We start from the raw sequence: 55266 nt of genomic DNA on the forward strand, positions 1-55266 counted from the left end.
AGGCCGCGCGACCTCACAGAAACCTCCAGATTCACGGCAGCGTAGAAAACTGGCTCAACACTGGTTTTTGGAGGCTGGTGTGGAAGGCGAGGTTCTACGGGACGATCAGTGGGAGCGGCTGCGCGAGTTCGTTCCGGGAGGGCGCAAGGGCAAGCGCGGTCCTCGCAGTGACGGGCGGGTGTTTCTTGACGCCTTACTATGGCTGGCGCGATCGGGCAGGCGCTGGCAACGCAGCACGCTCTAAAGCATCGAGCCGGAGCCGGAGGTCCCGACGCAGTTATCAGATCGTGCGGCAAAAGCCAGCCTTCCAAAAGAAAAAGACCGGCTGCCGCCCAGGCATCCGGTCCTTCTCTTTCTGACGATCGGTAAAGCGGGTCAGGCGACCTTGGTCGCCAACTCCTCCACCTCATCCGGGTCGCGCAGCACATAGCCGCGGCCCCACACCGTCTCGATATAATTCTCGCCATTGCAGGCCAGCGCCAGTTTCTTGCGCAGCTTGCAGATGAAGACGTCGATGATCTTGAGCTCCGGCTCGTCCATCCCGCCATAAAGATGGTTCAGGAACATTTCCTTGGTCAGCGTCGTGCCCTTGCGGAGCGAAAGCAGCTCCAGCATCGCATATTCCTTGCCGGTCAGGTGGACGCGGTTGCCGTCGACTTCGACGGTCTTGGCGTCAAGGTTGACCGACAGCTTGCCGGTACGGATAACCGACTGCGAATGGCCCTTCGACCGGCGCACCACGGCGTGGATGCGGGCGATCAATTCTTCCCGATGGAACGGCTTGGTCACATAATCGTCAGCGCCGAAGCCGAAGGAGCGGACCTTGCTGTCCATCTCCGCAATGCCGGACAAGATCAGCACCGGCGTTTGCACCTTCGCCGCGCGGAGCTTCTTGAGCACGTCATAGCCGTGCATGTCCGGCAGGTTCAGGTCCAGACAGATGATATCATAGTCATAGAGCTTGCCGAGATCGAGGCCTTCTTCGCCAAGGTCGGTCGTGTAGACGTTGAACCCCTCGGTCGTGAGCATCAGCTCGATCGCCTTCGCGGTCGTCGGTTCGTCTTCGATTAGCAGCACGCGCATGTGTGAGCCCCTTTGCGTAGCAGGTCCGTTCACCCCCACAGAACGGCTTCCGCTCCAATTCATTAACCAAAAAACTTCTGAAGGACAAAGGTTAATTTTTCGCTAACCGGCAGAAATCCACGAGTCGCGCGATTTTGAATCAGTTTGGGATATTTTGAAGCCGAAATGATTCAGATAGAGTCAATATAGATTCGTCTTCGAAACGAGCCTGTCAGCAGCCATGATGACGGGTCAGGAAATCAAGCACCGCATCGACGCGGGCAGGCCGCAGACGAGATGGTGGCGTCACCAGATGAATGCCGAAAGGCGGGGGGCGCCAGTCGACGAGAATCTCCTCCAGTTCCCCTGACGCCAGCGCTTCGCCGACGATGAAATCAGGCAGGCGGGCAATACCCACGCCTGCGCGCAAGGCAGGCAACATCGCCTCCCCGCTGTTAACCGTTATGCGGGCGCGGACCTGCACCACGACATTCTGCTGGCCGGGGCCGGAAAAGCGCCAGACATCGGGCGTGGTCACATTGGAATAGCACAGGCAGTCATGCGCGCCGAGGTCGGAGGGATGCATCGGACGCCCACGCTCCGCCAGATAGGCCGGTGAGGCGACGGCATGCATGTTGACATCGGCGAGCCGGCGGGCCCGCAAGGAACTGTCGGGCATGTCGGCGATGCGAATGGTCGCGTCCAAGCCCAGCTCGACAAGGTCGATGCGGGCATCCGACAAATGCAGGTCGATATCCACCTGCGGATTTTCCTTGGTGAACTGCGCGATCAGCGGCGCGATGCGGAGCAGGCCGAAGGTCATCGGCGCACCCAGCCGTACCGTTCCGGAAAGTTCCTTCGTTTCATCCCGCGCCGCCTCCTCGGCGGCCTGCCCTTCGGACAGGATGCGGGCGGCATGATCGGCCAGCCGCTTGCCGCTTTCGGTCAACGCCAGGCGGCGGCTGGTGCGGCTGAACAAGCTGGTATCGAGATGCTGCTCCAACCGGGTCACCGCCTTGGACACGGTAGCCTTGGAGACGCTCAGCGCCTTGGCGGCGTCAGTGAAGCTGCGATGCTCTACCACCGCGGCGAACATGGCCCAGGCCTCGAAATCGGGGAGACGCATAAGGAAACAATCCGTTTCAATGCTGCTTATTCAAGAAACAATCCTGATCGCTAGATTGTCGGAAAGCAAGCCGGAAGCGCAATTTGGACGTTGGCCGGCATCCTATTCGAAAGGCTTGAGTTATGAGCACGACAGTCGGAAGCCGCATCGAACGCCGCCCCTTCGCCTCGCTCGGCCATGCCGACCATGGCTGGCTGAATGCGCGGCATCATTTTTCCTTCGCGGACTATCACGATCCCGCCCGCATGCACTGGGGCGCGATCCGGGTGTGGAACGACGATGAAATCGGCCCGCGCACCGGCTTTCCGCCGCATCCCCATGCGGACATGGAAATCATCACCTATGTCCGCAAGGGCGCGATCACCCATCAGGACAGCCTGGGGAACAAGGGCCGCACCGAAGCGGGCGACGTTCAGGTGATGAGCGCCGGCACCGGCATCCGCCACGCCGAATATAATCTGGAGGACGAGACGACGACGCTCTTCCAAATCTGGGTCATCCCGCGCAGCCGGGGCGGTCAGCCCAGCTGGGGTGCGAAGCCTTTTCCCAGGGGCGACCGCTCCGGCAAGCTGGTGGTGCTGGCCAGCGGTTATGACGATGACAAGGAAGCGCTGCGCATCCGCGCCGACGCCCGCCTGCTGGGCGGCACCGTCAAGGCGGGCGAGAGCGTGACCTATGACGGCGGGGAAGGGCGTCACATCTATCTGGTCCCGGCGACCGGACGGATCGAGATTGACGGCCAGATCTTCGAGGCGCGGGACGGCGCGGCGATCATCGGCGGCTCGCCCATCACCATCAAGGCCATCGAGGACACCGAAATCGTCCTGGTGGACAGCGAATAAGGCCCCATCCCCTCCGAGCCTTATGGCCGCCCGCCCATCCCCCCCCGGGCGGGCGGCCGAATTTGGAAACCTTTTACCGATCAACGCATTAACAAGATTGGAGACAGTTATGGCCAAGGTTCTGGTTCTCTATTATTCCTCTTACGGCCACATCGAAACGATGGCGAAGGCCGTGGCGGAAGGCGCCGCCGCTGCCGGCGCCCAGGTCGACATCAAGCGAGTGCCCGAAACGGCGCCGCTGGAGGTCGCACAGGCCGCGCATTTCAAACTGGATCAGGAAGCGCCGATCGCGACCGTCGCGGATTTGGCCGGCTATGACGCGATCATTGTCGGCACCGGCACGCGCTTTGGGCGGATGTCCAGCCAGATGGCGGCTTTCCTCGACCAGGCTGGTGGTCTGTGGGCTCGCGGCGCGCTCAATGGCAAGGTGGGTGGTGCCTTCACCTCGACCGCCAGCCAGCATGGCGGGCAGGAAACCACGCTTTTTTCCATCATCACCAACCTGCTGCATTTCGGCATGATGATCGTGGGCCTCGACTATGGCTTCACCGCGCAGATGGGCGTCGACAAGGTACGCGGCGGCGCGCCCTATGGCGCAACAACCATCGCGGATGGCGACGGCAGCCGTCAGCCGGGCGAGGAAGAATTGGAAGGCGCGCGCTATCAGGGTCGCCGGATCGCGGAAACGGCACTGAAGCTGCACGGATAACGGATTGCTGCGCCGTCTGATTTTTGCCTGAAGCGATTGCAGGCAAATCGCTTCGGACGGTGCAGTTGTTGAGAGCCTTGGGTCGCAGGGCATCAACACGACCGGGGAGCCGGCGCATGGGACTGCGCGCCGGCTCCCTTTCCGTCTGGTCAGAATGGAATTCCCGATCCGGCGGGCTTTGGTCAGCAGAGGACGTCAACGCCATCCGTCATATCGCGAAAGCGGGGATGACGGACTGGCGGCAAGAATTGCCCTCCTCCGCTATTCGCCTCCACATTTTTTTACCATTCATGTCACAACCGCCCGTCCTGCCTCGTCATGTCAGCGCAACATGTGAGAGAAAGGTGCTGACCCATGACTGCCAAACTCGATCCCTTCGCTGCCGCTCCCCTGCTCATGAAAAGCTGGTTCGCCACCTCCAATGCCGTCAACACCAGCCTTGAACCAAGCCTTGTCGAGTTGGTGAAGATCCGCGCATCGCAGATCAACCAGTGCGCCAACTGCATCAACATGCATACGGCCGACGCACGCGCACAGGGTGAAACCGAACAGCGCCTTTACCTCCTGTCGGCATGGCGCGAGGCGCCCTGCTACACGTCCCGCGAGCGAGCGGCGCTGGAATGGACGGAGGCCTTGACGCGTCTCTCCGAAGGACACAGCCATGAGGCGACCTACGAAGCACTGGATGCCGAGTTCTCGCGGGAGGAGCAGGTGAAGCTGACCTTGATGATCAACGTGATCAATGGCTGGAACCGCATCGCCGTCGGCTTCGGCCTCTGGTATGAAACCCCGGCCAAGGCGGCTGCGTGATGGCGCAGGGGACGCATCGGGACGCGGTGGTGAGCTTCGCCCCGCTGCGCCCCCGCCTGATCCGCGTCGCCTATCGCATGCTAGGGTCGGTCGCCGATGCCGAGGATGTGGTGCAGGAGGCGTTCATCCGCTGGATGGACGTCGACCGGGAGGCCGTTCGGGAACCGGAGGCCTATTTGCGGCGGACGGTGACACGGCTGTGCCTCGACCAGCTCAAATCTGCCCGTCACAGCCGCGAAACCTATGTCGGGCCGTGGCTGCCGGATCCGGTGGTCGAGGATGCCGAGGATGAAGAGGATGTGACGCTGCCGCTGATGCTGGCATTGGAGCGCCTCTCCCCTTTGGAGCGCGCAGCCTTTCTGCTGCATGACGTGTTCGGCGTGGGCTTTGAGGAGATTGCAGGGACGATCGATCGCGATCCGGCCGCCTGCCGGCAATTGGCCGCACGGGCGAGGATGCATGTGCGCGAAGCCCGGCCTCGCTACAGGCTTGGGAAGCAGCGGGGGCTGGAGATAGCCAGTGCCTTTTTCGCGGCTTCACGCAGCGGCGACATGACGGCATTGGGCGCAATGCTGGCACAGGATGTCAGCATGCACAGCGATGGCGGGGGTAAGCGACCTGCCGCGGTCGTTCCGGTGCTGGGCCTGCGGCAGGTGATGCAGGTGCACAAGGCGCTGGCGGTGCTGTTCGGCAAATATGGATCGACGCTGGTGCGCGTGGGACTGATCAACGGCCTGCCCGGCTTCGTCACCCGCGAGGCGGATGGGGAGTTCCAGACGACGGCCCTCGATATAGAGGATGGGCGCATCACCGGCATCTATGTGATGCGCAATCCTGACAAGCTGCGGCATCTCCATTGAGGTCAAAGGAAAATACGGCGCGCTCCAGGCGCGGATCGGATCAGATAATAAGCGGCGAGCGGCAGGATCAGTGCCTGCATCAGCAGCCAGGGCTTGCCGAGATAAGGGGAAAGATAGTGGATGACCGCGACATGCAGATACATGATGACCAATGACGCACGGCCGACCGCGGCGATCCAGCCGCCAAAGGGCGCGATCCGCACCGAGAAGCGGAACAGCAGAAAACTGGTGGCGATCGCCGATCCCATGGAGAGCAGCGGCCAGCCATAATCCGCCGCCTTCATGTTGAGCGTCGGCACCAGTGCCATTAGCCCCGCCAGCGACAGCAAGGCGAGCGGCACGAACATCCAGCCTCGCCAGGACAGGCACTGCCACGCCGCTCCGATCCAGAGCAGGACCAGCGCCATGGGAACCGTCAGCACGCCAAGCGGTGACAGGGTGCCGAACTCCCCCGCTCCATAAGCGAGTAGCAGACAGGGCAGCATCGCCCACGCCCAGCGCGGGTCGAGCGGATCGGGCCATCGCGCCAGCCCCAGGTTGAACAGGATGCGCGCCATCATCAGGCAGGGCACGAACCAGAAGATGGTGAACGGCCCACGGAGCCAGGAACCGCCCAGTAGGATCGGCAGCACATCCTTCGGCCAATCATGGAAGATAGGGCGCCCGCCCTTCATCGTCTCGATGATCTGGTCCGCCACGATCAGCAGGACCAGAAAAGCCGCATAGGGCCGCATCTGCGACACCAGTTGCCGCCGGGTGAAGCGCGCCACCGGCTGCGGGCGCGACAACAGGCCCGACAGCAGGAAGAACAGCGGCATGTGGAAGCTGTACATCGCATCGCGCAGGCCGCCACGCGTCCACACATGGCCGACAGCCACGGCCATGATGCCGATGCCGCGCGCGACATCGATCCATTCCAGCCGCCCCCCGCCAGGCGGGTGCGCTCCATGCCCCCTGTTCTCCATCAACCTGACGCCCTATAGGAAGCCGCACGCGCGTCAATCGCCTCCCCCCTATTTACGGAAAACGCCCCTTGTCCCTGCTTCACGACCGAGTGTTGTTCATCGATGGCGAGGCCATCATCCTCGACAAGCCCGCCGGCCTGCCGGTCGATGCGCCTCGTGACGGATCTCTCGCGCTGGAAAACCACCTCTCCTCGCTGACTTTCGGCTTCCAGCGCTGGCCGCTGCCTGTCCACCGGCTGGACCGGGATACCAGCGGTTGCCTGCTGCTTGCGCGTAATCCCAAGGCGCACAAGCGCTTCGCCGCTGCGTTCGAGGCAGGAACCGTCGCCAAACGCTATGTCGCGGTGGTGGACGGCGTTCCGGTGGAGGACAGCGGGACCATCGACCTCGCGCTCAAGAAGATCAGCACGCAGGCGCAGGGCTGGCGGATGATCCCGGCCAAGGCAGGCAAGGCCGCGCTCACCGAATGGCGCAAGATCGCGGAGAAGGATGGCCGCGCGCTGATCGTCTTCACCCCCCGCACCGGAAGGACCCACCAGATCCGCACCCATGCGCTCCATGGCCTCGGCTTCGGCATTGCCGGCGATCCGGTCTATGGATCGGGCCAGGGACCGATGCTGCTGCACAGCCGTTTCCTCAGCGTCCCACGCGGTGAAAAGGCCCGGGCGGAGGCCACCGCGCCCATGCCGGAAACCTTCGCGGCAGCCGGATTTGGGCCGGAACTGCTGGAGCAGGCGGGACTATAGAGTTTGCCGAGCATCCCCATCACCCGCTCGATCGCGATCGACGCCGAGGAATTATCGGAAACGTTCGTGCGCTCGACGGGCGCAGGGGGGCAGCATGTGAACACCACCGACAGCGCGGTACAACTGCGCTTCGACGTGGCTAACAGCCCTTCGCTACCCGATGCCGTGAAACGCCGGCTGGCGGTGATTGCCGGCCGACGGATGACAGCGGAAGGCGTGCTGATACTGCGTTCCGAAGGATCACGCTCGCAACTGATGAACCGACAGGAAGTGCTGGCGCGATTGGTCGACCTCATCCGCGAGGCAACGGTGGTGCCCAAGGCGCGCAAGGCGACCAAGCCTGGCAAGGCCGCGAAGGCGCGCCGCGTCGATGCCAAGAAAGCGCGCAGCACGGTGAAAGCCGGGCGCGGCAAGGTGCGCTTCGATTAGGAACATGGGGATTCAGCCGGTGGCGGTCTGAATCACCCGAGCGTTCCCGGACCAGCAACAGCAAAGACTGCCGAAGTTCAGCGCCCCTTCCAAACGCCGGGGCGCTTGTCGACAAAGGCAGTCATGCCTTCCACCTTGTCCTCGGTCGCGGTCAGGATCTGGAACAGGCGGCGTTCGGTCAATATGCCCTGGGCCAGCCCGGTTTCGAACGCCAGATTGACCATCTCCTTGTTCACCATCGCGGCCATCGGCGGCATTCCGGCGACGGTGGCGGCGGTCTTGAGCGCATCGTCCAGCAACTCGGCCACCGGAACGACCCGCGCGACCAGGCCGGCGCTTTCCGCTTCCTGCGCACCCATCATGCGGCCGGTCAGGCACATCTCCATCGCCTTCGCCTTGCCGACGGCGCGGGTCAGACGCTGCGATCCGCCCATGCCGGGCGCCACGCCCAGCTTGATTTCGGGCTGACCGAATTTCGCCGTGTCGGCGGCCAGTATGAAGTCGGCCATCATCGCCAGTTCACACCCGCCGCCCAACGCGAAGCCGGCGACCGCCGCAAGCCAGGGCTTACGGGTGGCGACAACATTGCCCTGCCAGCCGGAAAAGAAATCCTCGAGGAAGAAATCCGCCGCTTCCTTGTCCACCATTTCCTTGATGTCGGCACCCGCGGCAAAGGCCTTTTCGCTGCCGGTGAGGACAAGGCAGCGCTGTGACGGATCAGCGTCATAGGCGGCAAAGGCGGCGCTCAGATCCTTCAGCACCTGGGCATTCAGCGCATTCAGCGCCTGCGGACGGTTGAGCGTGACCAGCGTCACTGCATCGCGCTGTTCCACCAGGATCGTTTCATAAGCCATTGCCGTCTCCGTTCATTAGAGCGTTTGCGACCGCTCTATGCAGAGCAACGGTTCTTGACCAGCCCCGGCAGGCCGCATCCGCGCAGCCGCTACCGGCACAGATGCATGAAGTCCCGGTCGTAACTGCGCAGATGCGCACCGCCATCGATATAAAGAGTCTGCCCCGTGACCGCTTCAGCACCCGCCAGATACAATACCGCTTCCGCGATCTGCTCCGCCTTGGGCAGGTCCTCCAGCGGCATCATCTTGGCCAGCCGTTCCATCTGGCCGTCATCATAATCGGGGGTCGCGATGGTCAGGCCCGGCGCGACGGCATTGACCCGGATTTGCGGCGCCAGGGTTGAGGCTGACAGCCGCGTCAGGCCCGCCAGCGCCATTTTCGAAAGCGTGTAGGCCAGTTGGTCGGCATGGGGATGGTCGATGCGCTGATCGAGTATATTGACGATGCAACGGTCGCCCGTCCCCGCCGGAATGGTGGCGAACGCCTTGGTCAACAGGGCGGGGGCGGCACAATTGACTGCATAATGCCGCATCAGATCGTCGGCATTCACGCTGTCGAGCCGGTCCTGCCCGAAGATCGCCGCGCTGTTGACCAACACGTCGGGTGGGCGGCCAAAACGCTCCGCGACCAGCGCGACCAGTTCCTCCGCACCTTCCGGATCGGCGAAATCGACGGTGAACCCGTCCCACTCGGTCGCATGCTCTTCCAACGTCAGCGCCAGAGGGGAATCGAGCCGTGTGTCGTGGCTGCCATGGATCGCCAGCGAATAGCCCGCCCGCGCAAAGGCAGCCGAGATGATCCCGCCCAGGCGCCGATGCCCGCCGGTGACCAGCGCCAGACGCTTTTGCGCGAGCGGCAAAGCGCCGGTTTCGGCACGCTTCTTCGCGCCGCCCAAAGGTCGATAAGAGGGAAGTTCCTCCTCGCTCACGAGCCGATCAGCTTCAACACTTCTTCGCGGCTCTTCTCATCCTCGCGGAAGACGCCGAGCATGCGGCTCGTCTTCATGACGACATTGGGCGTGCGCACGCCGCGGCCGGTCATGCAGCCATGGGTCGCCTCGATCACGACGGCCACGCCCTGGGGCTTCAGATTCTCCCAGATGCAATTGGCGACTTCGGAGGTGAGCCGTTCCTGGACCTGCAAGCGGTGGGCAAAGGCATGGAGAACGCGCGCCAGCTTCGATATGCCCACGACATATTCGCCCGGAAGATAGGCGATATGCGCGACGCCGACGATCGGCGCCATATGATGTTCGCAATGCGACTGGAACGGAATGTCCTTCAGCAGCACGATATCGTCATAACCGCCCACCTCATGGAAGATGCGGGAAAGATGATAGGCCGGATCGTCCTCATAGCCCCGGCAATATTCCTTCCATGCCCGCGCCACGCGTTCGGGCGTCTCCAGCAGGCCTTCGCGCCCGGGCGTATCGCCCGACCAGCGGATCAACGTCCGAATCGCTTCCGAAACGTCCTGGGGAACCGGGATCTTGACCGACTCGCCTGCGGCTTCGGCATCGGGATCATATTCCATGGACGGCACCACTCCTCTGTTGCTTGGGGGGCATATGGCGGCTGATGCGCGGGAAGACCAGCCCCTTCGCCGCGCTGGACACAAGATCGCCCCGGTGGCACATGCTGATCAAGCCGGACAAACCGGGTCGCCACAGTCATAAATACGGAACCATGCGGACCGAACAGATCGCCGCCGTCCTCCTTGCAGCAGGCACATCCTCCCGTTTCGGCGAGGATGACAAGCTGATGGCCGAATGGCGGGGCAAACCCGTGGCCGTCCACGCATTGGAAACCATCGCCTCCATGATATTCGCCGAACTGGTGGCGGTGGCACGGCCCGTCGGCCAGGCGCCGTTCCTGCACCGCAGGTTGGAACGGCGCGGCTATACGATCCTGGAGAACGACCGGCCGGAAGACGGCATTTCCGGCAGTATCGTCCGGGCCGTCGAGCATGTGATGCCGCTGCGCAAATGCCGCGGCATATTGATCTGCCTGGCCGACATGCCCGATGTGCCGCAGACTCATTACAACCGCATCTGCCTGGCTGCGGAGGACGTCCGGTCGGTGGTCGCCAGCACGGACGGCTTCTCCTCCTCTCCTCCGGCCTTCATCGGGCGCAAGCATTTCCCTGAATTGCTGGCCCTGCGTGGCGACCAGGGCGCTCGCGTGTTGCTGAGCCATGGCGTGCAGATCGAGACGATGGGGGCCTGCCTGCGCGACATCGACACGCCGGAAGACCTGCTGGGACCGGCTGGCGATTAGCTGGAACGCGTGGGATCGGTCATCGGATCGCCCATCTCGCGCGGATCGGCGGAGCGGGCAAGCGGCAGGGAACCGGTCTGCCGTTCCAGCATCCGGTGGACAACCGGCGGGTTGGGACCGACATGCAGGGCGTGAATGGCTTCGGTATTTGCCATGTCCGCCACCGTCCGGCGGCTGTTATGCCGAACATAGTCGAGCCAGGTCGACACATGATAGCGTTCCACCCATAATTCCGGATCGCCCAGGTCGCGCAGGAGGGACCAGCCATGCGCACCGTCGCGGCGGCGAATGCGTCGGCGTTCACTCATCGCGACCAGGAAAGGAACAACCGATCCGGCGGAAATGCGATATTCGATGGTGACGACGACAGGGCCGCTGCGCGGTTCGATCGGAACCACCGTTTCCGGTTCCCGCCAGCGATTCTGGAGATCGAGATTCTCTTCGCCTGCCTGCGGCAGCGGTCGGGCATAGCCCATCACGGCCGAGACGAACTGGACGGCGGCGGCGGCATAAAGCGCGACGACGACACCATGATCCTCCGCCAGCATGCCGAACAGCCAGGCCCCCACGGCCATGCCGCCAAAGGCGATCATCTGGTAGAGCGCGACCGCCCGCGCCACGACCCAGCGCGGGGCGGACATCTGGACAGAGACGTTGAAGCTGGACAGGGCGATCACCCATCCCGCCCCCGCCAGCAGCAGCCCGAACAAGGCCAGGAACAGCCAGTCGCTGACCGCCATGAGGGCCGTGCCGGCGGCCAGCGCCATCGCGGCCCCCCGTACGATGGTTTCCACCGAATAGCGTTGGCGCAACCTGCCCGTCGACAGCGCGCCCAACACCGCACCGATACCGAAGGCACCACTCAGCGCACCGAAGGTTAGCGCCGCGCCGCCCAATATGTCCCGCGCGACCAGCGGCATCATCGCCGATACGGCGCTGGCCCCGATACCGAAGGCAGCGCTGCGCAGCAGGACGAGCTGGATGTTGGGCGACATCGCGACATAGCGAACCCCTGCCCGCATGGCGACGCCCATGCGTTCGCGCGGGAGGAGTTGAGGCGGGCGTTCGGGACGCCAGCGGGCCAGCACGGCGACCAGGCCGATATAGCTGACCGCGTTGATCAGGAAGGCGCTCGCCGCGCCCGCCACCGCGACGATGACGCCACCCAGCGCCGGGCCGATGCTGCGCGCCATGTTGAAGCCCATGGAATTGAGCGACACGGCATGGGGCAAGGCGGCGCGCGGCACCATGTCGCCGACCGACGCCTGCCAGGCGGGGCCGTTGATCGCGGTCGCGCAGCCGACGAGGAAGGTGAAGGCCAGCAACGCCCAGGGCGTCACCCATCCCGCCCAGGCGAACAGGGCCAGCAATGCCGAGACGATCAGCATGAAAAGCTGGCAACAGAGCATGACCAGCCGCCGGTCGCGATTGTCCGCCACCGCCCCCGCCCAGAGCGACAGCAGCATGATCGGCAGCGTCGTCGCCGCCGGGACCAGCGCGACCATCTGGGGCGATGCCGACAGCGAGGTCATCATCCACTGGGCACCGACCGACTGGATCAGCCCGCCGAAGTTCGAGGCGAGGCTGGCCCACCAGATCGCGCGGAAGATCGGGATCGAAAAAGGCGATGGAGCCTGGTGGGGTTCTGAGTCTGCCACGCAAGCCATGAAGCGGAATTGGGTCGGAGGGTCAAATCCGCGAATCGAGAAAGAAGGCAAAAGCATGAATGTCATCGTCAATTGAACGGCGGTTTTTAGATGACGTTACGGTTGGTGGGGTTTGACGATAAGACTTGCACTTTACGTAAACGTAAATACATTTGCGAACGACATCCGGCGCTCGCACGCGGCGGGCCAAAAAGGACGGGTCTCAGAGGGAAAGCCATGGAAGCCTATATTTACGACGCCGTCAGGACGCCCCGGGGCCGGGGCAAGGCCGACGGATCGCTCCACGAAATCACCCCCATCCAGCTCGCCACCCAGATGCTGGAGGCGGTGCGCGACCGGACGGAGATCGACACCGCCGATGTCGACGACGTGATCCTGGGCTGCGTCAGTCCGGTCGGCGAACAGGGCGCGGACATCGCCCGCGTCGCGGTGCTGAACGCGGATTATGCGCAGACCGTGCCGGGCGTGCAGGTCAACCGTTTCTGCGCGTCGGGGCTGGAGGCCGTGAACATGGCCGCCGCGAAGGTCTATTCGGGCGAAGCGGGCCTCGCCATCGGCGGCGGCGTCGAGTCGATGAGCCGGGTGCCCATGGCATCGGACGGCGGCGCCTGGGCGATGGACCCGGCGGTCGCCTACAAGACCTATTTCGCGCCGCAGGGTATCGGCGCCGACGTGATCGCCACCAAATTCGGGATCAGCCGCGACGATGTCGACGCCTATGCCGTCGAGAGCCAGCGCCGCGCCAAGGCGGCCTGGGACGAGAAGCGCTTCGCCCGGTCGATCGTGCCGGTGAAGGATGTGATCGGCCAGGTCGTCCTCGACCATGACGAGCATATGCGGCCCGACGCGACGATGCAGTCGCTGGCCGCGCTGAAACCCAGTTTCACGGCGCTGGGCGAGGAGATGCCGGGCTTCGATACCGTCGCCCTGCTGCGCTATCCCGAACTGGAGAAGGTCAATCACGTCCATCATGCCGGGAACAGCAGCGGCATCGTCGACGGCGCCGCCGCCGTGCTGGTCGGCAACAAGGCGATGGGCGAGAAATATGGCCTCACGCCCCGCGCCCGGATCAGGGCCATGGCCTCCATCGGGTCCGAACCGCTGATCATGCTGACCGGGCCCGAGTTCGTCGCGGGCAAGCTGCTCAACCGCGCGGGCATGAGCAAGTCCGACATCGACCTTTGGGAACTGAACGAGGCATTCGCCAGCGTCGTGCTGCGCTACATGCAGGCGATGGACCTCGACCACAGCCAGATCAACGTCAATGGCGGCGCGATCGCCATGGGCCATCCGCTGGGCGCGACCGGGGCGATGGTGCTGGGCACGGCGCTGGACGAGCTGGAACGGTCCGGCAAGGGCACCGCGCTCATCAACCTGTGCGTCGGCGCGGGCATGGGCACCGGCATCATCATCGAGCGCGTTTGAACCCTATTTCCCGTTCGCCCTGAGCCTGTCGAAGGGCCGTTCTTTCTTCAAGAGAAGTGAAGGGCTTCGACAGGCTCAGCCCGAACGGAGAGTGGAAGGCAGGATTTTATGCAGACCATCAACTTCGCCGTCGACGCCGACGGCATCGCCACCCTCACCATCGACGTGCCCGGCCAGTCGATGAACGTCATCGGTCCGGATTTCCTGGCCGATCTGGACGCCGCGATCACGCGCATTTCCTCCGAGGAGGCGATCAAGGGCGCGGTCATTGCCTCGGGCAAGGACAGCGGCTTCATGGCGGGCATGGACCTGAAATATTTCGGGTCGATGCTGGCCGCTGCTCCGGGCGAGCGCCCCTCCCCCGCCGCGATCTTCGATCAGCTTTTCGTGCTGAACCAGTTGTTCCGCAAGCTGGAAACCTGCGGCAAGCCGGTCGCCTGCGCCATCGAGGGCACCTGCGTCGGCGGCGGGTTCGAACTGGCGCTGGCCTGCCATCGCCGCTTCGTGGGCGACAGCCCCAAGACGCAGTTGGGCCTGCCGGAAATCCTGATCGGCCTGTTCCCCGGCGGCGGCGGGTCGCAGCGCCTGCCGCGCATCATGGGCGTGCAGGCGTCGCTGATGTACATGTTGCAGGGCAAGCTGTTCCGCCCGGCCGAGGCCGCGATGCTGAAGGTCGTGGACCAGGTCGTACCGCAGGGCACGGCAGTTCAGGCGGCGCGCGAGTGGGTCAAGGCCAATCCCAATGCCAATGCCCAGCCCTGGGACGTCAAGGGCTATAAGGTGCCGGGCGGCGCGGGCGGATTCAACCCCGCCTTCGTCCAGACGATGGCGGGCGCGCTGCCCATGACGCTGAAGCAGACGCAGCGGAACATGAACGCGCCGATCGCCCTGCTGTCGGCGGTCTATGAGGGCATCACCCTGCCCATGGACCGCGCCATCCGGATCGAGAGCAAATATTTCGCCAAGGTCGCCGCCGACCCGCAGGCCAGCAACATGATCCGCAGCCTGTTCGTCAACAAGCAGGCGGCCGAACGTGGCGCAAGGCGGCCCAAGGACCAGCCCAAGGCGCCGACGAGGAAGCTCGCCATGCTGGGCGCGGGCATGATGGGCGCGGGGATAGCCACCGTGGCCGCGCAGGCGGGCATGGAGGTGGTGCTGTTCGACCGCGACCAGGCCTATGCCGAAAAGGGCAAGGCGCATGTCGAGGAGGTGCTGAAGAAGCGGCTGGGCAAGGGCATGACGCCGGAGAAGATGGCGGAAACCCTCGCCCGTGTGACGCCGACCACCGACTATGCCGCGCTCGCCGGGGCGGACTTCGTGATCGAGGCGGTGTTCGAGGATGTCGCGATCAAGGCGGAAGTCACGAAGAAGGTCGAGGAAGTGCTGGGCGCGGATACGATCTTCGGTTCCAACACCTCTACCCTGCCGATCACCAGGCTGGCGAAGGCTTGGGGCAAGCCTGAGAATTTCATCGGCGTCCACTTCTTCTCGCCGGTCGAGAAGATGCCGCTGGTGGAGATCATCCTGGGCAAGGAAACCGGGCCTGCCGCCATCGCCAAGGCGCTGGATTTCGTCAGCCAGATCAAGAAGACGCCGATCGTCGTCAATGACTCGCGCGGCTTCTACACCTCGCGCTGCTTCGGCACCTATGTGCAGGAAGGCGTGGAGATGGTGGCCGAGGGGATCAACCCGGCATTGATCGAAAATGCCGGAAAGCAGCTTGGCATGCCGGTGGGGCCATTGGCCGTGGGCGACGAGGTGTCCATCGAACTGGGCCACAAGATCGTCGTTGCCGCGCAGAAGGAGCTGGGCGACGCCTATGTCGCGCAGCCGTCCGACGCAGTGATGGCGAAGATGGTCGAGCTGGGCCGTTTGGGACGGAAAAGCGCCAAGGGATGGTATGATTATCCGGAAGGGCAGAAGAAGCATCTCTGGGCCGGGCTGGAGGACATGTTCCCCCGCGCCGCCGTGCAGCCCGATGTCGATGAGGTGAAGGAGCGGCTGCTCTATCGCCAGCTCATCGAATGCGCCCGCTGTTTCGAGGAAGGCGTGCTGGAAACGCCGGAGGATGGCGATATCGGCGCGATCTTCGGCTGGGGTTTCGCGCCCTATACCGGCGGGCCGTTCAGCCATATGGACACGGCCGGCATCGGCCATGTGGTGGCGGTGCTGGAGCGGCTGGCCGAGCGGCATGGGGATCGTTTCGCCCCTACCGTCCAGTTGCAGGACATGGCGGCGAGCGGCGCGACCTTCTATCACCCCGCTTCGTCTCGCGCGGCGGCGTGATGGGGGTGTAAATCGTTGCATTAGTGGTTTAGGCCTTCCCGAACATCTCCGGGGAGGCCTTTTTTTATAAGGAGCGCCTTTCGAAAAAGGGTAACGTGCTCCTGCGAAGGCAGGAGCCCAGTTCCGGCGTATGGACTGGACTCCTGCCTTCGCAGGAGCACGTTGCGGCTAAGACAGGCAGGGCAAAATATCTATGAGCGAAAAGCCGACGGTTCTGGTGACGGGCGGGGCCGGCTATATCGGCAGCCATGCGGTGCTGGCGCTGCGCGACGCGGGCTATGGCGTCGTGGTGATCGACAATCTGGTGACCGGATTCCGCTGGGCGGTGCCGGAAGATGTGGCCTTCGTTCAAGGCGACATTTCCGACCAGCCGCTGGTGCAGCAGACCCTGCGCGATCATGGCGTGAAGGCGGTGATGCATTTCGCCGGATCGGTCGTGGTGCCGGAATCGGTCGAGAACCCGCTCAAATATTATCACAACAACAGCGCCAAGACCCGCGACCTGATCGAGAGCGTGGTGACGGTCGGCGTGCCGCATTTCATCTTCTCCTCGACGGCGGCGACCTATGGCATTCCGGAGGAAAGCCCGGTCAGGGAAACGACGCCGCAGCGGCCGATCAATCCCTACGGCATGTCGAAGCTGATGACGGAATATATGCTGCGCGATGTCAGCGCGGCGCATCCGATGAATTTCTGCGCACTGCGTTATTTCAACGTCGCCGGGGCCGATCCGGCGGGGCGGACGGGGCAATCGACGGCGGGGGCCACGCATCTGATCAAGGTGGCGGTCGAGGCGGCGCTGGGCAAGCGGAGCCATGTTTCGGTGTTCGGGACGGATTTCGACACGCCGGACGGGACCGGGGTGCGCGACTATATCCATGTCACCGACCTGGCGGCGGCGCATGTGCTGGCGCTGGAGGCGTTGATGGCCGCCCCGGAGCAGAATTATCTGCTCAACTGCGGCTATGGGCGCGGCTTTTCCGTGCTGGAGGTGCTGGATGCGGTGGACCGGGTGACGAACCTCAGGATCGACCGGCGGATGGAAGGACGGCGCGCGGGCGATCCGGATGCGCTGATTTCCGATAACCATGCGATCATGGACGCCTTTCCCTGGAAACCGCAATATGCCGATCTGGACCAGATCGTGACCCATGCCCTCGCCTGGGAGCGCAAGCTGACGGATATTCGCGGGGAATGAGCGCGGAGTCGGTCCGGGCCTTCTTCTCCACCCATGCGCCGGACGTCGCCATTATCGACCAGGGCGCAAGCACCGCCACGGTCGTTGAGGCGGCGCAGGCGCTGGGCGTGGTTCCGGCGCGCATCGCCAAGACGCTGTCGCTGCGCGTCGGGGACGAAGTGGCGCTGGTGGTCGCGCGCGGCGATGCCCGGCTGCATAATGGCAAGGCGAAGGCGGTGCTGGGCGCCAAGCCCCGGATGCTGGGGCTGGAGGAGGTCGAGGGGCTGACCGGACATCCCGTCGGCGGGGTCTGCCCCTTTGGATTATCCTCTCCCCTGCCGGTTTATTGCGATATATCCTTGCAGGCGTTCGACACCGTCTTTCCGGCCGCGGGATCGCGGACGACGTCGGTGGAACTGACGCCTGCGCGGCTGGCGGAACTGACCGAGGCGCGCTGGGTCGACATTTGCACGATCCCTGACGAGATTTTGGCCGAAGAGAATTGAGTTGCCATGCCCACTGAACATCTTTTCGTCGATGGCGCCCTGGCCGCCGCCAACATGGCGCAGCGGATTGCCGCCCTGTTGGCAGATGCCATCGCGGCGCGCGGCGTGGCGACGATCGCCTTGTCGGGCGGACGATCGCCCAAGCCGGTGCTGGAGGCGCTGTCGCAAGTCGCGCTCGATTGGGACAAGGTGATCGTCACTCTGGTCGATGAGCGCTGGGTGGCGCCCGATCATGCCGACAGCAATGAGCGGCTGATCCGCGAAAATCTGCTTCGCGGGAAGGCTGCGGCGGCGCGCTTCGTGCCGATGAAGAACGATGCGGCGGATGCCTATGCGGGGCAAGCCGAATGCGAGGCGACCTTTGCCGCCCTGCCCTGGCCGCTCGACATCATATTGCTGGGCATGGGCGAGGATGGGCATACCGCCTCGCTGTTCCCGGAGGCGGGCGAACTGGCGGAGGGACTGTCGACGCAGGCGCATGTGCTGGCGGTGACGCCGCCTGCCGCGCCGCATCAGCGCATGTCGTTGAGTGCCGCGGCGATATTGGCGAGCCGGCATATCTTCCTCCAGATCGGTGGGGCGGCGAAGAAGGCGGTCTATGACCGGGCTCTGGCTGGCGGGCCTGTGGAGGAGTTACCGATCCGGGTGGCGCTGTGCCAGCATGGGGTGTCGGTGGAGGTGTGGATCTCGCAATGAGCCGTCAGTCGCGCGGCTTGTGCTTCGAGAAGAGATAGCGCCAGACGCCGACCATGTTGATGCCGAGCAGCGCGATATTCTGGAGGCCGATGCCTTCGCTGTCCTCCGACAGGAAACCCCAGGCGATCAGCGCGACCGAGGAGGTCACGAACAATATGAAAGCCCATCCGGTGATGCGGCGACCGAGATTGAGCGATACGATAAGGGCTGCAATGGTGGCGGTGGCGGCGCCATAATATTGCAGGGCGTCGAGGACGGTTTCGTTCACGCATGTCCAACGCGGCAATTGTGACAAGGTTGCGGGGCGGGTAAGAGGCGGCGCATGGTTGCCAACATCGATCCTTTTCACGCCATCGCCATCAGCCGGGAAGCCCACAGGCTGGAGGCCGAGGGGCGATCCATCCTGCATATGGAATTCGGCCAGCCTTCGACCGGGGCGCCGTCCGCCGCGATTGCGCAGGCGCATGCGGTGCTGGACAGCGATCCCATGGGTTATTGGGAAAGCCCCGCGCTGAAGGAGCGAATCGCGCTGCATTATCGGGAGCGTTACGGCGTTACCGTCGATGCGGAGCAGATTTTGCTGACCTGCGGGGCTTCGCCGGGGCTGGTGCTGGCATTGACCAGTCTGTTCGCACCGGGGGCCAGGGTGGCGACGGCGCGGCCGGGCTATGTCGCCTATCGCAACACGTTGAAGGCGCTGTATCTGGAACCGCTGGAGGTCGATTGCGGGCCGGCGGAACGCTATCAGATCGGCGCGGCGGCGCTGGAGGCTCTGGAACCGGCGCCGGACGGGGCGATCATCGCCAGCCCGGCCAATCCGACCGGGACCATCATTCCGGCGGACGAGATGGCGCGAATCGCCGAGACCTGCCGGGCGCGCGGCATCCGGATCGTGTCGGACGAAATCTACCACGGCCTGAGTTACGGCGATCCCGCGCGGTCGATGCTGGAATTCGCGCCGGACGCGGTGATCGTGAACAGCTTTTCCAAATATTTTTCCATGGCCGGATGGCGGCTGGGCTGGGTGGTGTTTCCGCCCGACCTGATCGACACGGCGCGGGCGCGGATGGGGAATCTGTTCCTGACGCCCCCTTCCCTGGCGCAACATGCGGGACTGAAGGCGTTCGACTGCATCGATGAGCTGGAGGGGCATGTCGCGACCTATCGGCGGAACCGGGAATTGCTGCTGGCCGCGCTGCCCGCGCTGGGGTTGCGGGAGATCGCGCCGCCGGACGGGGCCTTCTACATTTATGCGGATGTGGGGCATCTGACCGACGACAGCCTGGCCTTCTGCCAGAAGCTGCTGCGCAACACGGGGGTGGCGACGGCGCCGGGGATCGATTTCGATCCGGTGGATGGGCACCGGCATATCCGCTTCAGCTTCGCCGTTTCGACCGATCGGGTGGAGGATGCCATCGCGCGGATGATTCCCTGGTTCAAGGCCCAGGCCATAGCGTCCAAGAAGGGAATCTTTTGAGGCGGCACATGAGATTTTTCTGGTATCGTAACGATTTACCATTAAGCGCGGCGACGCGACCCGAAGCTTTTACATCGTGAAAGCTTTACCTAGCCCGGCAGCTTCGGCTGTCGGGCTTTTTTTCCATCTATGAAAAACGAACCCTTTAGGGTTCGCAAGGCCGAACGGCCGCCGAGCTTATGCGAGGATAGCCAAGCCGACACGCCACCCATCGAACCTGTTCGATGGGGCCCGAGATGGCGTCGGCGCCGGCGCTTAAGACAAAATAAAAATGATGGTGCGGGCGGTCGGAATCGAACCGACACTCCTTTCGGAACCGGATTTTGAGTCCGGCGCGTCTACCAGTTTCACCACGCCCGCATGCCCATTGAACGCGTTTTCCGAGCCGGAAGATGATTCCATCTTCCTTGAAAACGCTTGGGGTCGAGCGCCAATGGCAAAATCGGCGGCCAGCGTCCAGCCAAAAATCATGTTGCGGTTGCGAGATGATATGAGCCGCTGTAGCCTGCTTGCGTAACGAGCGCCGCAGGGTATAAGGGCGGCTTCGTGCAGACATAGAAACTCCAACGGAAAAGGGGCATCCTTTGACCGAACCGTCTGCCACGTTCCTGTTGTTCGGCGCCACCGGCGATCTGGCGCACAGGATGATCTTTCCTTCGCTCTACAATCTGCTGGCCGACGGCCTGCTGCCCGATGATTTCCTGATCATCGCGTCGGGCCGATCCGAATTCACGGACGAGGCGTTCCGGGCGGATATCGACAAGGCCTTGCAGAAGTTCCTCGGCCCTGAGCGCTATGATGCGGACATGGCGGGCAGGCTGCGTGCCATGATCGTCTATCAGTCGGTCGAGGCGGGCAATGCCGGCCAGTTCAAGGCGCTGGGCGAGCGGCTGGACGGACGGCTGGACAAGGGCGTTTCGGTCTATCTTTCGACGCCCCCTTCCCTGTTCGCGCCGACCGCGCAGGGACTGGCCGAGGCGGGGCTGATCACGCCCCGGACGCGGATCGCGATGGAAAAGCCGATCGGCAAGGACCTGGCCTCTTCGAAGGAGGTCAATGACGGTATCGGCGCCCTCTTTGCCGAAGACCAGATTTTCCGCGTCGACCATTATCTGGGCAAGGAAACGGTCCAGAACCTGCTCGCCCTGCGTTTCGGCAATGTGATGTTCGAGCCGCTGTGGAACGCGACCGCCATCGACCATGTGCAGATTACCGTGGGCGAGACGGTGGGCCTTGAGGGCCGGGTTTCCTATTATGACGGGGTCGGCGCGCTGCGCGACATGGTGCAGAACCACGTTCTCCAGATCCTGTCGATCATCGCCATGGAGCCGCCCGCGCGGATGGACCCGACCGCCGTGCGCGACGAAAAGGTGAAGGCGCTGCGATCGCTGCGCCCGATGACCGCCGAAACGGTCAAGACCCATAGCGTTCGCGGGCAATATACGCCCGGTGCGGTCGGCGGGCAGATCGTCACCGGCTATGCCGACGAACTAGGCAGGCCGTCCGACACCGAAACCTTCGTGGCATTGAAGGCCCATATCGACAATTGGCGCTGGCAGGGTGTGCCCTTCTACCTGCGCACGGGCAAGCGCATGCCGACGCGCCAATCGGAAATATTGATCCAGTTCAAGCCGGTGCGCCATTCCATCTTCGGGCGCAATGGCGGGTCCGGTCTGGAGCCGAACACGCTCATCATCCGGTTGCAGCCGGAAGAATATATCCGGCTGCTGATCATGAGCAAAAGGCCGGGGCTGGAGCGCGACGTGCATCTGGAGGAGGTGACGCTGGACGTGTCGCTGACCGCCGCCTTTGCCGGGCAGCGCCGCCGCATCGCCTATGAGCGGCTGATCCTGGACCTGCTGGCCGGGGACGCCACGCTGTTCGTGCGCCGGGACGAGGTGGAGGCGCAATGGACCTGGATCGATTCGATCATCGACGGGTGGAAAGAGGCCGGCGTGAAGCCTTCGTCCTATTCTTCCGGGAACTGGGGCCCCTCCTCAGCCATTGCCCTTATCGAACGTGACGGAGCAAGCTGGAATGACTGATCTTCATCCGGTGATCGCCAAGGTCACCGAGCGTATCACGAAGCGCAGTGCCGCTTCGCGTCTCAAATATCTGAGCCTGATCGAGCGCGGACGGGATGCGGGGACAAACCGCGCCCAGCTTTCGTGCGGGAACCTGGCCCATGGCTTTGCCGCGAGCGGCGAAGACAAGGCTGTCATCCGTACCGGCGCGGCGATGAACTTCGGCATCGTCACCGCCTATAACGACATGCTTTCGGCGCATCAGCCCTATGGCCGTTACCCTGAGCAGATCAAGCTGGCGGCGCGCGAGGTCGGCTGCACCGCGCAGGTCGCGGGCGGCGTCCCCGCGATGTGCGACGGCGTGACCCAGGGACAGGCGGGCATGGACCTGTCGCTCTTTTCCCGCGACACCATCGCGCTGTCGACGGCAATCGCCCTCTCCCATGCGATGTTCGAAGGCGCGCTGATGCTGGGCATTTGCGACAAGATCGTACCCGGCCTGCTGATCGGCGCGCTGCGTTTCGGGCATCTACCGACCATCTTCGTCCCCGCCGGGCCGATGCCGTCGGGCCTTGCCAACAAGGAGAAGGTGCGCATCCGCCAGCTTTATGCCGAGGGCAAGGTGGGCCGCGAGGAGCTGCTGGAATCGGAAAGCGCCAGCTATCATGGCGCGGGCACCTGCACCTTCTATGGCACGGCCAATTCGAACCAGATGATGATGGAGATGATGGGCCTGCACATGCCCGCCGCCTCCTTCGTGCATCCGGGCACCAAATTGCGGCAGGAATTGACGCGGGCGGCGGTGCATCAATTGTCGCGGATCGGTTGGGACGGCGACGATTATCGGCCGCTGGGGCATTGCGTCGATGAAAAGGCGATCGTCAACGCCATCATCGGCCTGATGGCGACCGGCGGGTCGACCAACCATGCCATCCACCTGCCCGCCATGGCGCGGGCGGCGGGCATCATCATCGACTGGACCGATTTCGCCGAGATTTCCGATGTCGTGCCGTTGCTGGCACGGGTCTATCCCAACGGATCGGGCGATGTGAACAATTTCCACGCGGCGGGCGGGATTTCCTACGTGATCCGCGAACTGCTCGAAAATGGCCTGCTGCACGGCGATATTCCGACCGTCGCGCGCCGGGGCCTGGCCGATTATGGGCAGGAGCCGGTGCTGGAGAACGAGGCGCTGGTCTGGAAGGACGTGCCGGAATCGCGGGACACAAGCATATTGCGGCCGGTATCCGATCCCTTCAGCCCGGATGGCGGCATGAAGCTGTTGTCGGGCAATCTGGGCCGTTGCGTCATGAAGGTGAGCGCGGTCGACAAGGAGCGCTGGACCATCGAGGCGCCCGCGGCGGTCTTCCACGATCAGGACGATGTGCTGCGCGCCTTCAAGGCGGGCGAACTGGAGCGCGATGTCGTGGTCGTGGTGCGTTTCCAAGGCCCGAAGGCGAACGGGATGCCGGAATTGCACAAGCTGACCCCGGCGCTGGGCGTGTTGCAGGACCGGGGTTTCCGCGTCGCGCTGGTGACGGACGGGCGCATGTCGGGGGCTTCGGGCAAGGTGCCTGCGGCCATTCATCTTTCGCCCGAGGCTTTGGGCGGCGGTCCGATCGGCAGGCTGCGCGACGGCGATGTCGTCCGGGTCTGCGCGGAGACGGGCGAGATCACGGCGCTGGTGGATACGGCCGAGTGGAGGCACGGGACGTTCCGGCGGCGCCCCCTGCCCCCTATGATACCGGGCGCGAGCTGTTCGCGCTGTTCCGGCAGCATAGCGATCTGGCGGAGAGCGGCGCCTCGCCGATCCTCGCGGCGATGGAAACCGAAGTTTAAAGCCCACCCCCGGTCATCCCGGCGAACGCTGGGATCTCGTGAGGCGATGCCGTGCGCTCACGCGGGAGATCCCAGCGTTCGCCGGGATGACGATATAAATGGAGAGGTCTTTGTGACCGAGATTATTGCAGCCGATATTGGCGGGACCAATGCCCGCTTCGCCCGCGCCAGACTGGATGCGCGCAATGTCCCGACTTTGGGCAAGGTGCGCAAATATAAGGTCGCCGATTATCCCAGCCTTCAAGCCTGCTGGGCGGCATTCGTCGCGGATGAGGGCGGCGATCTGCCGACTTCCGCCTCCATCGCCTTTGCGACCGCGATCGGGCGCGAGGTGATCAAGCTGACCAACAGCGCCTGGGTGATCCGGCCCGATACGCTTACGCAAGAACTGGGGCTCAAACATCTGCGGCTGGTCAATGACTTCGAGGCGGTGGCCCATGCCGTCGCGCGCCTGCCGGAAGAGAATCTGCCGTTGCTGTTCGGGGAGGACAGGCCCTTTCCGCGCGACGGCGGGGTGACGATATTGGGGCCGGGCACGGGGCTGGGCGTCGCCATGATCGCCTTCGACGATGGCGAGCCGCATGTCATCGCGACCGAGGGCGGACATCTGGACTTCGCGCCGCTGGACCCGCTGGAGGAGAAGATCCTCGCCTATCTGCGGGACAAGTTCCTGCGCGTGTCGACCGAGCGGATCGTGTCGGGGCCGGGGCTCAACAATATCTACAAGGCGATGGCGACCATCGGCCATGACCGGGTCGTGCTGATGGAGGATGCCGAATTGTGGCAGGCGGCGATCGACGGCACGGACGAATTCGCGCGGGCGGCGTTCGAGCGGTTCTGCCTGTCCTACGGCTCGGTCGCGGGCGACCTGGCGCTGGCGCAGGGGCCGCATGGCGTGGTGCTGGCGGGCGGGCTGACCCAGCGGATGCGGGAGTTATTGCCGCAGAGTGGGTTCCATCAGCGCTTCACCGCCAAGGGGCGGTTCGAGAGCCTGATGAAATCCGTGCCGATCCGGCTGGCGATGCATGACGAAATCGGGCTGTACGGCGCCGCCGCAGCCTTTCGGGAGAAGAAATAATGTCCTTGAGCGTGGAACAGGTGATGGAACTGGCGCCGGTCATCCCGGTGCTGGTGGTCGATCGGGTCGAGGATGCGCTGCCGATTGCGCGGGCGCTGGTGAAGGGCGGCTGCCTGCACTGGAGGTGACGCTGCGGACGCCTGCGGCGCTGGACGTGATCCGGGAGATGGCGAAGGTCGAGGGCGCGGTGGTCGGTGCGGGCACGGTGCTCAATCCGGCGCAACTGGATGCTGCGATGGAGGCGGGTGCGCGCTTCATCGTCAGCCCTGGCTTGACCGAGCCTTTGGGGAAAGCGGCGATTGCGGCGGGGATTCCCTTCCTGCCCGGCACGGCGACGGCAGGCGATATCATGCGTGGGCTGGACATGGGGCTGTCGCATTTCAAATTCTTTCCGGCGGAGACTTCGGGTGGCTTGCCTGCCTTGAAGGCTCTGGCGGCGCCACTGCACACGGCGCGTTTCTGCCGACCGGCGGGATCACGGCGGAAAGCGCGCCCAGGTGGCTGGCGAAACCCTTCATCAAATGCGTGGGCGGGAGCTGGGTCGTGCCCAAGGGGCCAGTCGATCCTGTGAAGATCGAGGCGTTGGCACGCGAGGCGGCGTCACTGCCGCGCTGAGCTTGCGTCCGGACGGGTGCCATCCTAGATGCACATCATGATTCCGCGGCGGTTCCTTCCCTCTCTGGCCCTGTTCCTGTCCGGTTGCGCGAGCACCTTTCAGGGCTATCCCTCCCTCGCCAAGCGGGCCATCGAAGGCGCGCCGATCGCGGAGGCCGCGCCGCAGCCCTCCCGGTCGGCCGGAGCCGGAGCTGATCCAGAATGTGGACCGGCTGACCGCGCAGGCGCAGGCGGCGGGGCGGCCTTCGACAAGGCCTGGCCCGCGGCGGACAAGGCGGCGAAGGCGGCCAGCGGGTCGGCGGTGTCGAGCGAGGCCTGGGTGGCGGCGCAGACGGCGTTGAGCGCGCTGGAGTCGGCGCGCAATGACAGCGTTTCGGCTTTGGCGAGCCTGGACGTGCTCTATGTCGAACGCAGCAATGCGGTTTCGGAGGGCAAGGTCAGCGGCGGCATCGATATGATCGATGCGGCGCGGGGAACCGTACTGGCGATCGTCGATGGGCAGAATGACCGGCTGGATGTGCTCAAGGGGCGGTTGGCGCAGCCCTGACCTGAGCATTTCATGCTCCTGCGAAGGCAGGAGCATGATTCATATAATCCCCGGGCTGGTTCAGTCCGAAGCGAGCGCCGCCTTCACCGCGCCCTTATGCGCTTTCCCGTTGTGGACATAATGGTCGACGCCCTCGCGCATGTCGATCAGCGCTTCGTCCGACAGGTCGCGCATATATTTGGCGGGGCGGCCTGCCCAGAGCTGGCGGTGCAGCACGGTCTTGCCCGGCGAGAGCAGTGCGCCCGCCGCGAGCATGGCGTCGCTCTCGATCGTGCCGCCGCTCATGACGATGGCGCCCAGGCCCACGAAGGCGCGGTCCTTCAGAACGCAGCCATGGACCATCGCCATATGGCCGATGAGCACATCCTCTCCGATGATGCAGGGCCACCCTTCCTCCGGACGGCCGTCGATGCGGTCGCCGGGGCTGTCGCAATGGATGACCGTGCCGTCCTGAACATTGGTGCGCGCGCCGATATGGATGAAGTTCACGTCCGCGCGGATCACGCAATTATACCAGATGCTGACGTCGGGGCCGATCTCCACATCGCCGATGATCCGGCAGCCCGGCGCGATGAACGCGCTGGGGTGGATTTTCGGCGCCTTGCCGTTGAAGGGAATGATGGTGGTTTCCGGGTGATCGGTCATGTCAGGCTCCGAGCAGTCGCGCCGCATGGAGCGCATGATAGGTCAGGACGCCCGAGCAGCCCGCGCGCTTGAACGCCAGCAGCGTTTCCAGCACCAGCGCGTCGCGGTCCCCCGCGCCCACGGCGGCGGCGGCCTCCAGCATCGCATATTCGCCCGACACCTGATAGGCGAAGACGGGTATTTCGAACCGGTCCTTCACCCGGGCGATAATGTCGAGATAGGGCAGGCCCGGCTTCACCATCACGCTGTCGGCGCCTTCCGCGATGTCCAGGGCCACCTCGCGCAGGGCCTCCTCGCTGTTGGCGGGGTCCATCTGATAGGTTTTTCTTGTTGCCCTTCAGCAGGCCGCTCGATCCTACCGCGTCGCGGAACGGGCCGTAGAAGGCGCTCGCATATTTGGCGGAATAGGCCATGATCTGGACATTGGCATGGCCTTCCTCCTCCAGCGCCTCGCGGATGGCGCCGACGCGGCCGTCCATCATGTCGCTGGGGGCGATGATGTCCGCGCCGCCGCCGCCTGGTTGAGCGACTGGCCGATGAGGACGTCGATCGTGGCGTCGTTGACGACATAGCCCGCTTCGTCGAGCAGGCCGTCCTGGCCATGGGCGGTATAGGGTCGAGCGCCACGTCGGTCAGGATGCCGATGTCGGGCACCGCGTCCTTGATCGCGCGGATGGCGCGGCACATGAGATTGTCGGATTGAGCGCCTCTTCGCCGTCGTCGCTGCGGCGTTCGGGCTGGGTGTTGGGGAAGAGGGCGAGGCAGGGAATGCCCGCCGCCTGCGCTTCCCTTGCGCGCTCGACCATCAGGTCCACCGACCAGCGGGAGACGCCGGGAGCGACTGGATGGGTTCTTCCACCTGGCTCCCTTCGGTGACGAAAAGCGGCCAGATGAAGTCGCTGGGCGAAAGCCGGTTTTCGGCGTGCATCGCCCGGCTCCAGGCCGAGGCGCGGGTGCGGCGCAGGCGAAGCGCCGGATAGGAGGCGTGAGTCATGGCCGGGGGTGTAGGCCGCCCGGCCGGGGGGATCAAGGTTCCGGCGATGCCGCCGCTGTGATAGGGCGACCGACATGCGCGCCATCCATCATATCGCGGTCATCTGTTCCGACTATGCGCGGTCCAGGGCCTTTTATGCCGAGATACTGGGCCTTGCCGTGATCCGGGAGGTGTGGCGCGACGAGCGGCAATCGTGGAAATGCGATCTGGACGCGGGCAATGCGCAGATCGAGCTGTTTTCCTTTCCCGCCGCCGCCGCCCGTCCGACCCGGCCGGAAGCCTGCGGCCTGCGCCACCTTTCCTCACGGTCGACGATCTGGACGCGGAAGTGGCGCGGCTGGAGGCGGCTGGCGTCGCCTGCGAGGATATACGGATCGATCCCCATACGGGGCGGCGCTTCACCTTCTTCGCCGACCCGGATGGTTGCCGCTGGAACTGTACGAGGCCTGATCCCTATTTCACGAAGCGGCGGAAGAAGCTGTCCGCATTCCATTGCGGCCGGTCCGGCGCATTGGCGACGCGCAGGGTCACGGCGGCGACATAATCGTTGAGCTTCACAGATTCGGCGGGCATCACCGGCTGGTTCGCATCGTCCTTCGGCGAATGGTAGATGTTGGCACGCCAGGCCTTCTCCACCGTCGCCTCCGGCGTGTCCGCCTTGAAGCCATATTTGAAGAACAGCGCGGGGATGCCCTCCGAATGAAGCTGTACTGGTCCGAGCGGATGAAGACGTTGCGGTCTGGGAAGGGATCGGGCGTGATCGGCAGGTTCATCTGCGCGCTCACCGCCGCCGCATCCTGGCCGAGGCTGCTCTGGTCGTAGCCGATCGGCGTCACGCTGGTGAGCGGGAAGATCGGCAGTGCCATGTCGAAATTGAGGTCCGCCACCATCGCCTTGCGCGGCACGGTCGGGCGGCGGGCGAAATAGGTGGAACCCAGCAGCCCCTTTTCCTCCGCCGTGACGAAGGCGAAGAGGATCGAGCGTTTGGGCTTCACCTTGCCCTGCCGCAGGGCACGGGCGATTTCCAGCAGGCTGGCGACGCCCGAGGCATTGTCGATCGCGCCGTTGTAGATCGCGTCGCCGTCGATCGGCGTGCCGATGCCATAGCCGTCCAGATGGGCGGAGAGGACGACATAGTCCTTTTTGAGATGCCGGTCCGTGCCCGGCATGACGGCAATGATATTGGGCGAGGAAAGTTCGGCGCGCCGGGTCGCCACCCTGGCATCGAGGCGCTGGGCAAGCGCGAAGGACGGCACGGGCGCGGACTGGTCGGCGGCGGCGGCGATCTGCGCGAAATCATGGCCCGACCCGGCAAAGAGCAGCGCCGATTTCGCCGGATCGAACTGGGCGGTGAGGAAGGGCGTGGCGGCGTCGCGCAGGGCCGCGTCCTTGAAGAACAGCGCCGGTTGGCTCGATAGCGCCGTGCGGCGGCCCCACGGGATTTCCACCTGCCTGGGCGTGACGAGCTGGATCAGCCCCAGCGCGCCCCGCTTCGCCAGCCAGCCCGCCCGTTCGGAACGGGCATGGGATTTGAGCGCGCCGGAAATGGACGAAGGGCCGCCGGACAGGACCACCACGATCTTGCCCTTAAGGTCCAGTCCGGCGAAATCGTCATGGCCGGCTTCGGGCAGGTGCAGGCCATAGCCGGCAAAGACCAAGGGCGCGTCCAGCGCCTCGGGCACGGGACCACCGCTGCCGGAAAAGATGATGTCGCCGGGGACCGAAAGCGGCGTCGCGCCCTGCGGCCCGACCAGCCGGGCGCTGCTGCCGTCCGCCAATATCACCTGTTCGACGAAGGCGACCGATTGCCTGTATCCGTCGGTTCCGGCAGGCTGGAGGCCGAGCGCGCGCAATTGGCCGATCACATAGTCCGCCGCCTTGTCATAGCCCGGCTTGCCGGTGCCCCGCCCTTCATAGGCATCGCTGGCGAGGATCTGGACATGGCTCCACCACAGGGCGGCGCGATCGTCCGGAGCGGCCATGGCGGCCGCGCTGCCGACCCATGGGGACAGGAGGAGGAAAAGCCCGGAAACCAACTTGCGCATCAATCGCTTACCCCCTTTTGCCGCAGGATGTTCATCATGCCCGATCCTGTGCGACGAACAAGGGGGGTTGGAACCGCCACGCTCCTTGTGTACTATGTTAGTAATACAGTTGGGAGATAGCCATGCCCTTGCCCCGTTCGCAGATGCTGGCGGCTGCCCTCGTCCTGATGACGGGTGCCTGCGGCCGCAGTCCTGAACCGACCCCCGAACAGGCGCAGACCGCCGGCGACCGGGCGGCGTTCAGGGACTTCAACGCCGTCGAGGCGACCGGGCCGGACGATGTCGTCATCACCATCGGCAACGGCTTTTCCGTTAAGCCGAGGGCGACCCCAAGACCGTCGGCAGGCTCGACATCCGCGTCGAGGACGGGCGGCTGAAGATCGGGCGTAAATCGGGCATGTCCAGCCTGTGGGACGGCGGCAAGGGCGCGACCATCCGCGTCACCATGCCGACGGTAGAGGCGCTGGCCCTGACCGGCACGGGCGAGATGACGCTGGACCGGGCGGAGGGCAAGGCGATCGACCTGTCGCTGACCGGCACGGGTGCGTTGAGGATCGGGGCGGTGAAGCTGGACGAATTGCGGGCGGAACTGACCGGATCGGGCGATGTGGAACTGGCCGGGACGGTGGGAAGTGCGTCATTCTCCACCACCGGGGCGGGCAATGTGGAGGCCGCGGGCTGAAGGCGGGCAAGGCGGATGTCCATGTGATGGGGACCGGCGATGTCGATCTTGCCTCCGACGGGCCGGTCGCTATCAGCATCATGGGAACCGGCGACGTCAGCGTGAAAGGCAAGGCCCAGTGTACGATCAAGCGCATGGGAACGGGCGAAGCGCGTTGCGCGCCCTGATGACGGTCGTGCCCGGCATCGCGCTGGGGCTGGCCGGCCCGGCCCAGGCAGCGACGCGGGGCTTTACCGTCACCAGTTTCGACGCGATCCGGATGGATGCGCCGGTCGAGGTCGTCATCACCACCGGCACGGGCGCCTCGGCGCGGGCCGAGGGGGACCAGGCGGCACTCGACAGGCTGAAGCTGGACGTGTCCGGCCGTTTGCTGTCCGTGACCATGGCGAAGGCGCAGCCGGGCGAGAAAAGCGGCGGGCGCGCCGTGATCCGGCTGTCGACCGGCGATCTGGGGCGGATCGTGCTGACCGGCGGCGGTTCGGTATCGGTGAGCCGGATGAAGGGGCTGCGCGGCGAGATCGTGCTGGGCGGCAATGGCGACGTCCGCGTGGCGGCGGTCGACCTGGAACAGATCAACCTCAGCCTGGCCGGGGCCGGGCGCGCGACGCTGGCCGGACGGGCCGGGGTTGCCAATATTCGGGTGACGGGGCCGGGCGCGGTGGCGGCGGAAGCCCTGCGGGCGCGGCAGGCGACGGTCGTCAATGACGGACCGGGAACGGTCGCGCTGACTGCCGAAGGGGCCGCCAAGGTGACGGCATCGGGTTCCGGCGACGTGACGGTGACGGGCAAGGCGGCTTGCAGCGTCGACAATCGCGGAACGGGGCGGATCAATTGTGGCGGGGAGGCTTATTGAGCAGGGAGGCAGGCGCTGATGGGACTGGAAGCTCGCTTCGTTCGCGCCGCCCCCTGCCCCCCGCTTGCGGCGCGGAATATACTCGCTGCCACGACCAGGGTTAGGCAAGTCTTTACTCCGGATGCGTTACGGCGGGGCCGAATTCTGGATTGCCGGATTGCCTGATGCGCGCTTTGCTTGCCCTTTCCTTCCTTTCCGCGTTGCTGTCGCCGCAAGCGGCCATGGCGCAGGTTGCCGTCGCCGATAGCGGCGATACGGCGTGGATGATCCTGTGCGGCGTGCTGGTGCTGCTGGCGGCGCTGCCTGGACTGGCGCTGCGTCATGCGGGACTCGTGCATGCGCGCAGCGGCCTGTCGGTGATCGTGCAGGGGCTGGTGGTGGCGGCGGGGGTTTCGCTGCTCTGGGGATTGATCGGGTACAGCCTGGCCTATGCGCCGGGCAGCGGCTGGCTGGGCGGCGGGGCGAATATGCTGCTGGCCGATCTGGGGGCGTTGCGGGACGGATCGACCGTGCCGGAATCCGCCTTCGTCCTGTTTCAGATGGCGCTGGCGACCTTCGCCGCCTGCCTGTTGCCCGGCGCGGTGGCGGAACGGGTGCGGATGGGGTGGATGGTGGCCTTTGCGCTGCTCTGGCTGCTGCTGGTCTATGCCCCTGTCGTACATTGGGTGTGGGGCGGCGGGTGGCTGGCGCATCTGGGCGTCATGGACTTTGCAGGGGCGTTGGTCGTTCATCTGTGCGCGGGGTTTTCGGCGCTGACGCTGGTGCTGATCGTCGGCAAGCGGCAGGCCGTTCCAACGGGACATGCTCCGGTGCTGGGGCTGGCGGGCGGCGTGCTGCTCTGGATCGGCTGGGCAGGCATGGTCGGCGGCTGGGCCTTCGGCGCGAGCGACGAGGCGGCAACGGCGATCCTCAACGGCCATTTCGCCGCCTGCGCGGGGGCATTTGGCTGGATGCTGGTGGAGCGGATCGACGCCGGCCGGGTGACGGCGACAAGTCCGGTGTCGGGAGCCCTGGCCGGGCTGGTGGCGATTTCCGCTTCGGCCAGCGTGGTGGGAACGGGCGGCGCGATGGCGATCGGGCTGATCGCCGCGCTGCTCTGCCGGATCGGCAAGGGGCTGCTAGGGGCGCGGATCGACGACGCGGCGGATATTTTCCTGATCCATGGGATTGGCGGGCTGACCGGCATGCTGTTGCTGGTGCCCTTTGCATTGCCTGCACTGGGCGGGGTCGGTTTTGCGGCGGGGATCAGCCTGGGCGGCGCTCTGGTGGCGCAGATCATCGGCATTGCGGGGGTCGCGATCTGGGCCATGATCGGATCGGCGATCATCGCGCTGATCCTGTCGGTGGTAGTGCCAGCCCGGATCGGCGCGCGGGCGGAAGCCGAGGGGCTCGACCTGGCGCAGCATGGGCAGCAGGGCTGGGATTTCCGTTAAGGGCGATGGGCGTCGCTGTCGGCATCTTCGCGCATCAGGAGGAGCGGCGGATCGGGGCCTGCCTTGCCTCCCTGCCGCTCGACCGCGGGGATACGGTCTTTCATGTGCTGGTGAACGGGTCGACGGACAAGACTGCCGCGCGGGCGCGGGAGGCGGCTGGCGGACGGACGAATGTGGTGGTGCACGAGCTGGCCGAGGGGGGCAAGGCGCGGACCTGGAACCATTTCGTCCATGAGCTGCTGGACGGCGGCGAGGCTATGATCGTCTTCATGGACGGGGATGCGGAAATCGTCGCCGGGTCGATCGATGCCTTGGCGGCGGATCTTGCGGCGCGGCCGGATGCCCATGCGGCGGCGGGGATGCCGGTCAATGGGCGGTCGGTGGAGCATTATCGCCGCAGCCTGAGGGAAGAGCGCGGATTGTTCGGCGATCTCTATGCGCTGTCGGGGCGGTTCGTGGCGGCGATCAGGGCGCGCGGATTGAGGCTGCCCGAGGATCTGGTCGGGGACGACGGGCTGGTGGCGGCATGGGCGCACACCGATCTGGGGCGTGACGCGGATTGGGAGCGGGAGCGCGTGCTGGCCTGCGAGGAGGCGGGCTTTCGTTGCGAGCCGGTGAGCCTGTGGCGGCCGTCGACGCTGCGCATGCAATATCGGCGCATGACCAATTATTCGGTGCGCTTTTTCCAGAACCGGATCATTTCCGACATCATGGCCAGCGAGGGAGTGTCGGGGCTGCCGGGGCGGATGGACGCGCTTTATGGCGCATGGTTGCCGCGTTTTCGGTCGAGGCCGCTGCCCACGGGATGGTTCGACCGGAAGGCTTTGGCGAAAATGAGGGAGGCGTGGACAAGGGGGAAGCGATAGCGCCTCCCCCTCCCCCATCCTAACGGTCGCGGGCCGCCAGTTCCTTGTTGATGTAGAGCGCCACCATCGTCGCCACCGCGCCGGAGAGCAGGTAGATGCCCGAGGCGGCGAGGCCGAACTTCACCGACAGCAGCAGCGCCACCAGCGGGGCGAAGCCCGCGCCGACCAGCCATGCGAGGTCGGAGGTGAGCGCCGAGCCGGTATAGCGTGCCTCGGTCGCGAAGTTGGAGGCCACCACGCCCGAGGACTGGCCGAAGGCGAGGCCCAGCAGCATGAAGCCCAGGATCATGAAGGCGACTTCGCCGAGATCGCCGCCGTTGAGCAGCAGCGGCGCCATGACGCTGAAGATCGCGATGCCGAGCGCCGACCAGGCGAGCAGCGAGCGGCGGCCGATCTGGTCCGCGATGAAGCCCGAGACGACGATCGCCAGCAGCCCGACCGAAGCGCCGATCATCTCGATGATGAGGAAGCGTTCCAGCGGCTGATCGGTGAAGAGCGCGACCCAGCTCAGCGGGAAGACCGTCACCATGTGGAACAGCGCGAAGCTGGCCAGCGGGGCGAAGGCGCCGATGATGATGTTGCGCCCCTCCGCCTTGACGGTGGGCAGGACTTCGGAGGGCTGGAGGTCCTTCTGTTCGAACAGGCGCTCGAACTCATGCGTCACCACGATCCGCAGGCGGGCGAACAGCGCCACGACGTTGATCGCGAAGGCGACGAAGAAGGGATAGCGCCAGCCCCAGTCGAGGAAGTCCGCCTTCGTCAGCGTCATCAGGAAGAAGGCGAACAGGCCGCTCGCCACCAGCAGCGCCAGCGGCGCGCCAAGCTGCGGCACCATGGCGTACCAGCCGCGCTGGTGCTGGGGCGCGTTGAGCGACAGCAGCGAAGCGAGGCCGTCCCAGGTTCCGCCGAGCGCGATCCCCTGCGCGGCGCGCAAAATGACCAGTACGACCGCAGCATAGTGGCCAATGGTCGCATATCCAGGCATGAAGGCGATCGACGCGGTCGATCCGCCCAGCAGGAACAAGGCCGCTGTCAGCTTCGTTCCGCGCCCGAAGTGGCGGTCGATGGCCATGAAGATCAGCGAACCGATCGGCCGCGTGATGAATGCCACGGCGAAGATCGCGAAGGAATAAAGGGTTCCCGTCAGCGCATCGACATAGGGGAAGACCAGGCTCGGGAAAACGATCACCGAAGCGATGGCATAGACGAAGAAATCGAAGAATTCGGAGGTGCGACCAATGATCACACCAATGGAAATATCACCCGGCGCGATCTTGTGGTCCCGCGCATTGATCAGGCGCGCATCATCCTCCAGCGATCGGGAGGTGAAGGTCATGGCCTGTGAACTCATTGGCATCCGCTCCTTGGCTAAGCCACCGGAACGCTTTTATGTTCTGCCGATGGCCACGGAAAGGCAACATAACAGAAAACCCGCAGAGTCTAAGCAGTATCCCACAGCTCAAGCATTTTTTGCATCTGCGCACAATGGGACAAACTGTCCAATGTTCGGCTCCGGACGGAAGGCGTAGGCGCGCGATCATGTCACACCCCCTTTCCCCCAACTGGACCCGGATTCTCCGCTGGTCCGCTCCGATTCTGGCGCTGCCGCTGACGGCATGCGACTGGGTCGTGATGAACCCGTCGGGCGATATTGCGGTGCAGCAGCGCGATCTGATCCTGATCTCGACCGCGTTGATGCTCCTGATCGTCGTCCCCGTCATGGCGCTCGTCGTCTTCTTCGCCTGGCGCTATCGCTCGGCCAACAAGGCGGTGGAAAAGGATTATGATCCGGATTGGGATCACTCCACCAAGCTGGAACTGCTGATCTGGTCGGCACCGCTGCTGATCATCATCTGCCTGGGCGCGCTGACCTGGGTGAGCACGCACAAGCTCGATCCCTATCGGCCGCTGGACCGGATCGACGCGAAGACCGCGATCGACCCCAAGGTGAAGCCCCTGACGGTGGAGGTCGTGGCGCTCGACTGGAAATGGCTGTTCATCTATCCGGAGCTGGGTATCGCGACGGTCAACGAACTGGCGCTGCCGACCAATGTGCCGGTGCGTTTCGACATCACCGCCTCGACCGTCATGAACAGCTTCTACATTCCCGAACTGGCCGGGCAGATCTACGCCATGCCGGGCATGAAAACGCAGTTGCATGCGGTCGCCAACAAGCCGGTCGCCGGCGTGGGCTTCTCCGCCAACTATTCGGGCGCGGGCTTCAGCAACATGCGCTTTGGCTACAAGGCGCTGGACCCGGCCGGTTTCGACGCCTGGGTGGCGAAGGTGAAGGCGGGCGGCGCGAACCTGGACCGCAACGTCTATCTGACGCTGGCCAAGCCGAGCGAAAAGGCGCCGGTCGCTTATTATTCCGCCGTCGATCCCAAGCTGTTCGACGCGGTCGTCAACCTCTGCCCCAAGGATGGCCAGCGTTGCATGGGCGAGCTGATGCACATCAACATGATGGGCGGCGCGGGCAAGGAATCGGCACGCGAGACCAGGGGCCTGAAATACGACCTCCCCAATAGCCATGTGATCGAGCAGTCGGACGAGAATAAGGGGCAGGAAACCGCCCCCGACGCGCCGGGCGCGGCAAATGCCGTTCCGGCCGATCACTCCTCTCATAGCGGCGCTGACGCGCACGCGCAGCATCGGTAAGGCCCATGACTGGCACACTCACAACGACACAGATGATCTTCGGTCGTCTGACATGGGATGCTTTCCCATGGCATGAACCCGTGGTCGTCGCGACCTTCATCGGGGTCGTGCTGGGCAGCGCGGCGCTCGTCGCGGCGCTCACCTATTTCAAGCTCTGGGGCTATCTCTGGAAGGAATGGTTCACCAGCGTCGATCACAAGAAGATCGGCATCATGTACATGGTGCTGGGCCTCATCATGTTCCTGCGCGGCTTTGCCGACGCGATCATGATGCGCCTTCAGCAGGCCTGGGCGTTCAACGGGTCCGAAGGCTATCTGAACGCGCATCACTACGACCAGATATTCACCGCCCACGGCGTCATCATGATCTTCTTCGTGGCGATGCCGTTCATCACGGGCCTGATGAACTATATCGTCCCGCTCCAGATCGGCGCGCGCGACGTCAGCTTCCCCTTCCTGAACAATTTTTCGTTCTGGATGACGACGGGCGGCGCGATCCTGGTCATGATCTCGCTGTTCGTGGGCGAATTCGCCCAGACCGGCTGGCTCGCCTATCCGCCGCTTTCGGGGATCGCCTACAGTCCGGCCACGGGCGTCGACTATTATATCTGGGCGCTCCAGGTGGCAGGCGTCGGCACGACATTGTCGGGCATCAACCTGATCGCGACCATCGTGAAGATGCGCGCGCCGGGCATGTCCCTCATGAAGATGCCGGTGTTCACCTGGACCTCGCTCTGCGCGAACGTCCTGATCGTCGCGTCCTTCCCCATCCTGACCGCCACCCTCGTCCTGCTGTCGCTGGACCGCTATCTCGGCACCGCCTTCTTCACCAATGATTTCGGCGGCAATCCGATGATGTACGTCAACCTCATCTGGATCTGGGGCCACCCGGAGGTCTACATCCTCATCCTGCCGCTGTTCGGCGTCTTCTCCGAAGTCACCTCGACCTTCTCGGGCAAGCGCCTGTTCGGCTACACCTCGATGGTCTACGCGACCTGCACGATCATGGTCCTGTCCTACCTCGTGTGGCTGCACCACTTCTTCACCATGGGGTCGGGCGCCAGCGTCAACAGCTTCTTCGGCATCACGACGATGATCATCTCGATCCCGACGGGAGCCAAGCTCTTCAACTGGCTGTTCACCATGTATCGCGGCAAGATCCGGTTCGAGCTGCCGATGATGTGGACCGTCGCCTTCATGCTGACCTTCACGGTCGGCGGCATGACCGGCGTGCTGCTCGCCGTCCCGCCTGCGGACTTCGTGCTGCACAACTCGCTGTTCCTGATCGCGCACTTCCATAATGTGATCATCGGCGGCGTGCTGTTCGGCCTGTTCGCGGCGATCAACTACTGGTGGCCCAAGGCGTTCGGCTACAAGCTCAACCAGTTCTGGGGCAAGGTCAGCTTCTGGTGCTGGAACATCGGCTTCTGGCTGGCCTTCGGCCCGCTCTATGTCCTGGGCCTGATGGGCGTCACCCGCCGCATGCGCGTGTTCGACGATCCGTCGCTCCACATCTGGTTCATCATCGCCGGGATCGGCGCCGCCATCATCGCGGCGGGCATCGGCGCCATGCTGGTCCAGTTCGCGGTCTCCATCTGGAAGCGCGACGAGCTGAAGGTGGAGGGCGATCCATGGGACGGCCGTACCCTGGAATGGGCGACCAGTTCGCCCCCGCCGGAGTATAATTTCGCCTTCACGCCGGTCGTCTACGACACCGACACCTGGGCGGACATGAAGAAGAACGGCTACCAGCGTCCCCTCTCCGGCTATCAGGCGATCCATATGCCGAGCAGCACCGGCGCGGGCGTGATCCTCGCGGCGCTCGCCACGCTCTGCGGCTTCGCGCTGATCTGGTACATCTGGTGGCTCGCGGGCCTGAGCTTCGTCGGCCTCGTCGCCGTCGCCATCGGCCACACCTTCAACTACAAGCGCGATTTCTACATCCCCGCGGATGTCGTCACGCGCACCGAGGAAGAGCGCACGCGCACCCTCGCGGCGTTGGGAGCCTGACACGCATGAGCAGCGCAACTGCAACGATGGAACCTCGGGCCTATCATCTGCCCGAGGAACCGCACCTCCACGAAGGCCACAGCACCAATCTGGGCTTCTGGATGTACCTGATGAGCGATTGCCTCATCTTCGCCATCCTCTTCGCCACCTATGCGGTGCTGGGCGGCAGCTATGCCGGCGGGCCGGGGCCCAAGGACCTGTTCGACCTGCCGCTGATCGCGCTCAACACCGCGATGCTGCTGTTCTCCTCGATCACCTACGGCTTCGCCATGCTGGCGATGGAGAAGAACCGGGTCAGCGCCACCCAGGGCTGGCTGTTCGTCACGCTGCTGTTCGGCGGGGCGTTCCTGTTCATCGAACTCTACGAATTCTCGCACCTCATCCATGAGGGCGCGGGTCCGCAGCGTTCGGCGTTCCTGTCGTCCTTCTTCACGCTGGTCGGCACCCACGGGCTGCACGTCACCTTCGGTTCGATCTGGCTGATCACGCTGATGGTGCAGGTCGCGAAAAAGGGCCTGATCCCGGCCAACAGGCGCCGGCTGATGTGCCTGTCGATGTTCTGGCACTTCCTCGACGTCATCTGGATCGGCGTCTTCACCTTTGTCTATCTGATGGGAGTCCTGCGGTGAGCGACGCTGTCCACACTCATGGTCACGATCACACGCAAGACCATCATGACGAAGGATCGCACGGCAGCTTCGGCAGCTACATGATCGGTTTCGGCCTGTCGGTGATCCTGACGGCCATCCCCTTCTGGCTGGTGATGTCGGGCGTGCTGAACGATCCGCAACTGACCGGCGTGGTCATCATGGGCTTTGCCGCGGTGCAGGTGGTCGTCCACATGATCTACTTCCTGCACATGAACACCCGCGTCGAAGGCGGATGGTCGTTCATGGCGATGATGCTGACCATCGTCCTGGTCGTCATCGTCCTGTCGGGATCGCTGTGGGTCATGTACCACCTCAACAACAACATGATGCCGCATGCGGACATGTCCGCCATGCAGCATATGAGCGAGATGCCGTGACATCCGCAAAGCACGGGGAGCGCCGCCGGCGCTCCCCGGCGGTTACGATCGGCCTGACGCTGATCGCCCTTTTCTTTTTCGCCGGATTCTGCGCGCTCGGCGCATGGCAGGTCCAGCGCCTGGGCTGGAAGCGCGACCTGATCGCCCGCGTCGATGCGCGGATCCATGCCCTGCCCATCCCCGCCCCGCGCGCCGCCACAAGGGCCGATGAATATCGCCGGGTGCGCATTTCGGGCCATTTTCTTCACGACAAGGCTGCGCTGGTGCAGGCCGTGACCGTGCGTGGCGCCGGTTTCTGGGTGCTGACACCCCTCGCCACCGACCAGGGCTTCACCCTGATCGTCAATCGCGGTTTCGTGCCGCCCGACAGGCGCAGGGATTATGCGCGGCCGCAGGGCGAGGTGCATGTCGCCGGCCTGTTGCGGCTGAGCGAGCCGGGCGGCGGCTTCCTGCGTTCCAACGATCCGGACGGGGACCGATGGTATTCGCGCGACGTGACCGCGATCGCCGCCGCGCGCGGGATCAAGGGGCCCCTCGCCGGTTATTTCATCGATGCCGATGCCGCCTGCGGTCCCGACAGCCTGCCCGTCGGCGGGCTGACCGTCATCAAATTCCCCAACAACCATCTGCAATATGCCATCACATGGTTCGTGCTGGCGGCGATGGTCGTGGGCGCGTACATGTTCGTCATGCGCCAGGAGTGGAAAGACCGCCGGGGATGAGCGGCAATCTGTCGATCAGCACCCTCTGGCAGCCCAGCCAGTGGCCCGCCGACGCGGCCGGTCGCAAGAATCTGGCGCTGCTGGTGCAATTGCGGTGGATCGCCATCGCCGGGCAGGTGCTGACGATCCTGGCCGTGCATTACGGCATGGGCATTCATCTGCCGATCGCGCCGATGTTGCTGGTCGCGGGCATGGCGATACTGATGAACGGCCTCAGCTTCCACGCGCTGCGCAAGCGGACCGACGTGTCCCATGCGGAACTCTTCCTCTCGCTGCTGTTCGACGTGCTGCTGCTGACGGCGCAGCTCTATCTTTCCGGCGGGGCGACCAATCCCTTCATCTCGCTCTATCTGGTGCAGGTGGCGCTGGGCGCGGTGCTGCTCGATCGCTGGAGCGTCTGGGGGATCGTGTTCGTGTCGGCGCTGTGCGCGGGGCTGCTGGCGCTGCATTACCGGCCGCTGGACCTCAATGGCGCGCTGGAAGGGCATTTGTTCGACCTGCATATCGTCGGGGCGTGGATCTGCCTCACCATGATCGCGGTGCTGCTGGTGCTGTTCGTGCTGCCGGTGACGCGCAACCTCCAGGTGCGGGACGCCTATCTCGCCCGACTGCGGCAGCAGGCGGCGGAGGAGGAGCATATCGTCCGCATGGGCCTGCTCGCTTCGGGCGCGGCGCATGAACTGGGCACGCCCCTCTCCCAGCTTGCGGTGGTGCTGGGCGACTGGAAGCATATGCCGGAGATCACCGATCATCCCGCGCTGGTCGAGGAAGTGGACGAGATGCAGGCGGCGGTGCGGCGTTGCAAGGAGATCGTCACCGGTATCCTCCTGTCCTCCGGCGAGGCGCGGGGCGAGGCGCCGGAAGTGACCAATGTGCGCGATTTCATCGACGGCATCGCCATGGAATGGCGCAAGGCCAATCCCGGCATGCCGCTGCGCTGCGATTTCGGGCCGCACGACTATCCGCGCATCATCGCCGATCCGGTGATCCGGCAGGCGGTCGGCAATCTGCTGGACAATGCGCGAGAGGCGGGCGCGACCTATATCGACCTGCTGGTGGGACGCGACAGCACGTCGCTCAACATCGCTGTGCGCGACAATGGCGGCGGCTTTTCCGAGGCGATGCTAGAGGATTTCGGCAAGCCATACCGGTCGAGCAAGGGCAAGGAAGGCCATGGGCTGGGCCTGTTCCTGGTGGTCAATGTGGTGCGCAAGCTGGGCGGCAGCGTCAGCGCGAGCAACGGCGCGGACGGCGGGGCGCTAATCCTGCTGCGCCTGCCGCTGGGCACGGTGGGGCTGGAAGAGGAGATGCCCGGATGAGCGATGAACGCCTGCTGGTGCTGGTGGAGGATGACGAGGCCTTCGCCAGGACGCTGAAACGGTCGTTCGAACGGCGCGGCTATACGGTACTGACAGCGGACAATCATGCGGCGCTGGTCGCGCTGCTGGCCGGGCACAGGCCGACCCATGCGGTGGTCGACCTGAAGCTGGGCGCGGAGTCCGGGCTGGTCTGCGTCCAGACGCTGCATGCCCATGATCCGGCGATGCTGATCGTGGTGCTGACCGGCTTTGCCAGCATCGCGACGGCGGTGGAGGCGATCAAGCTGGGCGCGTCCAACTATCTCGCCAAGCCGTCCAATACCGACGATATCGAGGCGGCCTTCTCGCACGCTTCGGGCGACCCCTCCACCCCGCTGGCGCCGCGCCCGACCTCGATCAAGACGCTGGAATGGGAACATATCCATGAAGTGCTGAAGGATAGCGACTTCAATATTTCCGAAGCGGCGCGGCGGCTGGGCATGCACCGGCGGACGCTGGCGCGGAAGCTGGCCAAGCGGCAGGTGGGTTGAACCGGATTTTCAGGTAAATGGAGCGGGTGAAGGGAATCGAACCCTCGTCGTAAGCTTGGGAAGCTTCTGCTCTACCATTGAGCTACACCCGCCTGCCTGCGCGGCTTAGCCGTTGATCCCGATGGCGTCAACGACATCGCCGCCGAGAATTTCAGAGGTCGGCATAGGGCGCCTGCGCGTCGCGGGCGGGGATGGCGCCGCGGCGGCCGATATTCCAGCCGGCAAGGCGATGGCCCGAAAGAGCGGCTTCGCGAGGGGCCCGGCCAGCGAGCCGGGCGTGGAGATAGCCGCCGTTGAACGCATCGCCCGCGCCGCTGGAATCGACGACGGTGAGCCTAGCGGGCGGTGCGACGACCTCTCCATTCACCAGGCAGCCTTCGGCGCCCAGCTTCACGACGACCTCGCGCCCCTGGCCAGCGCCCCAGCGCTTCGCGGCGTCCAGGGCGTCGTCGGCTTCGCCCATCTCGACCTCATCGGCCAGGGTCGGCAGGCCCATGTCGCTGACCGCGATGGCGCGGTCGCGCCAGTGGCGGGCGGTCGCGGCGTCCGGCCAGAGGCGGGCCCGGTAATTGCCGTCGAAGGCCACCCTGCCGCCGTTCGCGCGCACGGCTTCGCACAGGGCGAGCAGCTTTTCGCGGGCCGCATCGGGTAATATGGCCAGGGTGATGAGCGAGAAATAGAGCAGTGCCGATTCCGCCGCCCGTTCCGCCATGGCGGCGCTTCCGGGCAGGTCGAACATGCGCCTGGCAGCCGCCTCCCCGCGCCAATAATGGAAACTGCGCTCGCCCTGCGCGTCGGTTTCTATAGCGTAGAGGCCGGGCAGGCAGCCCTCGGCCGCGAGCAGCAGCGAGGTGTCGATCCCCTCCCCCTCCCAGGACGCGCGCAGATCCGCACTCATGGGATCGGCGCCGATCGCGCTGGCGAAGCGCACCGGGTCGCCGGAGCGGGCGAGATGGATGGCGGTGTTGATGACGTCGCCGCCATAGCGCAGGTTCCAGCCGTCTTCCGGGCCGCTCCCGGCCGAAGCGCGGCTCAGTTCCAGCATCGCTTCGCCGATGACGGTGATCCCTGCGGCCTTGCCCATAAACGCCTTCCATCTCCCTTGCGAACCGCCTCCTTGGCGCGGAGGGCTTCGTGAAGTCAATGTCGCCATTGCCCGCAATAATCGCTTTCGCAAGCGGAACGTTCGCGGCGGCAGCGCGTTGTCGGAAGGAAACCCATAAATCCCATAAGGATCGTCCATGAGCGCGGTGGAACCGGAATGGTCTGGAAACCGCTTTGAATTGCTCGTCCAGAGCGTCACCGACTATGCCATCACCATGCTGTCGACCGAAGGTATCGTCATGAGCTGGAATGCGGGCGCGCGTCGGTTCAAAGGCTATGAGTCCGACGAAATCATCGGCCGGCATTTCTCGCTCTTCTACACACCGGAAGATCAGGCGGCGGGCATCCCCGCCCTCACGCTTGCGGCGGCCGGGCAGCAGGGCCGGGTCGAGGCCGAGGGCTGGCGCGTTCGCAAGGACGGGACCCGGTTCTGGGCGAATGTCGTCATCGATCCCATCCGGGATGCCGGCGGCACGCTGATCGGGTTCGCCAAGGTGACGCGCGACCTGACCGACCAGCTTGCCGCGCAGGAGGCGTTGCGGCGCAGCGAGGAACGTTTCCGCCTGCTGGTGCAGGGGGTGACCGACTACGCCATCTACATGCTGGACCCGGTGGGTACGATCACAAGCTGGAATCCCGGCGCCGAACGGTTCAAGGGCTATACCACCGACGAGATATTGGGGCAGAATTTCGCCCGCTTCTATTCGGAGGAGGACCGGATCGCCGGCGTCCCCACGCGCGCGCTGGAAACGGCCGCGCGGGAGGGCCGGTTCGAGGCCGAAGGATGGCGCATCCGCAAGGACGGATCGCGTTTCTGGGCGCATGTCATCATCGATGCGATTCGCGATCCCGGCGGCGAGCTGATCGGCTTTGCCAAGATCACCCGCGACCTCACCGAAAGGCGCGAGACCCAACTGGCGCTGGAGGAGGCGCGCGAAGCGTTCTTCCAGGCGCAGAAGATGGACGCGATCGGCAAGCTGACCGGCGGCGTCGCCCATGATTTCAACAATCTGCTGGCGGTGATCGTCGGCAGCCTGGATCTCGCGCGGCAGCGGCTGGCGGCGGGGGCGGACGTGTCGCGCTATATCGACAATGCCATGACCGCGGCGGAACGCGGCGCGACGCTCACCCAAAGGATGCTGGCCTTCGCACGCAAGCAGGAACTGAAGCTGCAAAGCGTCGACTGCGTGGCGCTGGTGCGGGATATGGCCGACCTGCTCAAGACCACGCTGGGCAGCGGCGTCACGATCGAAACGCGTTTTCCCCTGCTTCTTGCGCCCGCCCATGCCGATCCTGCACAATTGGAGCTGGCGCTGCTCAACCTGGCGGTGAATGCCCGCGATGCCATGCCCGAGGGCGGACGCATCATCATCGAGGGAGCCGAAATGGCTCTGCTGAAGGACCAGCGGCCGGACCTTTCCAGCGGCCGCTATGTGCGCCTGTCCGTCATAGACGAAGGCGAGGGCATGGATGCGGAGACGCTGGAGCGGGCACGCGAGCCCTTCTTCACCACCAAGGGCATCGGCAAGGGCACGGGCCTGGGGCTATCCATGGTCCATGGCTTTGCCGAACAATGCGGCGGAGCGCTGACCATCGCCAGCGAGCCCGGGCACGGGACCGCCGTGTCCCTGTTGCTGCCGGTCGCGCCGCAGGACCCGGCGGCGAAGGAGATGGCCGAACCGGGCGACGTCCTGGCACCCAGCGGTGAGCCGCTGGTCATATTGGCGGTCGACGACGATGATCTGGTGCTGACCAACACCGCCGGGATGCTGGAGGAGCTGGGGCATACCGTGTTCCAGGCGGCGTCCGGCGTGGACGCCTTGCGGATGCTGGAAGAAGGCAATGTCGACCTGGTCATCACCGATTATGCGATGCCCGGCATGACCGGCGCCCAACTGGCGGAGGCGATCGAGGAAAGATTGCCGGGCCTGCCCGTGATCATCATCACCGGTTTTGCCGAACTGCCGCCGCATATGACGGCCCGGCCGAGGCTGAACAAACCCTTCAAGCAGGCCGAACTGGCCCGGATCGTCATCAGTGCGGCGCAGGGCAGCCAGCGTATCGTGCGCCTTGCCGCCCATTCGGACGACCTCTGATCATCCGATCTTTACCGAAGTTTGAAGAAGCTGGCGTAAGACGAGGCAATTCCTGCCTATCACCTCTTGCAACCATAGGTGAGTTCGCCAAAGAGACATGAATATCGCCCGCACCATTCCTTCCTCACCACAGGACCGCATGAGTATATCAGCCGCGCCGACGTCGCATTTCTACACATCGTTGCGGATGCGCCTGCATTATCTGGACTGGGGCAACAGCACCGCGCCGACGCTGATCCTGATACATGGTGGGTTCGACCATGCGCGAAGCTGGGACTGGACGGCACGGACCCTGGCGAAGGACTATCATGTCATCGCGCCCGACCTGCGCGGCCATGGCGACAGTGCCTGGTCCGCCGAAGGGTCGTATATGACGGCCAATTATGTCTATGACCTGGCGCAACTGGTCGAGCAACTGGGGCGCGACCCGGTGATCCTGGTGGGCCATTCGCTGGGTGGATCGATCGCGCTGCGCTATGCCGGGCTGTTTCCGGAGAAGGTCGCGAAGATCGTCGCGATCGAGGGCCTCGGCCTGTCGCCCAACCGCATCGCGGAAGATGCGCAGAAACCCGCGCCCGACAAATGGCTGGACTGGATCGCGAAACGGCGGACGCTGGCCCGCCGGACCAGGCGGCATTACCCGACCATCGAGGCGGCGGTGGCCCGGATGCGCGAGCGTAACGACCATCTGTCGGTCGAGCAGGCGATGCATCTCACCATCCATGGCGTCAACCGCAACGAGGATGGCAGCTATCGCTGGAAATTCGACCCCTATCTGCATGACGCGGCGCCGCAGGTGGGGGACGATACCGAACTGCCCCAATTCTGGAGCCGGATCACTTGCCCGACGCTGTTGTGCCTGGGATTGGATAGCTGGGCGTCCAATCCGGTGAAGGACGGACGCGCCACGCATTTCAAGGACGCCCGGCTGGTCGAGTTCACGCAGGCCGGCCATTGGCTGCACCATGACCAGTTCGACCGCTTCATCGCGGAACTGCGCGCATTTCTTTGAATTGAAGCCCTATGAATTGAAGGCGGCGACGGCGGCCTGATATTCCGCCTTGAGCTGGGCGATGAAGGCGGCGGCAGGCTGGACCTTGCGAATCGCGCCGATCCCCTGCCCCGCGCCCCAGACATCGCGCCACGCCTTCTTCTCTCCCCCCGACAGATCGGCGAAATCCATGTCCGACGCCTTGGGCAGCTTGTCGGGATCGAAACCGGCGGCGGTGATGCTGGGGCGCAGATAATTGCCGAGAACCCCGGTGAAGACGTCCGAATAGACGATGTCGCCCGCGCCGCTGTCCACGATCATCCGCTTGTAGGCGGCTTCGGCATTGGCCTCCTCCGTCGCGATGAAGGAGGAACCCATATAGGCGAAGTCGGCGCCCATCATCCGCGCCGCGGCGATCGATCGGCCCGTCGCGATCGCTCCCGATAGCGCGAGTGGGCCGTCGAACCAGGCCCTGATCTCCTCCACCAGTGCGAAGGGCGACAGGGTTCCGGCATGGCCGCCCGCCCCCGCCGCCACGGCGATCAGGCCGTCGGCGCCCTTTTCGATCGCCTTGCGCGCGAAGACATTGTTGATGACGTCATGCAGGACGATGCCGCCATAGCTGTGCACCGCCCGATTCACATCCTCCCGCGCGCCGAGCGAGGTGATGACGATCGGCACCCGATATTTGACGCAGAGCGCGAGATCCTCCTCCAGCCGGTTGTTGGTCCTGTGGACGATCAGGTTGACGGCGAAGGGCGCATCCCTGTCCGTCAGCGCTTCGTTCAGATGCTGGAGCCATTGTTCGAACATGCCGGACGGGCGGGCGTTGAGCGAAGGAAAGGAACCGACGATGCCGGCGCGGCACTGCGCGATCACGAGCGCGGGCTGCGAGACGATGAACATCGGCGATCCGATCAGCGGCAGGGACAGGCGGCCTTCCAGAAATTTCGGCAAGCTCATGAACGAGCGTCTCCCTTTAGGGCATTTTCGAAGCGGAGAGCATCATCCGCTGCTTCGGGAAAATGCGGACAATCATTCGCCTATGATCTTGAGCAGCCGCCGTTCAACCGGGGCCAGCACGCCCTGAAGCTCCGCACCGCGTTTCAGCACGTTGCCGGCTTCCCCGATCAGTGCCCACATGCCTTGCCGGTGGCGTAGCGAGGGCCGCTTTTCGATGCGGAATTCGGGACGCTCCGCGGAGCGCCGGAAAGCGGAGAAGATGGCGGCTTCACGGCCGAGATCGAGCGCATAGTCGCGCCAGTGGCCGGCCGCCACCATGCGGCCGTAGAGATCCATGATCCGCTGGAGTTCGAGACGATCGAAACCGATCTGGCTGGCTGCAGCCCCCGCGCCCTGGGCTGCCGGCAACGGGAACGGCGTCACATTGCTCATCAGGCGCGGCCACGCTCCTTGAACAGCGGCCTGTCCCCATCGGGCAGGTCGTCGTCCGGCGCGCGCCCCGCTCAGCCAGCAGTTCGGCGAGACGCTTCTGCAATTGCTCGACCTCGCACTGGAGCATTTCCAGCTTCTGCTTGTCCGGGTCGAAGCAGTCCGAGCAGGGCGTGCCATAGGGCAGGAATTCGCGCCGATAGGCGGTCACGTCCACCAACATCGGCTTGGCGGGGATGCCGACCATGGTCGCGCCTTCCTTCACATCCTTGGTGACGACGGCATTGGCGCCGACGCGGGCGCGGGCACCGACGCGGACCGGCCCCAGCACCTGCGCGCCCGAACCCACGATCACGCCATTTTCCAGCGTCGGGTGGCGCTTGCCCGCGATCCCGTTGGCCGGATCCGTGCCGCCGAGCGTCACATTCTGATAGAGGGTGACGTCATCGCCGATCTCCGCCGTCTCGCCGATGACGGTGAAGCCATGGTCGATGAAGAAGCGCTTGCCGATGCGGGCGCCCGGGTGGATGTCGTTGCCGGTCAGGAATCGCGAGAAATGGTTCACGGCGCGGGCCAGGAAGAACAGCCGCGCCAGATAGAGCCGATGGGCCACGCGATGGAAGGCCAGCGACCAGACGCCGGGATAAAGCAGGATCTCCGCGCGCGAACGCGGCGCAGGGTCCCGTAATTTGACCGAGTCCAGATAAGCAATAAGATTGCGCAACATGCAGCGCCCCTTTGGAAACCGACCAATCGGTACATAAGCGCAAAAGGATGAATTTTCCAGATGGGCGGCTATTTCGGCTTCGCTCGATAAAACAGAAAGTTTCTTGGCGGGCCATGATATACCTACCAAGGCGATAGACAATCATAACAGGGACCCGTGAATGACCGACAGCTTTATCGCCAATTTCGCCGAAATACTGCCGTTCATTCTCATCGGTTTCGGAGCGCAGATGATCGACGGCGCGCTGGGCATGGCCTATGGCGTGATCTCCAGCACGTTACTGCTCGCGCTCGGCCTGCCGCCCAGCAAGGCATCGGCCAGCGTCCATGCGGCGGAAACCTTCACCACCGGCGTCTCCGCAATCAGCCATATCGCGCACCGCAATGTCGACTGGCGGCTGTTCGCGCGCCTGATCATTCCCGGCGTGATCGGGGGCGTCACGGGCGCCTATGTACTGTCCCATGTCGACGGCGCGGTCATCAAACCCTTCGTGCAAATCTATCTGACGACGATCGGCGTGTATCTGGTCTGGCGCGGTTTCCATTTTCCGCCGCAGGCGCGCGATCCCAAATGGGTCGCGCCGCTGGGCCTGTTCGGCGGCTTCATGGACGCGACCGGCGGCGGCGGCTGGGGGCCGGTGGTGACGTCGAACCTGCTGATCCAGGGGTCCAGCCCGCGCCACACCATCGGTACGGTCAACAGCGTCGAATTCATCCTGACCCTGTCGATCAGCATCACCTTCCTTCTCCATCTGGGTTGGGAGACCTTCACCACCTATACGATCGGATTGCTGATCGGCGGCGTGGTCGCCGCGCCCTTCGGCGCGATGCTGGCCCGGCATGTGGCGCCCCGGACCCTGTTCATTGCGGTGGGAACGATCCTGACGCTGACATCGCTGTTCGGCGTTGCCAAATGGCTTGGATATATCGGCTAGGTCGCTTATATTCCTTCCTCTAATCGAGGAAGCCGATCAATGTCGAGTTACATGCCAACGCTCAAGCAGCTCCAATATCTGGTGGCGCTGAAAGAGCATGGCCATTTCGGCAAGGCGGCGGACAGCTGTTTCGTCACCCAGTCGACCCTGTCGGCGGGGATTCGCGAATTGGAGTCGCTGGTCGGCATCACCCTGGTCGAACGGACGCGACGGGTGGTCCGCTTCACGGCGCTGGGCGACCGGATCGTCGAAAAGGCGCACCGGGTCTTGCGCGAGGCGGAGGAACTGGCCGCGATCGCCGAGGCTTCAGGCAAACCGCTGACCGGCGAACTGCGGATGAGCGTCATTCCGACCATCGCGCCCTTCCTGCTGCCCCATCTGCTGCCCAAATTGCGGGCCGAACGGCCGGAATTGAAGCTCTATCTGCGCGAGGAGACGACGCAGGCGGCGATCGAATCGCTGCGCCACGGCAATGTCGACTGCGTGCTGCTGGCCCTGCCCTTCCCGACCGGGGAACTGGACAGCGAATTCCTGTTCCAAGACCGGCTGTACGTCGCCTTTCCGCGCGACGATCCGCGCGATCCGCCCGAATGGATCGCGCCGGAGATGATCGACGAGACCAAGCTGCTGCTGCTGGAGGACGGTCATTGCCTGAAGGACCATGCGCTGGCGGCCTGTAACCGGCCGGAAATCCGTGCGAGCGCGATGATGATGGGCACGTCGCTCCATACGCTGGTGCAGATGGTCGACAATGGGCTGGGCATGACGATCATGCCGGAAATGGCGATTTCCGGGGGGATATTGGACCATACCCAGATCACGGCGCGGCCGTTGCGGTCCGAACGGTCGCATCGCGACATTGCGCTGGTGTGGCGCAAGAACAGCCCGCGCGAGAAGGAATTCCGGTTGCTGGCGGAACTGCTGCGCGAGGCGGCGGAACAGCCGGAGGTCAGCGCGGCGGCCTAACGCTTCCAGCTTTCAGCCTTGGCGTCGTCCTCGGCGCGGGCCTCCACCCATTGCGTCCGGTCCGCGAAATGCTCCTTCTTCCAGAAGGGCGCCTCCGATTTCAGCCAGTCGATAAGGAAGGCGCATGCCTCCAGCGCGGCCGTGCGATGGCGCGAGGCGGTGCCGACGAAGACGATCCGCTCACCCGGTTCCAACCGTCCATGACGATGGATCACCCGCACGCCGAGCAGGGGCCAGCGGTCGAGCGCTTGCCCCACGATGCGTTCGACCTGCGCGGTCGTCATCGCGGGATAATGTTCGAGTTCGAGCGCGACCAGTCCGCCCTCCCCCCGGACGATGCCTGTGAAGCTGGCGACGCCGCCGCCGCCGGACGCTTCCAGCGCCGCCAGTTCGGCCGCGGGATCGAAATCCTCCGCCTGGATGGAAACGCGGCTCATCCGCCCGCTCCTATCCGCCCGTCACCGGCGGGAAGATCGCGAGTTCCTTCGCCTCCCCGATCGCGCTGTCCAGCGGCACGAAGCGCTGGTCCAGCGCCGCGCGCAGCTTTTCCGGACGGGCGAAGGCTTCGCCATGGCCACCGCCACGAGCCGCCAGCGTGGCGATCAGTGCGCCGATCGTGACGTCGGGTGCCGGGCGCGCCACCTGCTCCTCATCCCGGCCGATGGCTTCACGGACCCAGGCGAAATAGACGAGGGTAAGATCCGCCATCGTTCAATCCATATGCTTGATGCCGACGCGCAGATAGTCCCAGCCCGTGATCAGCGTCAGGATCGCCGCCGCCCAGAGGGTGGCGATGCCCACCATCTGGACGAAGGGGAATTGCGGCACCGCGCCGGCCAGGATCAGCGCGCCGAGCGCGATGAGCTGGAAGGTCGTCTTCCATTTGGCGAGGCGCGAAACCGGCACCGACACCTGCAACCCGGCGAGAAATTCGCGAAGGCCCGATACGGCGATCTCACGCAGCAGGATAATCATCGCAGCCACGATATGTATACCCGATATGTCGCGTGTCGCGGCCAGCATCAGGATCACCGCGCCGACCATGATCTTGTCCGCGATCGGATCGAGGAAGATGCCCAGTTTCGACACCGCCCCCTGCGCGCGGGCGAGATAGCCGTCGAAATAATCCGTGATCCCCATCAGGCAATAAAGCCCGAAGGCCAGCATATAGCCGGTGGTCCAGCGTGCTCCCACCTCCGCCGGCCAAAGCAGGGCGACGAGCAGGGGGACGGTCAATATCCGCGAAAGCGTCAGCAGATTGGGCAGCGTCAGCATGGCGGCGGACTGCCACAGTCGAGGCCCGTGCACAAGCGGCAGCAAGACCGAAGGTTACAGGATTGACACATTGCAGGGTTGGACAGACCCGACATCAAAGGCTAGACCCCGGCCCGCTCATCCACAGCGAAGAAGACCCCATCGCCCATGCAAGCCTCTCTCAGGCTCCTTACCAAGCGACGTTTTCTGCCGCTTTTCATCACCCAGCTCCTGGGCGCCTTCAACGACAATCTGTTCAAGAATGCGATGGTGCTGTTCGTCGTCTATACCGTGTATAACGACGAGAAGTCCGAAACCTGGTTCAGCGCGCTGGCGACCGGCGTGTTCATCCTGCCCTTCTTCCTGCTATCCGCCCTGTCCGGGCAATTGGCGGACCAGAGGGACAAGGCGACGATCATCCGTATCGTCAAGGCCGCCGAAATCGTCATCATGGGCGTCGGCGCGGCGGGTCTCGCGCTGATCTGGAGCGGGATTGCCGTGCATGTGCTGGCCATTCCGCTGTTGCTGGTGGCGCTGTTCGCCATGGGGGTGCATTCGACCTTCTTCGGCCCGATCAAATATGCGATCCTGCCCCAGCATCTGCATGACGAGGAAGTGCTGGGCGGCACCGGGCTGGTCGAGGCCGGCACCTATATCGCGATTCTGGCGGGCACCATCCTGGCCGGGGTCATCCCGGTGCAGGTCGCCGCGGTGGGCATCGTCCTGACGGCCGTCATCGGCTGGCTGACGGGACGGCAGGTGCCCCCGGCGCCTTCCTTGCTCGAGCGGCAGCCGATCGATTTCCACATCATCCGATCCTCGATCACGCTGGTGCGCGGGACGATGCATATCAGGCGGCTATACCTCGCCATCATGGCGATCAGCTTCTTCTGGGCAGTGGGAACGGTGCTGTTCATCCAGTTCCCGCCGCTGGTCAAGAATGTGCTGAGCGCCGACAAGTCGGTCGCCAGCCTGTTCCTGGGCATTTTCTCCGTCGGCATCGCCATCGGGTCGGTCGCGATCAACCGTCTGCTGGGCGGGCATGTCTCGGCCAAATATGCTCCGGCTTCGGTGATCGGCATGGGGATCAGCATCGTCGCCTTCCATGTCGTGTGCGACCTCTGGATGGCGCAGTCGACCGGACAGATGCTGTCGCTGTCGGCTTTCCTGTCGCATCCGCTGGCGATCCCGCTGTCGGTGTGCCTGCTGCTGGTGGCGACGTTCGGCGGCATGTTCGTCGTGCCGCTCTATGCCTTCCTCACCACCACGGTCGAAAAATGCGAGGCGGCGCGGACGGTGGCGGCGAACAATATCGTCAATTCAGGCGCCATGGTGCTGGGTTCGTTGCTGACCATCAGCCTCAGCCTGGCCGGCATGTCGGTGGTCAACCAGTTGCTGCTGGTGGCAGCGCTTTGCCTGCCCTGCGCGGCCATTGCCTGGACGCTGCACAAAGCTTGCGATTGAAACAGGGCCCGTGATTGAAACAGGGCCTGTGATTGAAACAGGGCCTGCGATTGACGGGTTTCAGCCTATCGAAAGATAGACCAGTCCCTCAAAAGATAAAGCTGTAGAAGGCCGTGAAGAAGGCGCCGAAGCTCAGCAGGAACAGCTTCCAGTCATTGTCGTCGGACGCCGGCGCACGTTCGCCTGCACCGGTCGGCTCCGCAACGCACAGGACATGGCGCGGCAGCCGCTGGCGGAACGGATGTCGGGCCGACTCGCTCGCCAGGACTAGAGGTCTCGTTCTCATGACCCATAGGTTAAGAGATTCTTTACCATTTGGAACATCACGATTCATAGTTAATCCGGAGCTGTCCCGCGACGGGACATGCTTGACCGTATCAGACAAATAACACAGCATGACCGAAGCGATGAACGATCCCCTGCCGACTCCCGAGCCCGATGCCCTGTCGCCCCGTGAATTCGGCGCAGGACCACCCAGTGCGTTCGCACAGCCCGGCCCGTGGAAGCGCCGGGTGCAGATCGGCGGATGGGTGGTGGCCGCGCTGCTGGCGCTGATGATGATCATCATCGCCTGGCTGGCGGTGACGGCGCCGCTGTCCCGTTCTCTGAAGCCGATTGCCCCGCCCAGCATCAGCCTGATGTCGGCGGACGGCCACCTGATCGCGCGGCGCGGCGCGATCATCGACAAGCCCGTCACCGTCGCCGCCCTGCCCAAACATGTGCCGCAGGCCTTCATGGCGATCGAGGACCGGCGCTTCTACAGCCATTGGGGCGTCGATCCGCGCGGCATCGCCCGGGCGGCCTGGCACAATCTCTGGTCGGACGGATCGTCGCAGGGCGGCAGCACGATCACGCAGCAGCTCGCCAAGGGCGTGTTCCTGTCCGCAGACCGGACCTTCGGCCGCAAGGCGCGCGAGGCGCTGATCGCCTTCTGGCTGGAGGCGTGGCTGACCAAGGACCAGATCATGGAGAGATATCTCTCCAACGTCTATTTCGGCGACAATGTCTATGGGCTGCGGGCGGCTTCGCTGCATTATTTCAACCGCCAGCCGGAACGGCTGACCATCCCGCAGGCGGCGATGCTGGCGGGGTTGCTTAAGGCCCCTTCCCGCCTGGCGCCGACCAGCAACCTGAAGGGCGCGCAGGAACGGGCGGCGCTGGTGACGCAGGCGATGGTCGAGGCGGGTTACATCACGAAGGCGCAGCGCAATGCCCTGCCGCCCGCCCGGCTCAATGTGCAGGAGGCGCCCGATCCGACCAGCGGCACCTATTTCGCCGACTGGGTGCTGCCGCAGGCGCGCGACCGGGCAGGCACGGTCTATGGCGCGCAGAATGTGGCGACGACGCTCGACTGGCGCATCCAGCGGCTGGCGGAGGCGGCGATCCGCCATGCGCCGCTGGGCAAGGCACAGGCTGCGCTGGTGGCGATGAAGCCCGACGGCAGCGTGGTCGCGATGGTCGGGGGCAGGAATTATGGGGAAAGCGCCTTCAACCGCGCGGTGCAGGCCAAGCGCCAGCCGGGGTCGACGTTCAAGCTGTTCGTCTATCTCGCCGCCTTCCGCGCGGGGATGACGCCCGACGATTTCATCGAGGACACGCCGATCACCACCGGCACCTACCGTCCGGCCAATCATGGCGGCAAATATCGCGGGCGGATCACCCTGCGGCAGGCTTTCGCCGCGTCCAGCAATGTGGCGGCGGTGCGGCTGACGCAGAAGGTCGGCGTCGACAATGTGATCAAGGTGGCGCGCGACCTGGGCGTCACCGCGCCCCTGACCGAGGATCTGAGCCTGGCGCTGGGCACGTCGGAAATCCCGCTGGTGGAGCTGACCGAAGCCTATGCGGCGGTGGCGGCGGGCGCCTATCCGGTGCTGGCCCATGGCCTGCCGCCGGAGGAGCAGAGCTGGTTCGGCCGGTTGATGAGCCGCCAGAAGCATTTCAGCGACGACCAGTTGGAGATGATCCGCGACCTGCTCTCCTCCGCCGCCAATCGCGGCACGGGGAGCGCGGCGGCGCTGCGGACCAGCACTTTCGGCAAGACGGGAACGACGCAGGACAGCCGGGACGCGATCTTCGTCGGCTATGCGGGGGGCCTCGTGACGGCGGTATGGATCGGCAATGACGACAACACGCCGCTTCCCGGCGGCGCGGCGGGCGGCGGCGTGCCCGCGCGCATCTGGCGCAATTTCATGGGCAGCGCGATCAACGAGCCGGTCGAGGATGCGCCGGAGGAGACGAAGGACAGCGATCTGGTCAACGCCATCGCCAATGTCGCGAGCGAGGCGGGCCTGGGCAATATGAGCGTCGGGCTGGATACGCAGGGCGTGACGGTCAATATCGGCAACGGACAGCTTCGCCTGCCGATCGACCAGCCGCAGGGGCCTCCACCGGGCGCGCCCGCACCGCAACCGGGTACGCCGCCGCCGCGCATCATCGTTCCCGCCGATCCTGCGTCCGGCGAGCAACGCCCCTGACATGAGAACGGCGCGGCCGTCGCACCTTCTGGCTTTCCTGCCGCTGGGCGCGGCGGTGGCGCTG

At 64.7% G+C, this 55266-nt stretch carries 54 protein-coding genes, 2 tRNA genes and 7 pseudogenes (1 of these 63 only partly in view); 41 read left to right on the forward strand and 22 right to left on the reverse strand.

Features of this window, described 5'->3' with window-relative positions; genetic code table 11:
• Nucleotides 1–79: 79 nt before the first annotated feature.
• A pseudogene (locus YP76_RS27390) lies at nucleotides 80–229 on the forward strand (transposase); the annotation flags it as partial.
• Nucleotides 230–375: 146 nt separating this feature from the next.
• On the opposite strand, the gene ctrA reads toward YP76_RS27390, so the two are convergent.
• Both ctrA and YP76_RS24135 read right to left on the reverse strand, forming a co-directional pair.
• On the reverse strand, nucleotides 376–1083 hold the full coding sequence (gene ctrA / locus YP76_RS24130; RefSeq protein WP_046765951.1) for a response regulator transcription factor CtrA: 708 nt from the start codon (nucleotides 1081–1083) through the stop codon (nucleotides 376–378).
• 211 nt (nucleotides 1084–1294) lie between these two features.
• The gene (locus tag YP76_RS24135; RefSeq protein WP_046765952.1) at nucleotides 1295–2188 is read right to left on the reverse strand and encodes a LysR family transcriptional regulator; all 894 of its coding nucleotides are present in this window, start codon (nucleotides 2186–2188) and stop codon (nucleotides 1295–1297) included.
• 122 nt (nucleotides 2189–2310) lie between these two features.
• On the opposite strand from YP76_RS24135, the gene YP76_RS24140 reads away from it, so the two are divergent.
• The 4 genes from YP76_RS24140 (at nucleotide 2311) to YP76_RS24155 (ending at nucleotide 5409) form a co-directional block, all read left to right on the forward strand.
• Nucleotides 2311–3030, forward strand: coding sequence for a pirin family protein (locus tag YP76_RS24140; RefSeq protein ID WP_046765953.1), 720 nt, complete (start codon nucleotides 2311–2313; stop codon nucleotides 3028–3030).
• 109 nt (nucleotides 3031–3139) lie between these two features.
• Nucleotides 3140–3739: an NAD(P)H:quinone oxidoreductase gene (wrbA, locus tag YP76_RS24145; protein ID WP_046765954.1), complete on the forward strand. Its 600-nt coding sequence runs from the start codon at nucleotides 3140–3142 to the stop codon at nucleotides 3737–3739.
• A 354-nt stretch (nucleotides 3740–4093) separates the two neighbouring features.
• The gene (locus YP76_RS24150) at nucleotides 4094–4549 is read left to right on the forward strand and encodes a carboxymuconolactone decarboxylase family protein (protein ID WP_046765955.1); all 456 of its coding nucleotides are present in this window, start codon (nucleotides 4094–4096) and stop codon (nucleotides 4547–4549) included.
• On the forward strand, nucleotides 4549–5409 hold the full coding sequence (locus YP76_RS24155; protein ID WP_046765956.1) for a sigma-70 family RNA polymerase sigma factor: 861 nt from the start codon (nucleotides 4549–4551) through the stop codon (nucleotides 5407–5409). Before YP76_RS24150 ends, YP76_RS24155 begins: the two co-directional genes overlap by 1 nt.
• Nucleotides 5410–5411: 2 nt before the next feature.
• On the opposite strand, the gene YP76_RS24160 is transcribed toward YP76_RS24155, so the two are convergent.
• Nucleotides 5412–6374, reverse strand: coding sequence for an acyltransferase family protein (locus YP76_RS24160; protein WP_046765957.1), 963 nt, complete (start codon nucleotides 6372–6374; stop codon nucleotides 5412–5414).
• Nucleotides 6375–6442: 68 nt separating this feature from the next.
• Between YP76_RS24160 and YP76_RS24165 the strand changes: the two genes are divergently transcribed.
• Together YP76_RS24165 and arfB are read left to right on the forward strand one after the other, a co-directional pair.
• Entirely contained in the window at nucleotides 6443–7120 is a 678-nt protein-coding gene (locus YP76_RS24165; protein ID WP_046765958.1) for an RluA family pseudouridine synthase, read from the forward strand.
• A 3-nt stretch (nucleotides 7121–7123) separates the two neighbouring features.
• Complete coding sequence (arfB, locus tag YP76_RS24170) at nucleotides 7124–7549, forward strand: alternative ribosome rescue aminoacyl-tRNA hydrolase ArfB (protein ID WP_046765959.1); 426 nt, start codon at nucleotides 7124–7126, stop codon at nucleotides 7547–7549.
• Nucleotides 7550–7626: 77 nt separating this feature from the next.
• Here arfB and YP76_RS24175 read toward each other — a convergent pair whose 3' ends face one another.
• The 3 genes from YP76_RS24175 to folE form a co-directional block, all read right to left on the reverse strand.
• Nucleotides 7627–8403, reverse strand: a complete 777-nt coding sequence (locus YP76_RS24175) for an enoyl-CoA hydratase-related protein (RefSeq protein ID WP_046765960.1) — start codon at nucleotides 8401–8403, stop codon at nucleotides 7627–7629.
• 89 nt (nucleotides 8404–8492) lie between these two features.
• Nucleotides 8493–9332, reverse strand: coding sequence for an SDR family oxidoreductase (locus tag YP76_RS24180; protein WP_046765961.1), 840 nt, complete (start codon nucleotides 9330–9332; stop codon nucleotides 8493–8495).
• Entirely contained in the window at nucleotides 9329–9937 is a 609-nt protein-coding gene (folE, locus tag YP76_RS24185; protein ID WP_046765962.1) for a GTP cyclohydrolase I FolE, read from the reverse strand. The genes YP76_RS24180 and folE overlap by 4 nt, the downstream gene beginning before the upstream one ends.
• 152 nt (nucleotides 9938–10089) lie before the next feature.
• Between folE and YP76_RS24190 the strand changes: the two genes are divergently transcribed.
• Nucleotides 10090–10680, forward strand: coding sequence for a nucleotidyltransferase family protein (locus YP76_RS24190; RefSeq protein ID WP_046766056.1), 591 nt, complete (start codon nucleotides 10090–10092; stop codon nucleotides 10678–10680).
• On the opposite strand, the gene YP76_RS24195 is transcribed toward YP76_RS24190, so the two are convergent.
• Nucleotides 10677–12347: an MFS transporter gene (locus YP76_RS24195; RefSeq protein WP_046766057.1), complete on the reverse strand. Its 1671-nt coding sequence runs from the start codon at nucleotides 12345–12347 to the stop codon at nucleotides 10677–10679. The genes YP76_RS24190 and YP76_RS24195 overlap by 4 nt on opposite strands.
• Nucleotides 12348–12563: 216 nt before the next feature.
• Here YP76_RS24195 and YP76_RS24200 point away from each other — a divergent pair, with 216 nt between their 5' ends.
• From YP76_RS24200 to pgl, 5 genes are all read left to right on the forward strand, one after another.
• Complete coding sequence (locus YP76_RS24200; protein WP_046765963.1) at nucleotides 12564–13772, forward strand: acetyl-CoA C-acetyltransferase; 1209 nt, start codon at nucleotides 12564–12566, stop codon at nucleotides 13770–13772.
• 108 nt (nucleotides 13773–13880) lie between these two features.
• Nucleotides 13881–16058 (forward strand): 3-hydroxyacyl-CoA dehydrogenase NAD-binding domain-containing protein, encoded by a 2178-nt coding sequence (locus YP76_RS24205; protein ID WP_046765964.1) that lies wholly within the window; start codon nucleotides 13881–13883, stop codon nucleotides 16056–16058.
• A 193-nt stretch (nucleotides 16059–16251) separates the two neighbouring features.
• Nucleotides 16252–17256 (forward strand): UDP-glucose 4-epimerase GalE, encoded by a 1005-nt coding sequence (gene galE, locus YP76_RS24210; protein WP_046765965.1) that lies wholly within the window; start codon nucleotides 16252–16254, stop codon nucleotides 17254–17256.
• On the forward strand, nucleotides 17253–17741 hold the full coding sequence (locus YP76_RS24215) for a YbaK/EbsC family protein (protein WP_046765966.1): 489 nt from the start codon (nucleotides 17253–17255) through the stop codon (nucleotides 17739–17741). The genes galE and YP76_RS24215 overlap by 4 nt, the downstream gene beginning before the upstream one ends.
• Before the next feature lie 6 nt (nucleotides 17742–17747).
• Nucleotides 17748–18437 carry a 6-phosphogluconolactonase gene (gene pgl / locus YP76_RS24220; RefSeq protein ID WP_046765967.1) on the forward strand — a complete coding sequence of 230 codons (690 nt, stop codon included), beginning with the start codon at nucleotides 17748–17750 and terminating at the stop codon, nucleotides 18435–18437.
• 4 nt (nucleotides 18438–18441) lie between these two features.
• Here the strand turns inward: pgl and YP76_RS24225 are convergent, their stop codons facing one another.
• Nucleotides 18442–18705 carry a hypothetical protein gene (locus tag YP76_RS24225; protein ID WP_046765968.1) on the reverse strand — a complete coding sequence of 88 codons (264 nt, stop codon included), beginning with the start codon at nucleotides 18703–18705 and terminating at the stop codon, nucleotides 18442–18444.
• A 54-nt stretch (nucleotides 18706–18759) separates the two neighbouring features.
• Here YP76_RS24225 and YP76_RS24230 point away from each other — a divergent pair, with 54 nt between their 5' ends.
• Complete coding sequence (locus YP76_RS24230) at nucleotides 18760–19914, forward strand: aminotransferase class I/II-fold pyridoxal phosphate-dependent enzyme (RefSeq protein WP_046765969.1); 1155 nt, start codon at nucleotides 18760–18762, stop codon at nucleotides 19912–19914.
• 275 nt (nucleotides 19915–20189) lie between these two features.
• Here YP76_RS24230 and YP76_RS24235 read toward each other — a convergent pair.
• A tRNA-Leu gene (locus YP76_RS24235) sits at nucleotides 20190–20274 on the reverse strand.
• A gap of 224 nt (nucleotides 20275–20498) precedes the next feature.
• On the opposite strand from YP76_RS24235, the gene zwf reads away from it, so the two are divergent.
• From zwf to YP76_RS24260, 6 genes and pseudogenes are all read left to right on the forward strand, one after another.
• Nucleotides 20499–21959: a glucose-6-phosphate dehydrogenase gene (gene zwf, locus YP76_RS24240; RefSeq protein ID WP_046765970.1), complete on the forward strand. Its 1461-nt coding sequence runs from the start codon at nucleotides 20499–20501 to the stop codon at nucleotides 21957–21959.
• A pseudogene (gene edd / locus YP76_RS28465) lies at nucleotides 21952–23777 on the forward strand (phosphogluconate dehydratase). Before zwf ends, edd begins: the two are co-directional and overlap by 8 nt.
• A gap of 112 nt (nucleotides 23778–23889) precedes the next feature.
• Nucleotides 23890–24855, forward strand: coding sequence for a glucokinase (gene glk, locus YP76_RS28470; protein WP_046765971.1), 966 nt, complete (start codon nucleotides 23890–23892; stop codon nucleotides 24853–24855).
• Entirely contained in the window at nucleotides 24855–24983 is a 129-nt protein-coding gene (locus tag YP76_RS29340; protein ID WP_408640460.1) for a hypothetical protein, read from the forward strand. Before glk ends, YP76_RS29340 begins: the two co-directional genes overlap by 1 nt.
• Nucleotides 24984–25021: 38 nt before the next feature.
• Nucleotides 25022–25470, forward strand: a pseudogene (locus YP76_RS24255) (bifunctional 4-hydroxy-2-oxoglutarate aldolase/2-dehydro-3-deoxy-phosphogluconate aldolase).
• A 37-nt stretch (nucleotides 25471–25507) separates the two neighbouring features.
• Nucleotides 25508–26017 (forward strand): hypothetical protein, encoded by a 510-nt coding sequence (locus YP76_RS24260; RefSeq protein ID WP_046766058.1) that lies wholly within the window; start codon nucleotides 25508–25510, stop codon nucleotides 26015–26017.
• 60 nt (nucleotides 26018–26077) lie between these two features.
• Here YP76_RS24260 and YP76_RS24265 read toward each other — a convergent pair whose 3' ends face one another.
• Nucleotides 26078–26662 carry a gamma carbonic anhydrase family protein gene (locus YP76_RS24265; RefSeq protein ID WP_046765972.1) on the reverse strand — a complete coding sequence of 195 codons (585 nt, stop codon included), beginning with the start codon at nucleotides 26660–26662 and terminating at the stop codon, nucleotides 26078–26080.
• A gap of 1 nt (nucleotide 26663) precedes the next feature.
• Nucleotides 26664–27656 (reverse strand): annotated as a pseudogene (gene hemB, locus YP76_RS24270) (porphobilinogen synthase).
• A 74-nt stretch (nucleotides 27657–27730) separates the two neighbouring features.
• On the opposite strand from hemB, the pseudogene gloA2 reads away from it, so the two are divergent.
• A pseudogene (gene gloA2, locus YP76_RS27395) lies at nucleotides 27731–28106 on the forward strand (SMU1112c/YaeR family gloxylase I-like metalloprotein).
• 3 nt (nucleotides 28107–28109) lie between these two features.
• On the opposite strand, the pseudogene YP76_RS24280 reads toward gloA2, so the two are convergent.
• Nucleotides 28110–29701: pseudogene (locus YP76_RS24280) on the reverse strand (M28 family metallopeptidase).
• 122 nt (nucleotides 29702–29823) lie between these two features.
• Here YP76_RS24280 and YP76_RS28920 point away from each other — a divergent pair.
• The 6 genes from YP76_RS28920 to YP76_RS24300 all read left to right on the forward strand — a co-directional run bounded on the left by YP76_RS28920 (nucleotide 29824) and on the right by YP76_RS24300 (nucleotide 33535).
• Nucleotides 29824–30078, forward strand: a complete 255-nt coding sequence (locus tag YP76_RS28920; protein ID WP_232307711.1) for a hypothetical protein — start codon at nucleotides 29824–29826, stop codon at nucleotides 30076–30078.
• 2 nt (nucleotides 30079–30080) lie between these two features.
• Nucleotides 30081–30383: a GIN domain-containing protein gene (locus tag YP76_RS28925; RefSeq protein WP_232307715.1), complete on the forward strand. Its 303-nt coding sequence runs from the start codon at nucleotides 30081–30083 to the stop codon at nucleotides 30381–30383.
• Between the two features lie 26 nt (nucleotides 30384–30409).
• Nucleotides 30410–30550 (forward strand): hypothetical protein, encoded by a 141-nt coding sequence (locus YP76_RS28930; RefSeq protein ID WP_232307716.1) that lies wholly within the window; start codon nucleotides 30410–30412, stop codon nucleotides 30548–30550.
• A complete protein-coding gene (locus YP76_RS24290) occupies nucleotides 30550–31236 on the forward strand; it encodes a GIN domain-containing protein (RefSeq protein ID WP_157035874.1) in 687 nt (228 codons plus the stop codon). Before YP76_RS28930 ends, YP76_RS24290 begins: the two co-directional genes overlap by 1 nt.
• A 164-nt stretch (nucleotides 31237–31400) precedes the next feature.
• Nucleotides 31401–32669 (forward strand): ammonium transporter, encoded by a 1269-nt coding sequence (locus YP76_RS24295; RefSeq protein ID WP_046765975.1) that lies wholly within the window; start codon nucleotides 31401–31403, stop codon nucleotides 32667–32669.
• A 5-nt stretch (nucleotides 32670–32674) separates the two neighbouring features.
• Nucleotides 32675–33535 carry a glycosyltransferase gene (locus YP76_RS24300; protein WP_046765976.1) on the forward strand — a complete coding sequence of 287 codons (861 nt, stop codon included), beginning with the start codon at nucleotides 32675–32677 and terminating at the stop codon, nucleotides 33533–33535.
• A 19-nt stretch (nucleotides 33536–33554) separates the two neighbouring features.
• Here YP76_RS24300 and YP76_RS24305 read toward each other — a convergent pair whose 3' ends face one another.
• On the reverse strand, nucleotides 33555–34886 hold the full coding sequence (locus YP76_RS24305) for an MFS transporter (protein WP_046765977.1): 1332 nt from the start codon (nucleotides 34884–34886) through the stop codon (nucleotides 33555–33557).
• Nucleotides 34887–35074: 188 nt separating this feature from the next.
• Between YP76_RS24305 and cyoA the strand changes: the two genes are divergently transcribed.
• From cyoA to YP76_RS24340, 7 genes are read left to right on the forward strand one after another with little or no spacing between them, the layout of a single operon-like run.
• Nucleotides 35075–36193: a ubiquinol oxidase subunit II gene (gene cyoA / locus YP76_RS24310; protein ID WP_046765978.1), complete on the forward strand. Its 1119-nt coding sequence runs from the start codon at nucleotides 35075–35077 to the stop codon at nucleotides 36191–36193.
• 5 nt (nucleotides 36194–36198) lie between these two features.
• Nucleotides 36199–38202 (forward strand): cytochrome o ubiquinol oxidase subunit I, encoded by a 2004-nt coding sequence (cyoB, locus tag YP76_RS24315; RefSeq protein ID WP_046765979.1) that lies wholly within the window; start codon nucleotides 36199–36201, stop codon nucleotides 38200–38202.
• Between the two features lie 5 nt (nucleotides 38203–38207).
• A complete protein-coding gene (cyoC, locus tag YP76_RS24320; RefSeq protein WP_046765980.1) occupies nucleotides 38208–38831 on the forward strand; it encodes a cytochrome o ubiquinol oxidase subunit III in 624 nt (207 codons plus the stop codon).
• Nucleotides 38828–39229 carry a cytochrome o ubiquinol oxidase subunit IV gene (gene cyoD, locus YP76_RS24325; RefSeq protein WP_046765981.1) on the forward strand — a complete coding sequence of 134 codons (402 nt, stop codon included), beginning with the start codon at nucleotides 38828–38830 and terminating at the stop codon, nucleotides 39227–39229. The genes cyoC and cyoD overlap by 4 nt, the downstream gene beginning before the upstream one ends.
• Nucleotides 39226–39951, forward strand: a complete 726-nt coding sequence (locus YP76_RS24330) for an SURF1 family protein (protein WP_046765982.1) — start codon at nucleotides 39226–39228, stop codon at nucleotides 39949–39951. The genes cyoD and YP76_RS24330 overlap by 4 nt, the downstream gene beginning before the upstream one ends.
• A complete protein-coding gene (locus YP76_RS24335) occupies nucleotides 39948–41270 on the forward strand; it encodes an ATP-binding protein (RefSeq protein ID WP_046765983.1) in 1323 nt (440 codons plus the stop codon). The genes YP76_RS24330 and YP76_RS24335 overlap by 4 nt, the downstream gene beginning before the upstream one ends.
• A complete protein-coding gene (locus tag YP76_RS24340; RefSeq protein WP_046765984.1) occupies nucleotides 41267–41800 on the forward strand; it encodes a response regulator transcription factor in 534 nt (177 codons plus the stop codon). The genes YP76_RS24335 and YP76_RS24340 overlap by 4 nt, the downstream gene beginning before the upstream one ends.
• Before the next feature lie 18 nt (nucleotides 41801–41818).
• Here YP76_RS24340 and YP76_RS24345 read toward each other — a convergent pair.
• Both YP76_RS24345 and YP76_RS24350 read right to left on the reverse strand, forming a co-directional pair.
• Nucleotides 41819–41892, reverse strand: a tRNA-Gly gene (locus YP76_RS24345).
• Nucleotides 41893–41951: 59 nt separating this feature from the next.
• Nucleotides 41952–42884, reverse strand: coding sequence for a sugar kinase (locus YP76_RS24350; RefSeq protein ID WP_046765985.1), 933 nt, complete (start codon nucleotides 42882–42884; stop codon nucleotides 41952–41954).
• A gap of 157 nt (nucleotides 42885–43041) precedes the next feature.
• On the opposite strand from YP76_RS24350, the gene YP76_RS24355 reads away from it, so the two are divergent.
• A complete protein-coding gene (locus YP76_RS24355) occupies nucleotides 43042–45000 on the forward strand; it encodes a hybrid sensor histidine kinase/response regulator (protein ID WP_046765986.1) in 1959 nt (652 codons plus the stop codon).
• A 139-nt stretch (nucleotides 45001–45139) separates the two neighbouring features.
• The gene (locus YP76_RS24360) at nucleotides 45140–46012 is read left to right on the forward strand and encodes an alpha/beta fold hydrolase (protein ID WP_046766059.1); all 873 of its coding nucleotides are present in this window, start codon (nucleotides 45140–45142) and stop codon (nucleotides 46010–46012) included.
• A 9-nt stretch (nucleotides 46013–46021) separates the two neighbouring features.
• Here YP76_RS24360 and YP76_RS24365 read toward each other — a convergent pair whose 3' ends face one another.
• From YP76_RS24365 to epsC, 3 genes and pseudogenes are all read right to left on the reverse strand, one after another.
• Nucleotides 46022–46954, reverse strand: coding sequence for an NAD(P)H-dependent flavin oxidoreductase (locus tag YP76_RS24365; protein ID WP_046765987.1), 933 nt, complete (start codon nucleotides 46952–46954; stop codon nucleotides 46022–46024).
• Between the two features lie 72 nt (nucleotides 46955–47026).
• Nucleotides 47027–47386, reverse strand: coding sequence for a DUF2794 domain-containing protein (locus YP76_RS24370; protein WP_046765988.1), 360 nt, complete (start codon nucleotides 47384–47386; stop codon nucleotides 47027–47029).
• Nucleotides 47386–48110: pseudogene (epsC, locus tag YP76_RS24375) on the reverse strand (serine O-acetyltransferase EpsC). Before epsC ends, YP76_RS24370 begins: the two are co-directional and overlap by 1 nt.
• 160 nt (nucleotides 48111–48270) lie before the next feature.
• Here epsC and YP76_RS24380 point away from each other — a divergent pair.
• Nucleotides 48271–49044, forward strand: a complete 774-nt coding sequence (locus YP76_RS24380) for a sulfite exporter TauE/SafE family protein (RefSeq protein WP_046765989.1) — start codon at nucleotides 48271–48273, stop codon at nucleotides 49042–49044.
• Between the two features lie 39 nt (nucleotides 49045–49083).
• Entirely contained in the window at nucleotides 49084–50010 is a 927-nt protein-coding gene (locus YP76_RS24385) for a hydrogen peroxide-inducible genes activator (protein WP_046765990.1), read from the forward strand.
• On the opposite strand, the gene YP76_RS24390 is transcribed toward YP76_RS24385, so the two are convergent.
• The 3 genes from YP76_RS24390 to pgsA are packed head-to-tail and all read right to left on the reverse strand — an operon-like array spanning nucleotide 50007 to nucleotide 51285.
• Nucleotides 50007–50447, reverse strand: coding sequence for a molybdenum cofactor biosynthesis protein MoaE (locus YP76_RS24390; RefSeq protein WP_046765991.1), 441 nt, complete (start codon nucleotides 50445–50447; stop codon nucleotides 50007–50009). The genes YP76_RS24385 and YP76_RS24390 overlap by 4 nt on opposite strands.
• 10 nt (nucleotides 50448–50457) lie before the next feature.
• Nucleotides 50458–50718, reverse strand: coding sequence for a MoaD/ThiS family protein (locus YP76_RS24395; RefSeq protein WP_046765992.1), 261 nt, complete (start codon nucleotides 50716–50718; stop codon nucleotides 50458–50460).
• A 3-nt stretch (nucleotides 50719–50721) separates the two neighbouring features.
• Nucleotides 50722–51285: a CDP-diacylglycerol--glycerol-3-phosphate 3-phosphatidyltransferase gene (gene pgsA, locus YP76_RS24400; RefSeq protein ID WP_046765993.1), complete on the reverse strand. Its 564-nt coding sequence runs from the start codon at nucleotides 51283–51285 to the stop codon at nucleotides 50722–50724.
• A gap of 147 nt (nucleotides 51286–51432) precedes the next feature.
• Between pgsA and YP76_RS24405 the strand changes: the two genes are divergently transcribed.
• On the forward strand, nucleotides 51433–52728 hold the full coding sequence (locus YP76_RS24405) for an MFS transporter (protein ID WP_046765994.1): 1296 nt from the start codon (nucleotides 51433–51435) through the stop codon (nucleotides 52726–52728).
• A gap of 88 nt (nucleotides 52729–52816) precedes the next feature.
• Here YP76_RS24405 and YP76_RS24410 read toward each other — a convergent pair whose 3' ends face one another.
• Nucleotides 52817–53014 (reverse strand): hypothetical protein, encoded by a 198-nt coding sequence (locus YP76_RS24410; RefSeq protein WP_046765995.1) that lies wholly within the window; start codon nucleotides 53012–53014, stop codon nucleotides 52817–52819.
• 109 nt (nucleotides 53015–53123) lie between these two features.
• Between YP76_RS24410 and YP76_RS24415 the strand changes: the two genes are divergently transcribed.
• Both YP76_RS24415 and YP76_RS24420 read left to right on the forward strand, forming a co-directional pair.
• Complete coding sequence (locus YP76_RS24415; RefSeq protein ID WP_046765996.1) at nucleotides 53124–55202, forward strand: transglycosylase domain-containing protein; 2079 nt, start codon at nucleotides 53124–53126, stop codon at nucleotides 55200–55202.
• Nucleotide 55203: 1 nt separating this feature from the next.
• On the forward strand, nucleotides 55204–55266 hold the 5' end (the start) of the coding sequence (locus YP76_RS24420; protein WP_046765997.1) for a hypothetical protein. 1323 nt of this gene lie beyond the right edge of the window; 63 of the gene's 1386 nt are visible here — the first part of the coding sequence; the start codon lies at nucleotides 55204–55206; the stop codon falls past the right edge of the window.

Origin of the sequence: Sphingobium chungbukense (genome assembly GCF_001005725.1) — a bacterium.
GTDB lineage: Bacteria > Pseudomonadota > Alphaproteobacteria > Sphingomonadales > Sphingomonadaceae > Sphingobium > Sphingobium chungbukense.

What these genes read in the sequence shown, in the direction of transcription:
- YP76_RS24150 (WP_046765955.1), top strand. Translation starts at nt 4,094, where the DNA reads ATGACTGCCAAACTCGATCCCTTCGCTGCCGCTCCCCTGCTCATGAAA.
- YP76_RS24355 (WP_046765986.1), top strand. Translation starts at nt 43,042, where the DNA reads ATGAGCGCGGTGGAACCGGAATGGTCTGGAAACCGCTTTGAATTGCTC.
- YP76_RS24335 (WP_046765983.1), top strand. Translation starts at nt 39,948, where the DNA reads ATGAGCGGCAATCTGTCGATCAGCACCCTCTGGCAGCCCAGCCAGTGG.
- pgsA (WP_046765993.1), bottom strand. Translation starts at nt 51,285, where the DNA reads ATGCTGACGCTGCCCAATCTGCTGACGCTTTCGCGGATATTGACCGTC.
- YP76_RS24385 (WP_046765990.1), top strand. Translation starts at nt 49,084, where the DNA reads ATGTCGAGTTACATGCCAACGCTCAAGCAGCTCCAATATCTGGTGGCG.
- galE (WP_046765965.1), top strand. Translation starts at nt 16,252, where the DNA reads ATGAGCGAAAAGCCGACGGTTCTGGTGACGGGCGGGGCCGGCTATATC.
- YP76_RS24215 (WP_046765966.1), top strand. Translation starts at nt 17,253, where the DNA reads ATGAGCGCGGAGTCGGTCCGGGCCTTCTTCTCCACCCATGCGCCGGAC.
- YP76_RS24360 (WP_046766059.1), top strand. Translation starts at nt 45,140, where the DNA reads ATGAGTATATCAGCCGCGCCGACGTCGCATTTCTACACATCGTTGCGG.
- ctrA (WP_046765951.1), bottom strand. Translation starts at nt 1,083, where the DNA reads ATGCGCGTGCTGCTAATCGAAGACGAACCGACGACCGCGAAGGCGATC.
- YP76_RS24265 (WP_046765972.1), bottom strand. Translation starts at nt 26,662, where the DNA reads ATGACCGATCACCCGGAAACCACCATCATTCCCTTCAACGGCAAGGCG.
- YP76_RS24160 (WP_046765957.1), bottom strand. Translation starts at nt 6,374, where the DNA reads ATGGAGAACAGGGGGCATGGAGCGCACCCGCCTGGCGGGGGGCGGCTG.
- wrbA (WP_046765954.1), top strand. Translation starts at nt 3,140, where the DNA reads ATGGCCAAGGTTCTGGTTCTCTATTATTCCTCTTACGGCCACATCGAA.
- YP76_RS24305 (WP_046765977.1), bottom strand. Translation starts at nt 34,886, where the DNA reads ATGAGTTCACAGGCCATGACCTTCACCTCCCGATCGCTGGAGGATGAT.
- YP76_RS24350 (WP_046765985.1), bottom strand. Translation starts at nt 42,884, where the DNA reads ATGGGCAAGGCCGCAGGGATCACCGTCATCGGCGAAGCGATGCTGGAA.
- YP76_RS24290 (WP_157035874.1), top strand. Translation starts at nt 30,550, where the DNA reads ATGACGGTCGTGCCCGGCATCGCGCTGGGGCTGGCCGGCCCGGCCCAG.
- cyoB (WP_046765979.1), top strand. Translation starts at nt 36,199, where the DNA reads ATGACTGGCACACTCACAACGACACAGATGATCTTCGGTCGTCTGACA.
- YP76_RS24260 (WP_046766058.1), top strand. Translation starts at nt 25,508, where the DNA reads ATGATTCCGCGGCGGTTCCTTCCCTCTCTGGCCCTGTTCCTGTCCGGT.
- YP76_RS24200 (WP_046765963.1), top strand. Translation starts at nt 12,564, where the DNA reads ATGGAAGCCTATATTTACGACGCCGTCAGGACGCCCCGGGGCCGGGGC.
- YP76_RS24370 (WP_046765988.1), bottom strand. Translation starts at nt 47,386, where the DNA reads ATGAGCAATGTGACGCCGTTCCCGTTGCCGGCAGCCCAGGGCGCGGGG.
- YP76_RS24365 (WP_046765987.1), bottom strand. Translation starts at nt 46,954, where the DNA reads ATGAGCTTGCCGAAATTTCTGGAAGGCCGCCTGTCCCTGCCGCTGATC.
- YP76_RS24410 (WP_046765995.1), bottom strand. Translation starts at nt 53,014, where the DNA reads ATGAGAACGAGACCTCTAGTCCTGGCGAGCGAGTCGGCCCGACATCCG.
- YP76_RS24135 (WP_046765952.1), bottom strand. Translation starts at nt 2,188, where the DNA reads ATGCGTCTCCCCGATTTCGAGGCCTGGGCCATGTTCGCCGCGGTGGTA.
- YP76_RS24390 (WP_046765991.1), bottom strand. Translation starts at nt 50,447, where the DNA reads ATGAGCCGCGTTTCCATCCAGGCGGAGGATTTCGATCCCGCGGCCGAA.
- YP76_RS28920 (WP_232307711.1), top strand. Translation starts at nt 29,824, where the DNA reads ATGCCCTTGCCCCGTTCGCAGATGCTGGCGGCTGCCCTCGTCCTGATG.
- YP76_RS24195 (WP_046766057.1), bottom strand. Translation starts at nt 12,347, where the DNA reads ATGGCTTGCGTGGCAGACTCAGAACCCCACCAGGCTCCATCGCCTTTT.
- YP76_RS28930 (WP_232307716.1), top strand. Translation starts at nt 30,410, where the DNA reads ATGGGGACCGGCGATGTCGATCTTGCCTCCGACGGGCCGGTCGCTATC.
- cyoC (WP_046765980.1), top strand. Translation starts at nt 38,208, where the DNA reads ATGAGCAGCGCAACTGCAACGATGGAACCTCGGGCCTATCATCTGCCC.
- YP76_RS24415 (WP_046765996.1), top strand. Translation starts at nt 53,124, where the DNA reads ATGACCGAAGCGATGAACGATCCCCTGCCGACTCCCGAGCCCGATGCC.
- cyoA (WP_046765978.1), top strand. Translation starts at nt 35,075, where the DNA reads ATGTCACACCCCCTTTCCCCCAACTGGACCCGGATTCTCCGCTGGTCC.
- YP76_RS24140 (WP_046765953.1), top strand. Translation starts at nt 2,311, where the DNA reads ATGAGCACGACAGTCGGAAGCCGCATCGAACGCCGCCCCTTCGCCTCG.
- YP76_RS24175 (WP_046765960.1), bottom strand. Translation starts at nt 8,403, where the DNA reads ATGGCTTATGAAACGATCCTGGTGGAACAGCGCGATGCAGTGACGCTG.
- YP76_RS24405 (WP_046765994.1), top strand. Translation starts at nt 51,433, where the DNA reads ATGCAAGCCTCTCTCAGGCTCCTTACCAAGCGACGTTTTCTGCCGCTT.
- YP76_RS24395 (WP_046765992.1), bottom strand. Translation starts at nt 50,718, where the DNA reads ATGGCGGATCTTACCCTCGTCTATTTCGCCTGGGTCCGTGAAGCCATC.
- folE (WP_046765962.1), bottom strand. Translation starts at nt 9,937, where the DNA reads ATGGAATATGATCCCGATGCCGAAGCCGCAGGCGAGTCGGTCAAGATC.
- YP76_RS24155 (WP_046765956.1), top strand. Translation starts at nt 4,549, where the DNA reads ATGGCGCAGGGGACGCATCGGGACGCGGTGGTGAGCTTCGCCCCGCTG.
- YP76_RS24300 (WP_046765976.1), top strand. Translation starts at nt 32,675, where the DNA reads ATGGGCGTCGCTGTCGGCATCTTCGCGCATCAGGAGGAGCGGCGGATC.
- YP76_RS24295 (WP_046765975.1), top strand. Translation starts at nt 31,401, where the DNA reads ATGCGCGCTTTGCTTGCCCTTTCCTTCCTTTCCGCGTTGCTGTCGCCG.
- YP76_RS24205 (WP_046765964.1), top strand. Translation starts at nt 13,881, where the DNA reads ATGCAGACCATCAACTTCGCCGTCGACGCCGACGGCATCGCCACCCTC.
- YP76_RS24230 (WP_046765969.1), top strand. Translation starts at nt 18,760, where the DNA reads ATGGTTGCCAACATCGATCCTTTTCACGCCATCGCCATCAGCCGGGAA.
- YP76_RS24380 (WP_046765989.1), top strand. Translation starts at nt 48,271, where the DNA reads ATGACCGACAGCTTTATCGCCAATTTCGCCGAAATACTGCCGTTCATT.
- YP76_RS24190 (WP_046766056.1), top strand. Translation starts at nt 10,090, where the DNA reads ATGCGGACCGAACAGATCGCCGCCGTCCTCCTTGCAGCAGGCACATCC.
- pgl (WP_046765967.1), top strand. Translation starts at nt 17,748, where the DNA reads ATGCCCACTGAACATCTTTTCGTCGATGGCGCCCTGGCCGCCGCCAAC.
- YP76_RS29340 (WP_408640460.1), top strand. Translation starts at nt 24,855, where the DNA reads ATGTCCTTGAGCGTGGAACAGGTGATGGAACTGGCGCCGGTCATCCCG.
- YP76_RS24340 (WP_046765984.1), top strand. Translation starts at nt 41,267, where the DNA reads ATGAGCGATGAACGCCTGCTGGTGCTGGTGGAGGATGACGAGGCCTTC.